This is a genomic window from Leyella stercorea (genome assembly GCF_021531655.1).
Genome location: NZ_JADYUF010000024.1, coordinates 1 through 53,540, shown reverse-complemented (window position 1 = coordinate 53,540; position 53,540 = coordinate 1). Strand labels below are relative to the sequence as shown.

At 48.9% G+C, this 53,540-nt stretch carries 43 protein-coding genes and 3 tRNA genes; 33 read left to right on the top strand and 13 right to left on the bottom strand.

Translation table 11 applies throughout. The features are described 5' to 3' along the window. The first annotated feature begins 87 nt into the window (after positions 1–87). The 12 genes from I6E49_RS08460 to rpoC all read left to right on the top strand — a co-directional run bounded on the left by I6E49_RS08460 (position 88) and on the right by rpoC (position 12,969). A tRNA-Gly gene (locus I6E49_RS08460) sits at positions 88–160 on the top strand. A gap of 8 nt (positions 161–168) precedes the next feature. Beyond that, positions 169–240, top strand: a tRNA-Thr gene (locus I6E49_RS08455). Positions 241–311: 71 nt separating this feature from the next. Further along, positions 312–1,502: an elongation factor Tu gene (gene tuf / locus I6E49_RS08450; RefSeq protein ID WP_235401782.1), complete on the top strand. Its 1,191-nt coding sequence runs from the start codon at positions 312–314 to the stop codon at positions 1,500–1,502. An 89-nt stretch (positions 1,503–1,591) separates the two neighbouring features. Beyond that, positions 1,592–1,664, top strand: a tRNA-Trp gene (locus I6E49_RS08445). Between the two features lie 15 nt (positions 1,665–1,679). Then, entirely contained in the window at positions 1,680–1,871 is a 192-nt protein-coding gene (secE, locus tag I6E49_RS08440) for a preprotein translocase subunit SecE (protein WP_235401781.1), read from the top strand. A 14-nt stretch (positions 1,872–1,885) separates the two neighbouring features. Then, positions 1,886–2,431 carry a transcription termination/antitermination protein NusG gene (gene nusG, locus I6E49_RS08435; protein WP_235401780.1) on the top strand — a complete coding sequence of 182 codons (546 nt, stop codon included), beginning with the start codon at positions 1,886–1,888 and terminating at the stop codon, positions 2,429–2,431. A 62-nt stretch (positions 2,432–2,493) separates the two neighbouring features. Next, the gene (gene rplK, locus I6E49_RS08430) at positions 2,494–2,937 is read left to right on the top strand and encodes a 50S ribosomal protein L11 (RefSeq protein ID WP_106811023.1); all 444 of its coding nucleotides are present in this window, start codon (positions 2,494–2,496) and stop codon (positions 2,935–2,937) included. A 19-nt stretch (positions 2,938–2,956) separates the two neighbouring features. Then, positions 2,957–3,646 (top strand): 50S ribosomal protein L1, encoded by a 690-nt coding sequence (gene rplA / locus I6E49_RS08425; protein WP_106811022.1) that lies wholly within the window; start codon positions 2,957–2,959, stop codon positions 3,644–3,646. 18 nt (positions 3,647–3,664) lie between these two features. Beyond that, a complete protein-coding gene (rplJ, locus tag I6E49_RS08420; RefSeq protein WP_235401779.1) occupies positions 3,665–4,180 on the top strand; it encodes a 50S ribosomal protein L10 in 516 nt (171 codons plus the stop codon). Positions 4,181–4,236: 56 nt separating this feature from the next. Further along, a complete protein-coding gene (gene rplL, locus I6E49_RS08415; RefSeq protein ID WP_235401778.1) occupies positions 4,237–4,611 on the top strand; it encodes a 50S ribosomal protein L7/L12 in 375 nt (124 codons plus the stop codon). A 182-nt stretch (positions 4,612–4,793) separates the two neighbouring features. Next, the gene (rpoB, locus tag I6E49_RS08410; RefSeq protein ID WP_235401777.1) at positions 4,794–8,606 is read left to right on the top strand and encodes a DNA-directed RNA polymerase subunit beta; all 3,813 of its coding nucleotides are present in this window, start codon (positions 4,794–4,796) and stop codon (positions 8,604–8,606) included. 28 nt (positions 8,607–8,634) lie between these two features. Next, a complete protein-coding gene (rpoC, locus tag I6E49_RS08405) occupies positions 8,635–12,969 on the top strand; it encodes a DNA-directed RNA polymerase subunit beta' (RefSeq protein ID WP_235401776.1) in 4,335 nt (1,444 codons plus the stop codon). 452 nt (positions 12,970–13,421) lie between these two features. Here the strand turns inward: rpoC and I6E49_RS08400 are convergent, their stop codons facing one another. Continuing rightward, the gene (locus tag I6E49_RS08400; protein ID WP_235401774.1) at positions 13,422–14,378 is read right to left on the bottom strand and encodes a phosphatase PAP2 family protein; all 957 of its coding nucleotides are present in this window, start codon (positions 14,376–14,378) and stop codon (positions 13,422–13,424) included. A gap of 20 nt (positions 14,379–14,398) precedes the next feature. Further along, the gene (locus I6E49_RS08395) at positions 14,399–15,400 is read right to left on the bottom strand and encodes an NAD-dependent epimerase/dehydratase family protein (RefSeq protein ID WP_235401772.1); all 1,002 of its coding nucleotides are present in this window, start codon (positions 15,398–15,400) and stop codon (positions 14,399–14,401) included. Between the two features lie 144 nt (positions 15,401–15,544). Between I6E49_RS08395 and I6E49_RS08390 the strand changes: the two genes are divergently transcribed. The 10 genes from I6E49_RS08390 (at position 15,545) to rsmD (ending at position 26,583) form a co-directional block, all read left to right on the top strand. Then, entirely contained in the window at positions 15,545–16,819 is a 1,275-nt protein-coding gene (locus I6E49_RS08390; RefSeq protein WP_235401770.1) for a glycosyltransferase family 4 protein, read from the top strand. Positions 16,820–16,844: 25 nt separating this feature from the next. Further along, a complete protein-coding gene (locus tag I6E49_RS08385; RefSeq protein WP_235401768.1) occupies positions 16,845–17,627 on the top strand; it encodes a glycosyltransferase family 2 protein in 783 nt (260 codons plus the stop codon). Between the two features lie 629 nt (positions 17,628–18,256). Beyond that, positions 18,257–19,624: a bifunctional cytidylyltransferase/SDR family oxidoreductase gene (locus tag I6E49_RS08380; RefSeq protein ID WP_235401766.1), complete on the top strand. Its 1,368-nt coding sequence runs from the start codon at positions 18,257–18,259 to the stop codon at positions 19,622–19,624. 27 nt (positions 19,625–19,651) lie between these two features. After that, on the top strand, positions 19,652–20,455 hold the full coding sequence (locus tag I6E49_RS08375) for a LicD family protein (protein WP_235401764.1): 804 nt from the start codon (positions 19,652–19,654) through the stop codon (positions 20,453–20,455). Positions 20,456–20,581: 126 nt separating this feature from the next. After that, complete coding sequence (locus I6E49_RS08370) at positions 20,582–21,133, top strand: DJ-1 family glyoxalase III (protein WP_235401786.1); 552 nt, start codon at positions 20,582–20,584, stop codon at positions 21,131–21,133. A gap of 85 nt (positions 21,134–21,218) precedes the next feature. Next, positions 21,219–21,887, top strand: coding sequence for a 2-C-methyl-D-erythritol 4-phosphate cytidylyltransferase (locus I6E49_RS08365; RefSeq protein WP_235401762.1), 669 nt, complete (start codon positions 21,219–21,221; stop codon positions 21,885–21,887). 165 nt (positions 21,888–22,052) lie between these two features. Continuing rightward, positions 22,053–24,149 carry an ATP-dependent DNA helicase RecG gene (recG, locus tag I6E49_RS08360; RefSeq protein ID WP_235401761.1) on the top strand — a complete coding sequence of 699 codons (2,097 nt, stop codon included), beginning with the start codon at positions 22,053–22,055 and terminating at the stop codon, positions 24,147–24,149. Positions 24,150–24,190: 41 nt separating this feature from the next. Next, the gene (locus tag I6E49_RS08355) at positions 24,191–25,213 is read left to right on the top strand and encodes a hemolysin activation protein (RefSeq protein WP_235401760.1); all 1,023 of its coding nucleotides are present in this window, start codon (positions 24,191–24,193) and stop codon (positions 25,211–25,213) included. 29 nt (positions 25,214–25,242) lie between these two features. Next, on the top strand, positions 25,243–26,019 hold the full coding sequence (locus I6E49_RS08350; protein ID WP_235401759.1) for a DUF3822 family protein: 777 nt from the start codon (positions 25,243–25,245) through the stop codon (positions 26,017–26,019). Positions 26,020–26,034: 15 nt separating this feature from the next. Beyond that, complete coding sequence (gene rsmD, locus I6E49_RS08345; protein WP_235401758.1) at positions 26,035–26,583, top strand: 16S rRNA (guanine(966)-N(2))-methyltransferase RsmD; 549 nt, start codon at positions 26,035–26,037, stop codon at positions 26,581–26,583. 218 nt (positions 26,584–26,801) lie between these two features. On the opposite strand, the gene I6E49_RS08340 is transcribed toward rsmD, so the two are convergent. From I6E49_RS08340 to I6E49_RS08330, 3 genes are all read right to left on the bottom strand, one after another. Next, the gene (locus tag I6E49_RS08340) at positions 26,802–27,374 is read right to left on the bottom strand and encodes a chromate transporter (protein ID WP_235401757.1); all 573 of its coding nucleotides are present in this window, start codon (positions 27,372–27,374) and stop codon (positions 26,802–26,804) included. 254 nt (positions 27,375–27,628) lie between these two features. Continuing rightward, positions 27,629–28,162 (bottom strand): chromate transporter, encoded by a 534-nt coding sequence (locus I6E49_RS08335; RefSeq protein WP_235401756.1) that lies wholly within the window; start codon positions 28,160–28,162, stop codon positions 27,629–27,631. Between the two features lie 127 nt (positions 28,163–28,289). Next, a complete protein-coding gene (locus I6E49_RS08330; protein ID WP_235401755.1) occupies positions 28,290–29,237 on the bottom strand; it encodes a M23 family metallopeptidase in 948 nt (315 codons plus the stop codon). 976 nt (positions 29,238–30,213) lie between these two features. On the opposite strand from I6E49_RS08330, the gene I6E49_RS08325 reads away from it, so the two are divergent. The 3 genes from I6E49_RS08325 to I6E49_RS08315 are packed head-to-tail and all read left to right on the top strand — an operon-like array spanning position 30,214 to position 33,488. Continuing rightward, on the top strand, positions 30,214–31,248 hold the full coding sequence (locus tag I6E49_RS08325; protein WP_369681620.1) for a glycosyltransferase: 1,035 nt from the start codon (positions 30,214–30,216) through the stop codon (positions 31,246–31,248). A gap of 60 nt (positions 31,249–31,308) precedes the next feature. Further along, complete coding sequence (locus I6E49_RS08320) at positions 31,309–32,256, top strand: glycosyltransferase family 2 protein (protein WP_235401753.1); 948 nt, start codon at positions 31,309–31,311, stop codon at positions 32,254–32,256. Positions 32,257–32,297: 41 nt separating this feature from the next. Next, positions 32,298–33,488 (top strand): glycosyltransferase, encoded by a 1,191-nt coding sequence (locus I6E49_RS08315; RefSeq protein ID WP_235401752.1) that lies wholly within the window; start codon positions 32,298–32,300, stop codon positions 33,486–33,488. A gap of 31 nt (positions 33,489–33,519) precedes the next feature. Here I6E49_RS08315 and asnB read toward each other — a convergent pair whose 3' ends face one another. From asnB to I6E49_RS08300, 3 genes are all read right to left on the bottom strand, one after another. Beyond that, positions 33,520–35,184, bottom strand: coding sequence for an asparagine synthase B (gene asnB, locus I6E49_RS08310; RefSeq protein WP_235401751.1), 1,665 nt, complete (start codon positions 35,182–35,184; stop codon positions 33,520–33,522). A gap of 302 nt (positions 35,185–35,486) precedes the next feature. After that, a complete protein-coding gene (locus tag I6E49_RS08305) occupies positions 35,487–36,743 on the bottom strand; it encodes an ammonium transporter (protein WP_235401750.1) in 1,257 nt (418 codons plus the stop codon). Positions 36,744–36,979: 236 nt separating this feature from the next. Next, positions 36,980–37,336, bottom strand: a complete 357-nt coding sequence (locus I6E49_RS08300) for a P-II family nitrogen regulator (RefSeq protein WP_235401749.1) — start codon at positions 37,334–37,336, stop codon at positions 36,980–36,982. A 325-nt stretch (positions 37,337–37,661) separates the two neighbouring features. Between I6E49_RS08300 and dapF the strand changes: the two genes are divergently transcribed. The 4 genes from dapF to I6E49_RS08280 all read left to right on the top strand — a co-directional run bounded on the left by dapF (position 37,662) and on the right by I6E49_RS08280 (position 43,943). Continuing rightward, positions 37,662–38,519: a diaminopimelate epimerase gene (gene dapF / locus I6E49_RS08295; protein WP_235401748.1), complete on the top strand. Its 858-nt coding sequence runs from the start codon at positions 37,662–37,664 to the stop codon at positions 38,517–38,519. Between the two features lie 198 nt (positions 38,520–38,717). Continuing rightward, complete coding sequence (locus I6E49_RS08290) at positions 38,718–39,956, top strand: LL-diaminopimelate aminotransferase (protein WP_235401746.1); 1,239 nt, start codon at positions 38,718–38,720, stop codon at positions 39,954–39,956. Positions 39,957–40,109: 153 nt separating this feature from the next. Next, on the top strand, positions 40,110–42,299 hold the full coding sequence (locus tag I6E49_RS08285) for a glutamine synthetase III family protein (RefSeq protein WP_235401743.1): 2,190 nt from the start codon (positions 40,110–40,112) through the stop codon (positions 42,297–42,299). A 615-nt stretch (positions 42,300–42,914) separates the two neighbouring features. Continuing rightward, positions 42,915–43,943, top strand: a complete 1,029-nt coding sequence (locus I6E49_RS08280; protein ID WP_235401741.1) for a glycosyltransferase — start codon at positions 42,915–42,917, stop codon at positions 43,941–43,943. Positions 43,944–44,086: 143 nt separating this feature from the next. On the opposite strand, the gene I6E49_RS08275 is transcribed toward I6E49_RS08280, so the two are convergent. From I6E49_RS08275 to I6E49_RS08255, 5 genes are read right to left on the bottom strand one after another with little or no spacing between them, the layout of a single operon-like run. After that, complete coding sequence (locus I6E49_RS08275) at positions 44,087–45,016, bottom strand: Stealth CR1 domain-containing protein (protein WP_235401740.1); 930 nt, start codon at positions 45,014–45,016, stop codon at positions 44,087–44,089. A 12-nt stretch (positions 45,017–45,028) separates the two neighbouring features. After that, positions 45,029–45,817 carry a glycosyltransferase gene (locus tag I6E49_RS08270; protein ID WP_235401737.1) on the bottom strand — a complete coding sequence of 263 codons (789 nt, stop codon included), beginning with the start codon at positions 45,815–45,817 and terminating at the stop codon, positions 45,029–45,031. A gap of 12 nt (positions 45,818–45,829) precedes the next feature. After that, positions 45,830–46,732: a glycosyltransferase family 92 protein gene (locus tag I6E49_RS08265; RefSeq protein ID WP_235401735.1), complete on the bottom strand. Its 903-nt coding sequence runs from the start codon at positions 46,730–46,732 to the stop codon at positions 45,830–45,832. A 21-nt stretch (positions 46,733–46,753) separates the two neighbouring features. Then, entirely contained in the window at positions 46,754–47,746 is a 993-nt protein-coding gene (locus I6E49_RS08260; protein WP_235401733.1) for a Stealth CR1 domain-containing protein, read from the bottom strand. 12 nt (positions 47,747–47,758) lie between these two features. Further along, positions 47,759–48,658: a lysophospholipid acyltransferase family protein gene (locus I6E49_RS08255; RefSeq protein ID WP_235401731.1), complete on the bottom strand. Its 900-nt coding sequence runs from the start codon at positions 48,656–48,658 to the stop codon at positions 47,759–47,761. A 180-nt stretch (positions 48,659–48,838) separates the two neighbouring features. Here I6E49_RS08255 and I6E49_RS08250 point away from each other — a divergent pair, with 180 nt between their 5' ends. From I6E49_RS08250 to I6E49_RS08235, 4 genes are all read left to right on the top strand, one after another. Further along, on the top strand, positions 48,839–49,723 hold the full coding sequence (locus I6E49_RS08250) for an NAD kinase (RefSeq protein WP_235401784.1): 885 nt from the start codon (positions 48,839–48,841) through the stop codon (positions 49,721–49,723). Positions 49,724–50,046: 323 nt separating this feature from the next. Next, positions 50,047–51,693, top strand: coding sequence for an ABC transporter ATP-binding protein (locus I6E49_RS08245; protein ID WP_235401729.1), 1,647 nt, complete (start codon positions 50,047–50,049; stop codon positions 51,691–51,693). A 502-nt stretch (positions 51,694–52,195) separates the two neighbouring features. Further along, entirely contained in the window at positions 52,196–52,681 is a 486-nt protein-coding gene (locus tag I6E49_RS08240; protein WP_235401727.1) for an arginine repressor, read from the top strand. Between the two features lie 230 nt (positions 52,682–52,911). Beyond that, a complete protein-coding gene (locus I6E49_RS08235) occupies positions 52,912–53,508 on the top strand; it encodes a GNAT family N-acetyltransferase (RefSeq protein WP_235401725.1) in 597 nt (198 codons plus the stop codon). The last annotated feature ends 32 nt before the right edge of the window (positions 53,509–53,540 follow it).

Here is a 53,540-nt window from a genome sequence, read left to right as displayed (position 1 = left end):
AGAGTGGCCAAATGGGGCAGACTGTAAATCTGCTGGCTATGCCTTCGGTGGTTCGAATCCATCACCACCCACTTTCAAAACACTTTTGCGGAAATAGCTCAGTTGATAGAGCACTAGCCTTCCAAGCTGGGGGTCGCGGGTTTGAGCCCCGTTTTCCGCTCTAATGTTGCTGTAATAGCTCAGTGGTAGAGCACTTCCTTGGTAAGGAAGAGGTCCTGAGTTCAACTCTCAGTTACAGCTCTACTTCTTGTTTCTTAAACCGGAATCAGAAGAAAAACAGAATAAACAATTTATATATAAAATAGAAAGCTATGGCTAAAGAAACATTTGTGCGCACCAAACCGCACGTTAACATTGGTACAATTGGTCACGTAGACCATGGTAAGACCACTCTTACAGCTGCCATTTCTAAGACTCTTCACGATAAGGGTTTCGGCGGCGAGGAAGTTAAGTCTTTCGACCAGATCGATAACGCTCCTGAGGAGAAAGAGCGTGGTATCACCATCAACTCTGCTCACATCGAGTACGAAACAGCTAACCGTCACTACGCTCACGTAGACTGCCCGGGTCACGCCGACTACGTTAAGAACATGGTAACTGGTGCTGCTCAGATGGACGGTGCTATCCTTGTAGTTGCTGCTACTGACGGTCCTATGCCTCAGACACGTGAGCACGTACTTCTCGCTCGCCAGGTGAACGTACCTCGCATGGTCGTTTTCTTGAACAAGTGCGATATGGTAGAGGACGAGGAGATGCTCGAGCTCGTAGAGATGGAGGTTCGCGAGATCCTCGACCAGTACGGCTATGAGGAGGAAACTCCGATCATCCGCGGTTCTGCTCTTGGTGCACTCAATGGCAAGGAGCCTTGGGTAAGCAAGGTAATGGAGCTCATGGACGCTGTTGATACATGGATTCAGGAGCCTCCACGTGACCTCGACAAACCTTTCTTGATGCCTATCGAGGACGTATTCTCAATCACAGGTCGTGGTACCGTTGCTACCGGTCGTATCGAGACTGGCCGCGTTAAGGTTGGCGACGAGACAGAGCTCCTTGGTCTCGGTGAGGACAAGAAGTGTGTCGTAACTGGTGTTGAGATGTTCCGTAAGATCCTTGACGAGGGTGTAGCTGGCGATAACGTAGGTCTTCTCCTCCGTGGTATCGACAAGAATGAGATCAAGCGCGGTATGGTACTCTGCCACCCGGGTCAGATCAAGCCTCACAAGCACTTCAAGGCTTCTATCTACGTTTTGAAGAAGGAAGAGGGTGGTCGTCACACTCCGTTCGGCAACAAGTATCGTCCTCAGTTCTACCTCCGTACTATGGACTGTACAGGTGAGATCAAGCTCCCCGCTGGAGTTGAGATGGTAATGCCTGGTGACAACGTAGAGATTGAGGTTGAGCTTATCTACGCAGTTGCTCTGAACCAGGGTCTTCGTTTCGCTATCCGCGAGGGTGGCCGTACAGTAGGTTCAGGTCAGATCACAGAGATCCTCGACGATTAATTCGCCATCAGCTGACTTCCCATACGGGAGGTTGACTAAATAACAATAGTTCCCGCTCTACATTATATATATGTATCGGGAACTATCCTACGGGAATAGCTCAGTTGGTAGAGCACTGGTCTCCAAAACCAGGTGTCGGGAGTTCGAGCCTCTCTTCCCGTGCTTAAAGAAGATAATATGTTTAAAAAGTTAGTAAATTATTGCAAGTGTTGCTACGACGAACTTGCGCATAAAACTACTTGGCCAAAGTATGCTGAACTCAACCACAGCGCAGTGATTGTATTATCTGCTTCCCTTGTCATTGCTGTTGTGGTGTTCGCTATGGACTCGTTGTTCAAATGGGTCATGGGAATGGTATACCCAGGTTAATCGTTTCAAGAAAAATGGCTAAAACAGAAAAGAAATGGTATGTGCTTCGTGCTGCCAGCGGCAAGGAATTCAAAGTAAAAGAATACATTGACGCTGAGATAAAGCACAATCCGTTGCTCGAGGCGCATGTTTCACAGGTGGTACTGCCACTTGAGAAACACGCTACTTTGCGTAATGGTAAGCGAGTTGTAAAAGAGAAGATTTCTCTTCCAGGCTATGTGTTTGTTGAAGCAGCCCTCGTAGGCGACGTGGCTCACACGCTGCGCTTCATGCCAAATGTATTAGGCTTTCTTGGCGGTTTGGATAATCCCTCACCCGTGCCTCAGTCGGAAATCAACCGTATGCTCGGAACATGCGAGGAGACGGAGATTGTCGACAACGTAGACGTGCCTTACATGGTTGACGAGACCGTGAAGGTAACAGACGGTCCATTCTCTGGTTTCAGTGGCGTCATCGAAGAGGTGAATGCCGAGAAGCGCAAACTTAAGGTGATGGTCAAGATCTTCGGACGTAAAACTCCGCTGGAGCTTGGTTTTATGCAGGTCGAAAAAGAAGGCTGACGCATTGTTACGAACGCGTGAGAATTCTTTTATATTAATCAAATTAAATATTAACAGACAAAATGGCTAAAGAAGTTGCTGGATTAATCAAATTACAGATTAAAGGTGGCGCTGCGAATCCTTCTCCTCCCGTAGGACCTGCACTTGGTTCAAAGGGTATCAACATCATGGGATTCTGCAAAGAGTTCAACGCCAGAACCCAGGATAAGGCAGGCAAAATCATTCCTGTTGTTATCACTTACTACACCGATAAATCATTCAGCTTCGAACTCAAGACTCCTCCTGCAGCTGTACAGCTTAAAGAGGCAGCCAAGGTGAAGAGTGGCTCAGCTCAGCCTAACCGCCAGAAAGTTGGTAAAGTAACTTGGGAGCAGGTAAAAGCAATCGCTGAGGACAAACTGAAGGATCTTAACTGCTTTACTGTAGCATCGGCTATGCGCCTCGTTGCAGGAACAGCAAGAAGTATGGGTATCACTGTAGAGGGAGACTTCCCTGAAAATGTTTAATAACTTCAATTTTTAAGAAATGAAACTGACAAAAAATCAAAAATCAGTAGCTGACAAGGTTGAAGCAGGGAAGGCATACACACTGAAAGAGGCTTCAGAGCTGGTAAAGGAAATCACCACTACCAAGTTTGACGCTTCTCTCGATATTGATGTACGCTTGGGCGTTGACCCGCGTAAGGCTAACCAAATGGTTCGTGGCGTGGTTTCACTGCCCGCCGGTACTGGTAAGGTTACACGCGTGCTCGCACTCTGTACTCCTGATCAGGAAGCTGCCGCAAAAGAGGCAGGTGCCGACTACGTTGGTCTCGACGAGTATATCGAGAAGATCAAGGGCGGCTGGACAGATGTTGACGTAATCATCACAATGCCTTCTTGCATGGGTAAGATTGGTCCTATCGGCCGTATCCTCGGTCCGCGTGGATTGATGCCTAACCCTAAGAGCGGCACTGTAACTATGGACGTTGCTAAGGCAGTTAAGGAAGTAAAGCAGGGTAAGATTGACTTTAAGGTTGATAAGGCTGGTATCGTCCACACATCAATCGGTAAGGTTAGCTTCACTCCGGAGCAGATCTATCAGAATGCTAAGGAGTTCATCGCTACCATCATCAAGCTCAAGCCTGCTGCTGCTAAAGGTACATACATCAAGAGTATCTTTATTTCGAGCACTATGAGTAAGGGTATCAAGGTTGATCCTAAATCAGTTGAGTAACTCTAAAAGTTTTGTAAAATGAAGAAAGAAGTAAAAGATACTATTATTGCTGAGCTCGGTGCGAAGTTGAAGGAATATTCTCACTTCTACCTTGTTGACCTCGCAGGTCTCAACGCCGAGGCTACAAGCAATCTGCGTCGCAAGTGCTTCAAGAGCGAGATCAAGATGATCGTCGTTAAGAACAGTCTCCTCCGTGAGGCTTTCCAGGCAAGCGACATAGATTTCGAGCCGATGTATGACTCACTTAAGGGTACTACAGCTGTTATGTTCTGCAACACAGCTAACGTTCCCGCTAAGCTGCTGAAGGAATACAAGAAAGAGGGCGTACCTGCACTCAAGGCTGCTTATGCTGAGGAGACTATCTTCGGCGCTGACCAGCTCGAGGCACTTGTAGCTCTCAAGAGCAAGAGCGAGGTTATCGCAGATATCGTGGCATTGCTGCAGTCTCCTGCAAAGAACGTTGTTTCTGCTCTCCAGTCAGGCGCAAACACTATTCACGGTGTGCTTAAGACTTTGGGCGAGCGTCCTGAATAATACATCTCCAAGTCACAAAACATTAATATTAAAAACAATTAAAATTTTAGAATAAAATGGCAGATATCAAAGCTATTGCTGAAGAGTTGGTAAATCTCACAGTAAAGGAAGTAAATGAGTTGGCAACAGTCCTCAAGGAAGAGTACGGCATCGAGCCTGCTGCAGCTGCTGTAGCTGTAGCTGCTGGTCCTGCTGCTGCAGGTGAGGCTGCTGAGGAGAAGACATCTTTCGATGTTATCCTCGCTGAGGTAGGTGCTGCAAAGCTCCAGGTAGTAAAGGCAGTTAAGGAAGCTTGCGGTCTTGGCTTGAAGGAAGCTAAGGATCTCGTAGACGCCGTTCCTGCTAAGATCAAGGAAGGTCTCTCTAAGGACGAGGCTGAGAACTTGAAGAAGGCTATCGAGGAGGCTGGTGCTAAGGTAGAGCTCAAGTAATTTTGACATTACGTTGACAACCAGAACGGATGGTTGCTGAGTACGTAATGTGTACGGACAATAATAACGGCAACCATACGTTTCAAAATTTTCATACGGTTAGGATCTTCCAAGTAGGCGGGTCCTAACCTTTTTGTGTCTTTTCACATACATTGATTTTTATCACCCTATAATATCTTCTGATGGCTTCAAAAATTGTTGATAACAGAGTAAACTTTGCCAGCGTCCATAATCCGTTACCTTATCCGGATTTTCTCGATGTGCAGCTCAAGTCTTTCAAAGACTTCCTACAGTTGGACACTCCGCCTGAAGAACGCAAGAATGACGGACTGTATAAGGTGTTCTCTGAGAACTTCCCTATCACCGACACGCGTAACAATTTCGTTCTTGAGTTCTTGGATTACTATATCGACCCGCCACGTTACTCAATTGACGAGTGCCTTGAGCGCGGTCTGACTTATAGCGTACCCTTGAAGGCTAAGATGAAACTCTACTGTACGGACCCTGATCATGAAGACTTCGACACATTCATTCAGGACGTATTCCTTGGCACAATCCCTTACATGACTTCTAATGGCACCTTCGTAATCAATGGTGCCGAGCGTGTTGTCGTTTCGCAGTTGCACCGTTCTCCGGGCGTTTTCTTCGGTCAGGGCGTTCATGCCAACGGCACCGTGCTCTATTCTGCACGTATCATCCCGTTCAAGGGTTCATGGATTGAGTTTGCTACTGACATCAATAATGTTATGTATGCTTACATCGACCGTAAGAAGAAGTTGCCCGTAACAACTCTTCTCCGCGCCATGGGCTACGAGCAAGATAAGGATATCCTTCATATATTCGACCTTGCTGAGGAGATGAAGGTCAACAAGAAGAACATGAAGGCTGCCATCGGTCGTAAGCTTGCTGCACGTGTGCTCAAGTCTTGGAACGAGGACTTTGTTGACGAGGATACCGGCGAGGTTGTATCTATCGAGCGCAACGAGGTTATCATGGAGCGTGAGACTGAACTTACTGAGGACAACATTGATGATATCCTCGATTCGGGTGCTCAGTCTATACTTCTCCATAAGGATGCCGAGGCTGCCAACAAGTATGCTATTATCTTCAATACTCTTGCCAAGGACCCGTCTAACTCTGAGAAGGAGGCTGTGCTCTATATTTATCGCCAGCTCCGTAATGCCGATCCTGCTGATGACGCATCAGCTCGTGAGGTATTCCAGAACCTCTTCTTCTCTGACAAGCGTTATGACTTGGGCGAGGTAGGTCGCTACCGTATTAACAAGAAGCTCGGTCTTGACACCGACTCTGAGGTACGCGTACTGACTAAGGATGATATCATCGAGATTATCAAGTATCTTATCCAGCTGGTTAACTCTAACGCTACCGTCGACGATATCGACCACCTTTCAAACCGTCGTGTTCGTACTGTAGGCGAACAGTTGAGCAACCAGTTCTCTATAGGTTTGGCTCGTATGAGCCGCACAATTCGTGAGCGTATGAACGTACGTGACAACGAGGTGTTCCAGCCTACCGACCTTATCAACGCCAAGACTATCTCAAGCGTTGTAAGCTCGTTCTTCGGTACCAACCCTCTGTCACAGTTCATGGACCAGACCAACCCTCTTGCCGAGGTGACACACAAGCGTCGTCTTTCAGCTCTTGGTCCTGGCGGTCTTTCTCGTGAGCGCGCAGGCTTCGAGGTTCGTGACGTTCACTATACACACTACGGTCGTCTGTGTCCTATCGAGAGCCCTGAGGGTCCGAACATCGGTCTTATCTCTTCTCTCTGTGTGTATGCCACAATCAACGAACTCGGTTTCATCGCCACTCCTTACCGTAAGGTGAACGATTCTATCGTCGACCTCGACAACAAGGATGTTGTTTACCTCACAGCTGAGGAGGAGGAAGGTCACATCATCGGTCAGGGTAACGCGCCGCTCCGCGAGGACGGATCGTTCATCCGCGACAACGTTAAGTGTCGTCAGAACGCTGAGTTCCCGGTTGTACCTCCATCTGAAGTAGACCTTATGGACGTTTCTCCGCAGCAGATTGCTTCTGTTTCGGCAGGTCTTATTCCGTTCTTGGAGCATGACGACGGTCACCGTGCGCTCATGGGATGTAACATGATGCGCCAGGCAGTACCTTTGCTTCACAATGATGCACCTATCGTAGGTACAGGTCTTGAGAAGCAGGTTTGTGAGGATTCACGCACTATGATTACTGCCGAAGGCGAAGGTGTAATAGAATATGTAGACGCTACTACTATACGTATCCTCTACGATCGTACCGACGACGAGGAATTCGTAAGCTTCGAGCCGGCTCTTAAGGAGTATCGCATTCCTAAGTTCCGCCGTACCAACCAGAACATGACCATCGACTTGCGTCCTATCTGCAACAAGGGACAGCGTGTTAAGGCTGGTGATATTCTTACCGAAGGCTACGCTACAGAGAACGGCGAGCTCGCACTCGGCCGCAACCTTCTCGTGGCTTACATGCCGTGGAAGGGTTACAACTACGAGGATGCTATCGTGCTTTCAGAGCGTATGGTTCGCGACGACGTTCTCACTTCAGTACACGTTGACGAGTATTCACTCGACGTTCGTGAGACAAAGCGTGGTATGGAGGAGTTCACAAGCGATATTCCTAACGTATCAGAGGAAGCTACAAAGGACCTCGACGACAATGGTATCGTACGTGTTGGCGCTCGTATCGAGCCGGGCGACATCCTTATCGGTAAGATTTCGCCTAAGGGCGAGAGCGATCCTTCACCTGAGGAGAAGCTTCTCCGAGCCATCTTCGGCGACAAGGCAGGTGACGTTAAGGATTCTTCATTGAAGGCCAATCCGTCGTTGAGCGGTGTCGTTATCGACAAGAAGCTCTTCGCACGTGCCGTTAAGACTCGTGAGTCGAAGAAGCAGGACAAGATAATCCTTGCCAAGATTGACGAAGAGTATGAGGCAAAGAATGACGACTTGAAGGATATTCTCGTTGACAAGCTTCTCACTCTTACTGAGGGTAAGGCTTCAATGGGCATTAAGGACTACTCAGGTGCCGAAATCGTAACAAAGGGTACCAAGTTCACAACTACAATGCTTAAGAACCTCGAGTATGACGGAATCCAGTCGAACGATTGGACCGACGACGAGCACGCCAACAAGCTCATCTCGAAGCTCATTATGAACTACATCCGCAAGTATAAGTTGCTCGATGCAGAACTCAAGCGCAAGAAGTTTGCCATCACTATCGGTGACGAGCTGCCTTCAGGCATTCTGCAGATGGCAAAGGTATACGTTGCCAAGAAGCGTAAGATTGGTGTAGGCGACAAGCTCGCCGGTCGTCACGGTAACAAGGGTATCGTTTCGAAGATCGTACGTATGGAGGATATGCCGTTCCTTGAGGACGGTCGTCCCGTCGACTTGGTATTGAACCCGCTGGGTGTGCCTTCACGTATGAACCTGGGACAGATATTCGAGGCTATTCTCGGAGCTGCCGGCCGCAAGCTCGGCGTTAAGTTCGCTACTCCTATCTTTGATGGTGCCCACCTTGAGGACCTCTCTGAGTGGACTGACAAGGCAGGTTTGCCACACCTTTGCTCTACACATCTTTATGATGGTGAGACTGGTGAACGCTTCGACCAGCCAGCTACAGTAGGTGTAACATACTTCTTGAAACTCGGTCACATGGTTGAGGACAAGATGCACGCCCGTTCAATCGGTCCGTACTCACTCATCACTCAGCAGCCGCTTGGTGGTAAGGCTCAGTTCGGTGGTCAGCGTTTCGGAGAGATGGAGGTTTGGGCTATCGAGGCATTCGGTGCCAGCCACGTACTTCAGGAGATTCTGACAATCAAGTCGGACGACACCGTGGGCCGTTCGAAGGCTTACGAGGCAATCGTCAAGGGCGACCCGATGCCAACACCGGGCATACCGGAATCGCTCAACGTGCTTCTGCATGAGCTCCGTGGCCTTGGTCTCAGCATCAAACTCGATTAATCCCGACATCCCAAAACTATAGAAATATATGGCTTTCAAGAAAGATATAAAAGTTAAGAATAATTTCACGAAGATTACCATCGGACTTGCCTCTCCCGAGGAAATCCTGGAAAATTCGTATGGCGAGGTGACAAAGCCTGAGACCATCAACTACCGTACTTACAAGCCAGAGCGCGACGGCTTGTTCTGCGAGCGCATCTTCGGCCCGACACGCGATTACGAGTGCGCCTGCGGCAAGTACAAGCGTATCCGTTACAAGGGTATCGTCTGCGACCGATGCGGTGTTGAGGTTACTGAGAAGAAGGTACGTCGTGAGCGCAGCGGACACATCGAATTGGTTGTGCCCGTTGCCCACATCTGGTACTTCCGTTCTTTGCCTAACAAGATTGGCTACCTCCTCGGTATGCCGACAAAGAAGCTCGACCAGGTTATCTACTATGAGAAGTATGTAGTAATCCAGCCGGGTATACTTGAGGGACGTACTGATTCGGAGGGTGAGGAAATCAATGGTTCGCACAAGATGGACCTCCTCTCTGAGGACGAGTATATGGACATCCTCGACAACAAGGTATCGCCCAACAACGACGACCTTGACGACAGCGATCCCAACAAGTTCATCGCCAAGATGGGTGCAGAGGCTGTTTACGACCTTCTTGCTGGTCTCGACCTCGACTCGCTCTCTTACGAGCTTCGCGACCGTGCCAACAACGACTCTTCGCAGCAGCGTAAGACAGAGGCTTTGAAGCGCCTTCAGGTAGTTGAGGCTTTCCGTGGCTCTAAGGACGTGAACCGTCCGGAGTGGATGATCATGAAGATTATCCCCGTCACACCGCCTGAACTCCGTCCGCTCGTACCGCTGGATGGTGGCCGTTTCGCTACTTCCGACCTCAACGACCTCTATCGTCGTGTCATCATACGTAACAACCGCTTGAAGCGTCTTGTTGAGATCAAGGCTCCTGAGGTGATTCTCCGCAACGAGAAGCGTATGCTCCAGGAGGCTGTCGACAGCCTCTTCGACAACTCACGCAAGTCGAGTGCAGTCAAGAGTGATGCCAATCGCCCGTTGAAGTCGCTCTCCGACTCGTTGAAGGGTAAGCAGGGCCGCTTCCGTCAGAACCTCCTCGGTAAGCGTGTTGACTATTCAGCACGTTCGGTTATCGTCGTTGGTCCTGAGTTGAAGATGGGCGAATGCGGTCTGCCTAAGCTTATGGCAGCCGAGCTTTACAAGCCGTTCATCATCCGCAAGCTTATCGAGCGCGGCATCGTGAAGACCGTTAAGAGTGCCAAGAAGATAGTAGACCGTCGCGAGCCGGTTATCTGGGACATCCTTGAGAACGTAATGAAGGGACATCCGGTTATGCTCAACCGTGCTCCGACACTTCACCGTCTCGGTATCCAGGCATTCCAGCCTAAGCTCATCGAGGGTAAGGCAATCCAGCTTCACCCGTTGGCTTGTACAGCGTTCAACGCCGACTTCGACGGTGACCAGATGGCTGTTCACCTCCCGTTGAGCAACGAGGCAGTTCTTGAGGCGCAGATTTTGATGCTCCAGAGTCACAATATCCTCAACCCAGCTAACGGTGCTCCAATCACAGTACCATCGCAGGATATGGTGCTCGGACTCTATTACATCACCAAGATACGTCCGGGTGCAAAGGGCGAGGGCCTTACTTTCTACGGCGACGAGGAAGCTCTCATCGCAAACAACGAGGGTAAGTGCGACCTTCACGCTCTGGTTAAGGTAGTAGTTGACGATGTGGTAGACGGCAAGATGCAGAAGCGCATGGTGGAGACATCTGTAGGACGTGTCATCGTCAACCAGATTATCCCGAAGGAAGTCGGCTTCTTCAACGACGTAATCTCGAAGAAGACCTTGCGCGGACTCATCTCCGACGTTATCAAGGCTGTAGGTATGGCACGTGCGTGCGAATTCCTCGACGGTATCAAGAACCTCGGTTATCGCATGGCTTACGTGGCAGGTCTTTCGTTCAACCTTGACGACATCATCATTCCGCCAGAAAAGAAGGAAATCGTGGAGCGCGGTCATGAAGAGATTCGCAACATCCAGGACAACTATAATATGGGTTTCATCACAGAAAACGAGCGCTACAACCAGGTTATCGATACTTGGACCCATGTCAACAACGACCTTGCAAGCATCCTTATGAAGGAGATGACAGAGGCCGACCAGGGATTCAACGCCGTATTCATGATGCTCGACTCAGGAGCCCGTGGTTCTAAGGACCAGATCAAGCAGCTTTCAGGTATGCGTGGTCTTATGGCAAAGCCTATGAAGGCAGGTGCTGAAGGCCATCAGATTATCGAGAACCCGATTATCTCTAACTTCAAGGAGGGTATGTCGGTGCTCGAGTACTTCATCGCTTCGCACGGTGCCCGTAAGGGTCTTGCCGATACCGCTATGAAGACAGCCGACGCCGGTTATCTTACACGTCGTCTTGTAGACGTATCGCACGACGTAATCATCTCCGAGGAGGACTGTGGTACGCTTCGCGGACTCGTTTGCACAGCTCTCAAGAACGGTGATGAGATTGTCTCTTCACTCTCTGAGCGCATCCTCGGCCGTGTATCTGTACACGATGTCATCCATCCTTCTACAGGTGAGGTGCTTGTACATGCCGGCGAGGAAATCACCGAGCCAGTTGCCAAGGCCATCGAAAACTCTCCTATCGAGAGCGTCGAGATACGTTCGGTACTCACCTGCGAGAGCAAGAAGGGAGTCTGCATGAAGTGTTACGGCCGCAACCTTGCCACACAGCGCATGGTACAGCTCGGCGAGGCAGTGGGCGTTATTGCAGCCCAGGCTATTGGTGAGCCGGGTACACAGCTTACACTTCGTACTTTCCACGCGGGTGGTGTGGCTGGTAACGCAGCCGCCAATGCATCTATCGTTGCGAAGAACGATTGCAAGATTCACTTCGAAGACCTGCGTGTCGTTCCGTTCGTAGAGAACAACGGTGAGAAGGACATCAACTGCCAGATGGTAGTAAGCCGTCTGTCAGAGCTTCGGTTCATCGACCCGCATACAGATATTACACTCTCAGCAGTGAATGTGCCTTACGGTTCTTCACTCTACTTCAAGGAGGGCGACCTCGTGAAGAAGGGCGATCTCATCGCCAAGTGGGACCCGTTCAACGCTGTCATCGTTACGGAGTATGCAGGTACACTGCGCTTCAACGACGTCATCGAGGGCATCACATTCCGTGCTGAGACCGACGAGGCAACAGGTCTTACCGAGAAGATCATCACCGACTCGAAGGACAAGTCGAAGGTTCCTACCTGCGACGTGCTCGACAAGAACGGCGAAATCATCGGTACCTACAACTTCCCGGTGGGTGGTCACGTAGTATGCGAGGACGGTCAGACCGTCAAGACTGGTACTACACTCGTCAAGATTCCACGTGCTGCAGGTTCAGCAGGCGATATCACCGGTGGTCTTCCACGTGTTACCGAGCTGTTCGAGGCCCGCAATCCGTCTAACCCTGCAGTCGTTTCAGAAATCGACGGTGAGGTTACAATGGGCAAGGTTAAGCGTGGCAACCGTGAGATCATCGTCACATCAAAGACTGGCGACCAGCGCAAGTACCTCGTATCTCTGTCTAAGCAGATCCTCGTTCAGGAGCACGACGCTGTGCGTGCAGGCACTCCGCTCTCTGACGGTATCATCACTCCGGGCGACATCCTCGCCATCAAGGGCCCCACAGCCGTACAGGAGTATATCGTTAATGAGGTTCAGAACGTTTACCGTCTGCAGGGTGTGAAGATCAACGACAAGCACTTCGAGATTATCGTTCGCCAGATGATGCGCAAGGTTCAGATTGACGAGCCGGGCGATACAACATTCCTCGAGCAGGAGATGGTGGACAAGCTCGACTTCGCTGAGGAGAACGACCGCATCTGGGGTAAGAAATATGTTGTCGACGCAGGCGACTCTGACGTGCTCAAGGTTGGACAGATTGTTTCAGCCCGCAAGTTGCGCGACGAGAACTCAAGCCTCAAGCGCCGCGACCTTCGTCTCGTTCAGGTGCGCGACACCGTTCCTGCTACATCTACCCAGATACTTCAGGGTATCACACGTGCAGCACTCCAGACCAAGAGCTTCATCTCGGCTGCTTCGTTCCAGGAGACAACCAAGGTGCTCAACGAGGCTGCTATCCGTGGTAAGGTAGACTATCTGGAGGGCATGAAGGAGAACGTTATCTCTGGTCACCTCATCCCGGCAGGTACTGGTCTTCGTCAGTGGGACAAGATAGTTGTAGGTTCTAAGGAGGATTACGATCGCATGCAGGCCAACCGCCGCAATGTGACCGACTACTCTAAGGATGCCAACAAGACGGAAGAATAAAAAATAATGATATGCAGAAACGCTGCAAGCAGACTCGCAAGGGTCATGCTTGCAGCGTTTTTTTTGTGCCGTATGGGCTGGGGTTTGTGAATCTTGAGGCTGTTGCTTTTGTGCCGTATGAGTTGGTTTTGTGTTGTTTACGTTTGTTGTGTTATTTAATCATGGAATATGGATTGAAGCTAACCGATAAACGTGTATAAATCAGTAGGATGAGGGTGTGTCCAACACTCAAAAAAAAGGAGTCCTTTTGCCTTCCAAAAGGAGTCCTTTTACCTTCCAAAACGAGTCCTTTTACCTTCCAAAACGAGTCCTTTTACAACGCAAAAGGACCCCTTTCTAATTGCGAAAGGAGTCCTTTTGAAATTATGCTGTTATTGTAATGCAAATAAAAATTTCAATCTTCAGCTTCTGATATTAACGCTTTTGATTCCCATTTCATTGCATTTGTGCCTTTACATGCGTCGTGTCGACATCATGAGTGCTGCGTAGAGCAGAGCGCCCGATGCCAATCCTGCCAGCGCATCCACCACGTAGTGTGCCTGGATGTACACCGTCGACATGCAAAGCAGCACGTAGAAGGGCAGCAGACAGAACACCAGACGGCGCTGGCGGGTGTGGCATGCCAGCAGCATACACACAGTAGAGATGCCGACGTGCGACGACGGGAATGCCGCCGTTGGCCGTTCGCCAGCCGCCTTGGCATTCTCCACCAGTCCGTAGAAGAATCCGTCGGTGTAGCCCGGAGTGGCGAGACACTCCTGATGGGTGTTGAAGTAGGTGCCGAGCTGCGGGAATATGCCCGAAGCGATGTTGTCCACGCCCACCGCTTTATAATAGAATGTGGGTCCGACGACGGGCACGAATATGAAGATGATGTAGTAGATGAAGAACGAAGCCATCACTACGAAGGCGGCACGCTGGAACTCGTTGTATCGTCGGGCGAAATAGAACAGCACCACCAGCGCAATCATCGGGTAGTAGCTGGCGTAGCCCATGCTCATCAGTTCGCTTATGACGGGCCACGAGAATTTCCCGGCGAAGTAGAGTGAGGGTTGGCATCCGAACATCGACTGCTCCCATGCGCAGAACACGTGGTCGAGATTGTTGAACATGCGGTTCAATTCGTAGGTGTCGGGATACCACCATGCCAGCAGCGACATTTGCGCCATGACACGCACCAGTTGCGTCAGTCGGCACGGTATGAGCCGGTAGACCAGCCACAGTGCTATGGTCATAGCCACCACGCGCACACGTCCCCATATCATGGAGTCGGGGTTTTGCAGATTGGTATAAGTGAACAGAGCCACCAGCAGCGTGAACACAGTGTAGCCCAATACGAGCCATTCGAGAGCAAGCAGTCCGCGTCTGGGCTTCTGCTCAATAGCGAAGAGTTGTTTTATGAAGTTCATTTATGTTGTTGTTTCGTTTTTTACAGCCATCCGTTCTGCTTATACCATTCCACCGCCAGACGCACGCCGTCCGCCAGTTTGTAGTGCGGATGATAGCCCAGCTCGTCCATCGTAGGCTCGATGTCGCAACGCCAGTTGCGCTGTCGCAGAATGTTGTACTTGTCGTTGTTGAGCGCCGTAGGCTTGTGGGTTATGCGGCCGATGCGCTCGCCGATGTATGTCACGGCACGCAACACCCATATCGGAGCCACGATGCGCAGCATCCACTTCACGCCCATCTCCTTCTTGAGCAGTCGCGAGAAGTCGGCCGACTGATAGACCTCGCCGTCTGTAAGGAAATACTTGCGTCCGCTCATGCCACGGTCCAATGCCAGGAACACCGCCTGAACCACGTCGAGCACATACACGAACGTGATGTCCTGACGGCGGAATCCCGCACCGAAGTCAATGTGGCGCTTCACGCTCTCAGCCATGAGGAAATAGTCCTTCTCTCGCGGTCCGTACACGCCCGTCGGGCGCAGTATGATGTAAGGGAAATCGTTGCCTATAGAGTCGAGATAGCGTTCTGCCTCAAGCTTGCTGCGTCCGTAGGCAGTGTTAGGACGCGGACAGTCGTTCTCCGTAATGTCCTGATAGGGCTGTCGCTCGTGTATGGCGCCATACACGCTGAGCGAACTGAGGAATACAAAACGCTTGAGCGGCATCTGCAGTTCGATGAGAGCGTCCACCAGATTGCGTGTTCCGTCGGTGTTCATACGTCGGAAGTCGGCGTTGTCAATACATTTGGTCACGCCGGCAGCGTGCACAACATAGTCGAACGTGTGGCCGTCGAGCTGTTGCTTGAGCGCGTCTTTCGACGCAAAGTCAAGCTCAATGAAGTTGATGCGGCTGTCGGTGAGGTATCGGCGCGATGTGGTCTTGCGTACTGCCGCCCATACCTTCATGCCGCGGCGCAGGGCTTCTTCTACAATAAAACTGCCAATGAAACCGCTGGCACCGGTTATAAGAATCTTGTTAGTCATTATGAATGATGATGCATAATTCGAGCTGCAAAGGTAGTGCAAAATATTGGCAATATGACAAATTTGAATGAATTTATTGTTAATGTGGCGATTACAGCCATTTTTTTGTATTTTTGCAATTGCTAAATTAATAACCAATAATATATGCGCGTATTAATTGTCAACACTAACGAAAAGACGGGCGGCGCAGCAGTAGCAGCCAACCGCCTTATGGAGGCACTCAACAACAATGGTGTCAAGGCAAAGATGCTCGTAGCCAAGAAGGAGACCGACCAGATAACAGTCGTGCCGCTGCCACACGGTAGACTCACACGACTGCACTTTCTGTGGGAACGTCTCACCATATTCTTCCACCTGCACCTGCAGCGCCGGCACCTCTTCGAGATAGATACAGCCAATTCCGGAACGGACATAACCCGCCTGCCCGAGTTCAAGGAGGCCGATGTGATACACCTTAATTGGATAAACCAGGGTATGCTCTCGCTGCGCTCTATCCGCAAGATACTGCGCAGCGGCAAACCGGTGGTGTGGACCATGCACGACCTTTGGCCCGCCACGGGTATATGCCACTACGCCCGCACCTGCAGCGCATTCCGTACGGGATGCCACAACTGCCAGCTGCTGCCCGCATGCGGTTCTGCCAACGACCTTTCGCGCCGTGTGTGGACGCGCAAGAAGCGCCTGTACCACAACTCCAACATCCATTTCGTCACGTGCAGCCGATGGCTTGAGGAGCAGGCAAAGCAGAGCGCCCTCTTCGTAGGGCAGCGTGTGACGTCCGTGCCCAACACCATCGACACCCGCATGTTCTGCCCCGGCGACAGCAAGGCGGCTCGACTGAACGTCGGACTGCCAGCCGAGGGCCGCATCATACTCTTCGTCTCGCAGAAGGTTACTGACGAACGCAAGGGCATGGAATACTTCATCGACGCCATCGACCGCCTCGTGAAGCAGCATCCCGAACTCAAGGACAATACATCAGTAGCCGTGCTTGGCGGCAACGCCCAGATCGTTTGCGACCGTTTGGCACTGAAAGCCTATCCGCTCGGCTATGTCAGCGACGAGCGCCGTATAGTCGACATCTACCGTTCGGCAGACATGTACGTGCTGCCGTCGCTCGAAGACAATCTGCCCAACACCATCATGGAGGCTATGGCGTGCGGAGTGGCGTGCGTAGGATTCCGTGTGGGCGGCATACCCGAGATGATAGACCATCGCCGCACGGGCTATGTAGCCAACTTCAAGGATAGCAACGATTTGGCTGTTGGTATGAACTGGGTGCTGCAAGAGGCCGACGCCGAACAGCTCAGTTCGGCTTGCGTCAGCAAGGTGACACGCTGCTACTCCGGACAGAGCGTCGCCATGCGCTACATCGAGGTGTACAACGAGCTGATAGCTCTGAAGCGCTACATCGTTTAATAAATAGTCAACCAATAAGAAAATAATGATAAAATTTTCAGTCATAACATGCACCTACAACGCGTCGGCAGTACTTGCCCGCACGCTCGACAGCGTTCTCAGCCAGTCGTGGAAGCAGATAGAGCACATCATCATCGACGGTGCATCCAAGGATAACACCCTGGCTATGGCGCAAGCCTATAGCCTCAAGAACCAGGAGGAAGAGAACGAGCACGAGGTGGTCATCATCTCCGAACCCGACCGTGGTCTGTACGATGCTATGAACAAAGGTCTTGCACGTGCCACAGGCGACTATATAGTCTATCTCAATGCCGGCGACGTGTTCCCTTCAGACCAGACACTCGAGCAGATATCCATCGAGGTGAACAACCGTTCGGACGGCAAGCTGCCCGCCGTGCTCTATGGCGACACCAATATAGTTGACGATGAGGGACAGCTGTTGCATCCCCGTCGCCTGGCTCCGCCCGACAATCTCACGTGGCGTTCGTTCCGTCATGGCATGCTCGTGTGCCATCAGGCTTTCTATGCACGTACCGACCTCGCCCAAGCCGAACCCTACGACCTGCGCTACCGCTTCTCTGCCGATGTCGACTGGTGCATACGCATCATGAAGCGTGCCGAACGCGAGCATCTGGCACTGCTGCGTCTGCCGCAGGTAGTGGTCAACTATCTCGACGGAGGCATGACCAACAAGAACCATCGTGCTTCGCTCATCGAGCGCTTCAACGTGATGCGCCGCCACTACGGGCTGCTCATGACCGTAGGCATGCATCTTTGGTTTGTAGTGAGAGCCGTTTTCAAGAAGTGATAATCCCCCGAAACGATACCTTGGCTTGTCGTATATTTGCATGAATGCGCCCGTTAAGAGATTTTATATCGTAACTTAACGGGCGCATTTGCTTACAATTTTTCAGACTGAATATGTTGATATATGTTAATATGAAGTTGTGTTCGTGCACGCTGTATTGATGTAAATCAATAAAACTATGATGATATTCATATTCATAGTACAAACGCTTGCCACGTCACAAAATGTTAGTACCTTTGCATTGTCAAAAGGTTAATAGATTGTTTAGGTTAGTAGTAATAGATTTAGGTTTTTAGTTATTAGGTTTAAGGTAAATTTTATCGATTGTTTAACAGGAAAACAATGAGGACTTGTGAGAATCTTCATTCATCTTTAGAAAAAAGGATTTTTAGTTAAACATAGGCTTTACGGTGTTGCTCGTTGATGAGTGATGCCGTATTTTTTTTGTGTATTTCTCATTATTGCTTGTTTTATGCGCAATAAAGCAGCGATTATTAATCGTTTCTCAGAAAATTTATGTAAGTTTGCAGATGCAATAATTGTCTGTGTATGACACGCAGATAACTACAATAGCGCCGATTTGTTCTGAAAGCAAAAGCTATTAATTTGAAACCCTAAATTCACAAAGCATGAAAAGAAATATAGCCGTCATACTGGCAGGAGGCGTAGGATCGCGCCTCGGCATTTCCACACCAAAGCAATTCTTCAAGGTGGCGGGCAAGATGGTGGTTGAACACACCGTCGACGTGTTTGAACACAACTCTCGCATCGACGAGATTGCCATCGTGTCGAACCCTATGCTCATAGCCGACTTCGAGAATATCGTGCTGCGCAACAAGTGGCATAAGGTGAAGAAGATACTAAAGGGTGGTAAGGAGCGCTACGACTCGTCGCTCTCGGCTATACAGGCTTACGACAACGAGGATGTGAACCTCATATTCCACGATGCCGTGCGTCCGCTCGTGAGCCAGCGCATCATCAACGATGTGATTGATGCTCTTGCCGACCATCGTGCCATTGATGTGGCAATACCCTCTGCCGACACCATTATTGAAGTTGACGACAACGACAACATAACATCTATCCCTGACCGCTCACGTCTGCGTCGCGGACAGACTCCGCAGGCTTTCGACCGTCAGCTCATAGCCGAAGCCTATGAACGTGCGCTGAAAGACCCTGCATTCAAGACTACCGACGACTGTGGCGTAGTGCGCCACTATACCGACGAACCGGTTTTCGTAGTACGTGGCGAGGAGAGCAATATGAAGCTTACATATCGTGAGGATACATATATGCTCGACAAGCTGTTCCAACTGAAGAATACCGAGCCCGACTCGATTGCACATGTCAACGACGTGTTCCGCGACAAGGTGGCTGTTGTGTTCGGCGGAAGCTACGGTATTGGCAAGTGTGTGGTTGACATGCTGCGTCAGAACGGTGCCAAGGTGTTCTCTTATTCACGTTCGGAAAACCATATCGACATAGGCGTTCGCGAGGATGTGGTACGTGCCATGACCGATGCCCACGAGCAGGCTGGCCGTATCGACTATGTGATATGTACAGCCGGTGTGCTCAACAAGGAGCCGCTTGCCACTATGGACTATCAGACCATACAGAACGCCGTGCAGACCAACTATATGGGTACGGTGAATGTGGCGCTTGAGGCTTATCCTTATCTGAAGCAGACCGAGGGCAAGCTGATATTCTTTACTTCAAGTTCGTACACTCGTGGTCGTGCCTTCTATAGCATATACTCGTCTACCAAGGCTGCCATTGTCAACTTTGTGCAGGCTGTGGCGCAGGAGTGGGACAGCGACGGCATCAAGATCAACTGCATAAACCCCGAACGTACCAAGACTCCTATGCGTCAGCACAACTTCGGCATTGAACCTGACGATACGCTGCTCATGCCCGAACGTGTTGCTGAGGCTACTTTGCAGACTCTCGCTTCTGACTGTACCGGACAGGTGATTGACGTGAGAAGAGTAAAAGAGTAGAAAAGCAAAAAGGTAAAACAACGATAGATGAACTATCTCGAACAATTCAAGCAGCAGCAGTTGCGCACGTGTCAGTTCAAACAGCTCGGCATTCTCGAAGAAATCGACCGCATCTGCCGCAAGCACAATATAAGCTACTGGCTCGACGGAGGTTCGTTGCTGGGTGCTGTACGCCACGGCGGATTCATTCCGTGGGACGACGACATCGACATAGCTATGCCGCAAGACGATGCACGACGCTTTGCTGAGGTGGCACCCAAGGAGTTGCCGCCAACATTGCGTCTGCAGACACCCGACACCGAGAACACGCGTGAGCCTATAATGAAGGTGCGCGATCTCAACTCGTTCTATGTTGAGGGCAACGAAGACTTCTCGCTCGACTACTGCAAGGGCCTGTTTGTCGACATATTCCCCATGATCGACTATCCCAATGTGTCGCGTGCGTTCTGTCGCAAGTATGGCAAGGACATGTCGCGCTGCTATTCTATACTGCATCATTCGCATCAGTATTCGTGGCGCGCTGTAGCCGAGCTGTTCTACTTCGGCGCACGTTACCAGTTCTGCAAACTGATGTGGAAGGCAGCCTTCGCTTTCAAGCGCACAGGTACATACATGTCGAACATACTCATCAACAACGGTTACGGCATAATGCACCGTCGCGACTCCATATTCCCGTTGGGAACGATAGAGTTTGAGGGCAAACGATTCTCGGCACCGGCCAATACCGATGCCTATCTGCACGACCTCTACCGCGACTACATGCAGATACCGCCCAAGGAGAAACAGAAGATTCACTCGGTGTTTATATTACCCGAGCTAATTAAACAGTAAACATATATGGCACGTTTTTATTCTTTGAAGAAGCGCGACGAGGAAGACGAGAAGACAGCCGACCCGTTCGGAGTGTTGCGCCCCAAAACAAAGACGGCTGAAAAACCTTTAGTAAATATACATAATATGGCAAAAGCATACGAATTTCTTGCCAACGGATTTGAGGATATCGAAGCGTTGGCTCCCGTAGACATACTGCGTCGAAGTGGCGTGGAAGTGAAGATTGTAAGCATTGGCGACTCTATTGAGGTGGAGTCGGCTCATGGTGTGACGGTGAAGGCTGATATGCTGTTTGCCGATGCTGACTTTGCCGATGCTGACTTGCTGCTCATTCCGGGTGGAATGCCTGGTGCAAAGAACATCGATGAGCATGAAGGTGTACGCCGTGCCGTAATGCGTCAGGCTGAGGCTGGACGTTTGGTAGGTGCTATCTGTGCCGGACCTATGGTGTTGGGACATCTCGGACTGTTGCGTGGCAGACGTGCTACATGCTATCCGGGCTTTGAAGACCAGCTCGGAGGAGCCGAATACACAGCAGCTCTTTGCACTGTCGACGGCAACATCATAACGGGCAAAGGTCCTGGTGCATCGTTCGAATATGGCTATACTCTTGTGACGCTGCTCAAGGGTGAGCGTGTGGCAGAGGAGCTGAAGAAGGGAATGATGTACGAAGGTTAGTTGACGAGTGACGAGTTGACAAGTGACGAGTTGATATTACAATCTGTCAATTAAACATTAATCATTAATAATTAAACATTAAATATTGGATTACATCATCATAGTGGCTGGTGGCAAGGGATTGCGTATGGGTGGCGATTTGCCCAAGCAGTTTCTGTCCGTTGATGGCCGACCGGTGCTAATGCGCACCATAGAACGTTTCAATCAGTACAACCCGCAGTTGGGCATCATTGTAGTTCTGCCGCACTCGCAGCAGGACTATTGGCGACAGCTGTGCAGTAAGTACGCATTTGCTGTAGAGCACATCGTAGTAGATGGAGGCGAAACACGCTTCCATTCATCTAAGAACGGACTCGCTGCTGTGCCTGACGATGCACAAGGTGTTGTTGGTATTCACGACGGCGTGCGTCCCTTTGTATCGGTAGAGACAATAGCCCGATGCTTTGAGGCTGCGCGTATGCATGGAGCAGCGCTACCCGTTCTGCCCGTTACAGACACTCTGCGTTTTGTTGATGACGAAGGCGGACATAACGTTCAGCGCAACAACTATCGCACGGTGCAGACTCCGCAGACATTCGACATACAGCAGATAAAGCGCGCATTCAATACCGAATACAGCGACAACTTCACCGACGACGCATCAGTGGCTGAGGCTGCTGGCATGAAGATAACAATGGTTGACGGCAACCGTGAGAACATAAAGCTCACAACGCCTTATGACTTATTGTTTGCAGAGGAACTCTGCAAACAATAAGTCGAGTTTTGAATTTTGAGTTTTGAATTGGTCGGCTACGCCGATTAGGAATTATTCAATTTTGAATTGCTCAACTTAAAACTCACAATTCATCAATTCAAAATCGCAGGCGAAGCCGAGAATAATTCCTAATTCAAAATTCCTAATTCAAAATTCGTATCAGCGATGGACATACTCTCACAAGACATAATGTATTTGCCCGGTGTAGGGCCGCAGCGCAAGGAGCTGTTGAAGAAGGAACTCGAGGTGAGCACCTGGGGTGGATTGTTGGAGTATTATCCTTACAAATATGTCGACCGCAGTCGTATATATGCCATCAGCGAATTGACGAGCGACATGCCCTTCGTGCAGATAAAGGGACGCATACTGTCGTTTGAGGAGTTTGAGATGGGACCGCGCAAGAAGCGTGTCGTGGCACACTTCACCGACGACCACGGCGTTATGGACCTTGTATGGTTCTCAGGCACGCAATACGTATACAAGAATTATAAGGTGGGAGTGGAGTATATAGTCTTCGGCCGACCCTCGGTATATGGCGGACGCTATCAGATAGCACATCCCGACATCGACCTTGCTAAAGAGTTGCAGCTCTCAGAGATGGGCATGCAACCCTACTACATCACCACCGAACGTATGAAGAAGGCGGGGATGTCGTCGCGCAACATAGAGCGTCTGGTCAAGACGATGTTGCAGAAGATAGCCACGCCATTGCCCGAGACGCTGCCCCCATTCATCGTGGAGCGTCTGCATCTTATGTCGCGCGATGAGGCTATGCGTTGCGTTCACTATCCGCGCAACGCTATGGACATGCAGAAGGCGCGCGAACGACTCAAGTTTGAAGAGCTGTTCTACGTTCAGCTCAACATTCTGCGTTACGCCAGCGACCATCGTCGCAAATACCGTGGCTACGTATTGAACAAAGTAGGGCAGGAGTTCAACGACTTCTATGCTAACAACCTCAAGTTCGAACTCACCGGTGCACAGAAACGTGTGATGCACGAGATACGCGACGATATGCGTTCGGGCCGCCAGATGAACCGTCTGCTGCAAGGCGATGTAGGTTCGGGCAAGACGCTCGTAGCGCTTATGACCATTCTCATAGCTCTGGGCAATGGCTATCAGGCGTGTATCATGGCGCCTACCGAGATATTGGCAGAGCAGCATCTTGCCACAATACGCGAGTTTCTTGATGGTATGGACATACGCACCGAACTGCTCACGGGAATGGTGAAGGGCAAGCAGCGCACCAAAGTACTTGATGGGCTCATATCGGGCGATGTGCGCATACTCGTCGGAACTCACGCCATACTAGAAGACCCCGTGCGCTTTCAGCGTCTCGGCGTTGCTGTCATAGACGAGCAGCACCGCTTCGGAGTAGCCCAGCGAGCACGCTTATGGGCTAAGAGCGAGAATCCGCCACACATCCTTGTCATGACCGCCACGCCGATTCCGCGCACTCTCGCCATGACAATATACGGCGACCTCGATGTGAGCGTTATCGACGAGTTGCCGCCTGGACGCAAACCCGTGCAGACCATACACAAGTTTGACAACCAGATGACATCGCTCTACAACGGCATACGCCAGCAGATACGTCTCGGACGACAGGTATACATAGTCTATCCGCTCATCACCGAGAGCGAGAAGAGCGACCTCAAGAATCTGGAAGAGGGATATGCTGCGCTGTGCGACATCTTCCCCGAGTTCAGCATCAGCAAGGTGCATGGCAGGATGAAGTCGAAGGAGAAGGATGCCGAGATGCAGAAGTTTGTAAGCGGCGAGACTCAGATACTCGTTGCAACCACCGTTATCGAGGTGGGCGTGAATGTGCCTAACGCTTCGGTGATGGTGATACTCGACTCGCAACGCTTCGGACTCTCGCAGCTGCACCAGTTGCGCGGACGTGTAGGACGCGGTGCCGACCAGAGCTATTGCATACTTGTCACCACATACAAGCTGTCGGAAGTGACGCGCAAGCGTATCGACATAATGTGTCAGACCAACGACGGATTCCGCATAGCTGAGGCTGATCTCAAACTGCGCGGACCTGGCGACCTTGAAGGTACGCAGCAGAGTGGCATTGCGTTCGATCTGAAGATAGCCGACATAGCACGCGACGGTCAGCTCGTTGCATTGGCACGACAGGAGGCACAGCGCATCATCGATGCCGACCCCACTTGCACGTCCACACAATATGCAATGCTGTGGAACCGACTGCGCCAGTTGCGTGACACCAACGTCAATTGGGCAGCCATATCATAGACAATACATGTTTAATCATTAACATAATCAACATTACGCTTATGACGCTACAACCATACAAAACCGACGTCGCCGTACTCATACTGTTCTTCAATCGTCCCGATCATCTAAAGAAGGTGTTCGACGAAGTGCGCAAGGCGCGACCCTCACGACTGTTCCTCTATCAGGACGGACCACGTGGCGAGCGCGATATGCCCGGCATTGAAGGATGCCGACGTGTGGTTGAGAATATCGACTGGCAGTGTGAGGTGTATCGCAAATATCAGGAGCGCAACTACGGATGTGATCCTTCTGAATATATATCGCAGAAGTGGGCGTTCTCTATAGTCGACAAGTGCATCGTGCTTGAAGACGATGACGTGCCGTCGCAGTCGTTCTTCCCGTTCTGTAAGCAGATGCTCGACCGTTACGAACACGATAATCGTGTGTGGATGGTGGCAGGATTCAATCCAGAAGAGAAGGTAGACAGTCCTTATGATTATATGTTCACCTCGGTGTTCTCTATATGGGGATGGGCATCATGGCGACGCGTCATCGATACATGGGACGATACCTACGCCTTTCTCGACGACCCCGATGCAATGCGTCAGCTTAATGACGTTATGCACCAGCGTCGCTATTGTCTCGACACGTTGCACGCCTGCTACGACCATCGTGCGTCGGGCAAGGCATACTACGAGACCATATTCTGGTCGTCGATGCTTCTCAATTCAGGTCTCGCCATTATGCCGACGTGCAATATGATAAACAATCTCGGTGCTACTGACGGGTCGACCCACTACACCGGTTCGCTGCAGACCATGCCACGACGCTTGCGCCGACTGTTCACCATGCAGCGTTTCGACATCGACACTGCCAACATACGCCATCCGCGTTATGTGGTGGAGGATGTGGCGTTCAAGAACAAGGTGTATCGCACCTACGCCTACGGACATCCGTGGATTAAGGCAGGTCGCTCATTGGAGGAGTTGTGGCTCAATCTGCGCTACGGCAATTTCGGACACATACGCCGCTCGGTGGTCAACCGATTGCATAAGATATTCGGAAAGGCAAAGCATTGGTGATAAAATACTGATAACAGAGAATTACTCTTATGAAACTGACAATACGCATAACACGTACTACGATAACGTTTACTGCCCCTAACACAGTCATCGAGGGACAGACCGACTACGAGCAGTACAACATGAAGACGGGCATTGCCGTGGCTGCCAATCTGCGCCAGGCATTGACCGAGTGTCGACTGCCGCAAGCCAAGCGCCCCACTCATCTCACTCCGTTATCGGGCGGAGCCAACGCCGATGTGGTGTCGACAGCTGTGCCTCAGTCAGAGTCGCTCTACGATGAAGTTTTAGTGGTGATAGACACTCCGTTGCTGCTCATTCCCCAAGAGGAATTCGACGTGCAGAACGTGGCTTTGCTTTATGCCCACACCAATTCAAACATGCGTCAGGATGAGGTGCTGACATATCCCATTGCGCAACTCGGTGTAGTGGCAGCCTATGCTGTCAACCGTGACTTGCGGTTTGTATTGAGCGAGACATTCCGTGGAGTGCAGTACATGCCGTTGCTTGCCCCCGTACTTGTGCAGTTCAGTCAGCAGTCATGGGGAGGCTTTCAGGAGAAACTGTTCTGCTATTTCCACGACAAGCGCATTGACATCTGTGCATTCCGAAAGGGTAGGGTGCGCTTCTGCAATTCGTTCGATGCAACGCTTGCTCCCGATGCAGCCTACTATATATTGAATGTATGGCAGACGCTTGCAATGAAACGCACCGACATTTTATGTCTATCGGGCAACATATCCGGACTTGAACAGCTGGTGAAGGAATTGGGACGCTTTATCAAGAACATAAAGCATGTCCATTAAAATATAAACAAGACTATGAGAATAATAACAGGTATATACAAGGGACGTCATTTCGACATTCCACGTTCGTTTAAGGCGCGTCCCACAACCGATTTCGCAAAGGAGAATATCTTTAACGTAATAAATGGTTATGTCGACATGGACGGAGCCAATGCTCTCGACCTATTTGCAGGTACGGGCAGCATTTCGCTCGAACTGTTGTCGCGTGGTTGTGCTCCCGTAGTGAGCGTTGAGATGGACCGCGACCATGCTACATTCATCCGTGAATGTATGAAGAAGCTCGATACCAACGACAACATACTGATACGTGGCGACGTGTTCAGATTCATAAAGACGTGCAAGCAGCAGTTCGACCTGATATTTGCCGACCCACCTTATGCCTTGCCCGAACTGCCCACCATTCCACGCTTGATTCTTGAAAAGGGAATGTTGAAACCCGGCGGACTGCTTGTATTCGAGCATGGCAAGAAGAACGACTTCTCCGACATTCCGGGCTTTATTGAGCACAGAGCTTATGGCAGCGTCAACTTCTCGCTGTTCAGATCTGAGGCTATAGAGGAATAAATAGGTTCATCCTGCATTCCAAGTGATACAAACTCAAATCAGGGTTTTTCTGTCACATGGAATGCAGGATGTTTTTTATTATGAAATAATCCCACAAAAACGCAATATATATTCAATGGCAAAGTAATATATATTCATTGGCAAACGAATATATATTAAATGGCAAACGAATATATATTACTTTGGCAAGTAGTATTATATTACTTTTTCCTGATGAATCAGAATATCACGAGTCCCAAGAGTCCGCATACGAGCATTACGAGTATGGGGTTGCTCTTGCGGAACTTGGTGAAATAGAATGTAGCGGCAAAGAGTGCTATGCTTATGGCAAAGCTTACGGCATTGTCGGTTGGCGATCCGAAGTTCTCTTTGTTCATAAGCAGCACGGCAGCCGCAGCTATCAGTCCTACGATTGTAGGGCGCAAGCCTGCGAAGATGTCCTTTACAATCTTCGAGTCCTTGTGGTTGATGAGATAGCGTGATATAAGTATCATTATTACGAACGGCAACCATATTATGCTCAGCGACGCTATCACTGAGCCTACAGCTGCCAACCATTGAGGATAACCTTGATTCAGAACTGCCACATATCCTGCATATGTAGCCGCATTGATACCGATAGGACCCGGTGTCGACTGGCTTATAGCCACGATGTCGGTAAACTCGGCATTGCTAAGCCATGCGTTCTTCACCACCACCTCGTTGTGTATAAGCGACAGCATGGCATAACCGCCGCCGAAATTGAATGTTCCTATCTTGGTGAAGACTATAAAGAGTTTCAGAAAAATCATATAAGAGTTTTGAGTTGTGAGTTTTGATTTTTGAATTGTCGGCTTTGCCGATTTTGAATTATTGAATTTTGAATTGTAGCCTGCAGCAGTTTTGAATTTTGAGTTTTGAGTTTTGAATTATCGGCTTTGTCGATTAGTGATTATTCAGTTTTGAATTCAGAATTGCCAAATACAGTAACTTAAAATTCAAAAATCTAAAATTCAAAATCGCAGGCGTAAGCCGAGAATAACTCCAAATTCAAAATTCAAAACTCCTAATTGCACTTCGTGCAACGTCCAAAAAGCCACCCTGCCACACCAGCTATAATAATAAGGTATATAGGCGAGACATTGGCTAAGGCGATGAGCAGACAGCACACTATCGGAATCCATACGGTGCGCCATGTTATGCCAGCCGTCTTAGCCATTTTGAAGCACGGTGCTGCAATCAGAGCCACCACTGCCGGGCGCACACCGCGGAAGAACTTCTCCACCCAAGGGTTGTCCTTGATGTTATGGAAGAACATGGCTATAATCATAATGGCGATGATAGAGGGTAGGGCGATGCCAACGGCACCAACAATACCGCCCCAGACGCCGCGCAGCTTGTAGCCTATATGGCTTGCCATATCAACGGCAAATATGCCAGGTGTGGTCTGTGCCACCACCATAATATCCATAAACTCCTGACGGTCCATCCATTGATTCTTGTCTACAAACTCGCGTTCCATAATCGGAATCATGGCATAACCGCCACCGAGGGTGAACGCTCCAATCTTGTTGCATGTGAGGAAAAATTTCAACAGCATAGTGAATGAGTGCTATCCGTTTGTTTATTGAAGATGTTGATATAAAAAACTGCGCCAGAACGAAACATCACTGTTTCTTCTGGCGCGCTCGATCTAATATAATAAATTTGGTAATATTCCGGTTTGATTATGAGTAGCGCAGGATTTGTCCTGGGCGCAACTTCATCTTCTTTGTTATGTGGTTGAGCTTGCAAATCTGTGCGATAGTAACACCACGCTTGCGTGAGATGCTTTCCAGTGTCTCGCCCTTAACCACCTTGTGATACTGTATCTGGTCGTCCAGACCTGAAGTAGTGCGGTTGTTGGTAGCGTAGTCGTCGTTAGAATCGTTCTTTGCAATAGTCGAACCATCCTGCTTACCACGCAGACGAGTGGCGTTAGCCGACTCGTTGTCGTATGTAGAACGGTTGAAAGCATAATAGTCGCCCGTTACGTCCTGCTCGCGGAAGTCGAACATCAATGCGGGGTTAAGTGCAACGCCACACAGACGAGTCTCGAAGTGCAGGTGCGAACCGGTGCTTCGTCCGGTGTTGCCACCGAGTCCGATTACCTCGCCAGCTCTGACAGTCTGGTTCTCCTCTACGAGTTGCTTTGAGAGGTGACCGTATATGGTCTCCAGTCCGTTGTTGTGACGTATCACGATATACTTGCCATATCCGCCACCTTCGTAGCGTACAATGCGAACCTTGCCTGAGAATGCAGCGCGAATAGTGTCGCCTATATACACTTTGATGTCGAGACCTTTATGCTGGCGTCCCCATCGCGAACCGAAATTACTTGTTATGACGCGGCTTGTGGTGGGCATGCAGAAGTGGCGCAGGTCGATGTTGAAGTGTTCGGGCAATTCAGTTGCGCGGTGAGCGTATTTATTGTCCCAGTTGGCGTATAGTTCAGATGCAGGCGATTCGGTCTCCTCCTTGATAGTGATGTTGCGCAGCATGATAGTGTCTACAGCAGCCATCTTGCGGTCAACGGGAGCCTGTCGTGCGATAAGGTCTTGTGCGCTGGCATGGTTAGGAGCCACTGCCAGGAACAATGATATTGCTAATGTCTTAATCGTTTTCTTTAAATTCATTGTTTTAAGGATGCATTTAAGATTAGAATGAGTATATCATTCTTTCAAAAGGTGATCGTCGAACTAACAATAGTGTTCAACCTTCGGTTTGTAATTTGCAATGCAGAGGTTACATTTTTGTAATTCCGATGCAAAGGTACTAAAAATATTGCATAATATTACATCGCCCTTGCAATGTTAACAGTTTTTGTAACAAGTTTAACAATTTCATTCCGTTTGTTCAGTCTATAAATAATAGCCAATAAGGTCATACGCAATAGATTGTAAAATTTTTGTTGTCACGAATAGCCATGAATTGTCCATGAATTATCCCCACGAATTCCACTCGCTCTACATTCGTGTGATTCGTGTAATTCGTGTTGAAGTCTCCCAAGTATAGACCACGAATGACACGAATCTCACTCTTGTCTTTATCGCATGCTTCATTCTTGTAATTCGTGTAATTACTCCTATCCCTGCTGGGGAAGAGGACGGGGTAGGGCTTTTTCGTTCGCTCTTCACTACATCTTCGTTCTGCCTACGCTCATCCTTCGTTTATCCTACGCTCATCCTTCGTTCTGCCTATGTTCATCCTCCGTTATGCCTACGCTTCGTTAACGAAGGTAGATCGAGTTCACAACGGAGGATGATCGAGTTCACAACGAAGGATGAACGAAGAATGAACGGAGGAATATGGAGATGTAACTATATGGGAATGGGGAAATATGCCAAAATCTGCTTTATTTGTCTTTTTGTCACATTATCTGTTTGATATGCTTGTTTATTCCGTTGATTTGGGCTACATTTGCATTTGTTTAATCCTATTATACATATACATTGCATAATTAGATATATGAAAGAAGTGAAGAAAGTTGCGTTTGTACATGAGATTTTTCCATCAGGTGGGGCAGAACGTGTTACTTGTGATATTGCTACTGCGTTGTTGGAACGTGGTGGGTATGAGGTTTATGTCTTAACACTCAAGTTCAATTCCGAAATGTTACCTGCAAATCTTGCGTCTGACAATCGTTTCCATGTTATAGCTTCTGAAAATACCGATGTTCGCTATTTGTCGGATATTCCGAATTTTTTAGTTGACAACGTGCGTGCCAATGGCATCAGTTCGGTAGTGTTTGTTGTACAACGTCTGCATGATGTTGCCGATGAATTGAAGCGTATGGGATGTCATACTATTTATGCTAATCATGGTCCGGCATTTTGGGAGGTGCCTGACCGTCGTCAACGTGTTCGTCTGAAGGCTCGCAGAAGCCGTGCAAAGACTATAAAATATTACTTGTTTAAGTATCTCCGCTATGAGGTTCTGCATGTGCTCGAACGTCGTTGGAACAAATTCTATAAGCAGGATCTTGAACATTTTGATGATTATATGGTGTTGTGTGATGGCTATCGCAATCAGATTGTGCATAACTTGAAACTTTCACCGTCTGATGCTTCCCGCATTCATGTCATTCCGAATATGCAGCAACCTGCTACCGAATTATGCTACGACAAGCGTAAGGAGTTTCTGTTTGTCGGTCGCTTGTCGTATGCTGACAAACGTATTGACCGACTGATTGATGCTTGGCGTTTGATTTATGACAAGTTGCCTGATTGGAGTCTTGTCATTGTAGGTGACGGACCCGACCGCAAACGACTTGAGACTTTGGCTGAAGGATTGCCTCGTTTGAGTTTCGAGGGTTATCAAAAGCCAGATGAATATTATCGCCACGCTTCTGCTTTGTGTCTTGTGTCAGAATATGAGGGATTCCCGTTGTGTCTGATTGAGGCGCAGTCGCATGGTGTAGTGCCTATTACAATGAACTCGTCAGAGGGCGTTTGCAGTATTGTTGGCAATGATGGTTCGGCTGGTATGCTTGTGCCAAAGGGCAATGTCCGTGCCTTTGCCGACAAGATGCTTGAGTTTGCTGCTCTTGATGAAGACACCAAACTCAGACTCCGTCATCAAGTAGTAGCCAAATCGTTGGAGTACAGCCCTGAAAGAGTAGGGCAGATGTGGATGGATTTGTTGTAAAATCAAAAGCTACAACCCTCTGCTTAATAATTGAAATTGCATAAACAAACATAATAAAATATGCCTAAAGTAAGTGTTGTTATTCCGGTTTATGGAGTGGAGAAATATATAGAGCGTTGTGCTCGCAGTCTGTTTGAACAGACCTTAGACGATATTGAATATATATTCGTTAATGACTGCACCAAAGACAGGTCGATAGACATCCTGAATGAAGTCATAAACGACTATCCTGTAAGAAAACAACAGGTAAGAATTGTACATCACGAGGAGAATAAAGGATCGGCATTAGCAAGACTAAGTGGATGGCAAACTGCTAATGGTGACTATATTATAAGCTGTGATAGTGATGATTGGGTGGATCTCAATCTATATGAGTCGATGTATAATGTAGCAGTCGAAAAGGATGCAGATATCGTAGTGAGCGACTATATGTTTGTAGAGGGAGGTGACGCTAATAAAATATGTGGATTACGTGATGAAAAAGCAAGCAAGGAGCAAGTAATAAATGACTTGATGTATATGCGTACATCATGGAGTTTATGGAACAAGCTGATTCGTAATGATTTGTTTGGGCATATAAATGAGTTTCCGCAAAAATATATGGGCGATGATATGGGTGTTGTTCTGCCGTTGTTCGATATTGCTAATGTAATAGCCTATTGTCCCAATGCTTGTTACAATTACGATGTGAGAATGAGTACACCGTCGCATCAGACAACATTGAATGCTACAATAAGGAATTATAATGAGGTTGTAGGCAATCTTGCTATAGTAAGCAGATATTATAACAAATATACTAAATGTACATACAGACGACCGTTATATTTCCTTCTGTTTAATTTTAAAATGTGGCTTCTACCATATAGAAATAATAAGGAAGCTGTTCAATTGTTTCATAAAAATCTGATAACGGTATTGTTCTATGTGATAACGAATAGAGAAATTAAAAAATACATGCGCAAGGATGCTTTTAAATTGTTGATGAAAAGGCTGCTTGGGTTGATATAATATAGTATTCTAAGTGTAAACATTTATTCAAAAACTGATATATGGCTGAAGTTAAGAAAGTGGCGTTTGTGCATGGTGAGTTCCCTATTGGAGGTGCCGAACGTGTTACGTGTGATATTGCTACAGCGCTGTTGGAGCGTGGTGGCTATGAGGTTTATGTGTTTGTCCGTGAGTACAATCCTGAATTGTTGCCGTCAAATCTTGCTTCTGACAGTCGTTTTCATGTAATTGTTTCGCCTACTCTTGGCAACGTAAAGTTGAAAAAGAATTGGACATTCTTGCTTGATGGCGTTCGTACCAATGGTATTGGTACGGTGGTATTCGTTATGATGTGTCAGCATGATATTGTTGAAGAGCTGCATCGTATGGGATGTAAGACGATATATGCCAATCATAATGTTCCGTATTGGGAGATATTCAGAAAGCGTCAGCGTGCTCGTCAGAATAGCCATAAGGGATTGGTCAAGGCTGCGAAGTATTATCTTGCAAAGTATCTGCGTTATGAAAAGACCAATATGCTTGAACGCCGTTATCGCAAGCGCTATATTAAGACTGTCAATGTTTTTGATGATTATATGGTTTTGTGCGAAGGCTATCGCGACCAGATTGTACGCGATTTGAAATTGTCGTCAAATCATATCATGCATATGCATGTAATTCCTAACATGCAGCAGCCTGCTACTGATGTTTGTTACGACAAGCGTAAGGAGTTTCTGTATGTAGGTCGTCTGTCGTATCCCGACAAACGTATCGACCGATTGATTGATGCCTGGCGTATGATTTGTGACAAGTTGCCCGACTGGAGTCTTGTTATTGTAGGCGACGGACCTGATGGTAAGCGGTTGAAGTCGTTGGCTAAGGGATTGCCTCGTGTCAGTTTCGAGGGCTATCAAAGTCCTGCTGAATACTATCGTCGTGCTTCTGCCTTGTGTCTTGTGTCAGAGTACGAGGGATTTCCATTGTGTCTGATTGAGGCACAATCGCATGGTGTAGTGCCAATATCTATGGATATGTGTGAAGGTGTGCGCAGTATAGTCGGCACAGATGGTTCTGCCGGCATACTTACTCCTAAAGGCGATGTGCAAGCTTTTGCCGACAAGATGCTGGAGTTTGCTGCCATGGATGAGGACAAAAAGCAGCGACTCCGCCATCAGGTGGTGGCGAAGTCGCTTGAGTACAGTCCTAATATAATTATTCAGAAATGGATTGATTTGTTCAATCAGTCGAAGTAGTGCCTGTCTTTAGCACTACCGGTTTTTTGCTTTAGTACGCCTTTTCGTGTACACCTGCTACTGCACGTCCGCTGGGGTCGTTCTTGCCTTGGAACGCTTTGTCCCAAGCCAGTGCCTCGGCGGTAGAACATGCTACGCTCGGAACGCTTGGCACGCTGCGTGCTGCTGATTCCGAGGGGAAGTGTTCTTCGAAGATTGTGCGGTAGTAGTATTCCTCCTTGCAGCGTGGCGGATTGATGGGGAAGCGCTCGGCGGCATGAGCCATTTGCTCATCCGACACCTGTTGCTCGGTAATCTGCTTCAACGTGTCAATCCACGAGTAGCCCACGCCGTCGCTGAACTGCTCCTTCTGTCGCCATGCCACCTCCTCGGGCAGCATGTCGGCGAACGCCTCGCGTACAATCTTCTTCTCAATGGTCTTGACCGGGCACATCTTGGCTTCGGGATTGGTGCGCATAGCCACGTCAAGGAATTCCTTGTCGAGGAAGGGCACACGTCCCTCAACGCCCCATGCCGACAGACTCTTGTTGGCACGCAGGCAGTCGTACAGATGCAGCTTGGACAGCTTGCGTACGGTCTCCTCGTGGAAAGCGCGTGCGTCGGGAGCCTTGTGGAAGTACAGATAGCCACCGAATATCTCGTCGGCACCCTCGCCCGAGAGCACCATCTTTATGCCCATCGACTTTATTACACGTGCCAGCAGATACATAGGTGTTGAGGCTCGCACGGTGGTGACGTCGTAGGTCTCGATGAAGTATATCACGTCGCGTATGGCGTCGAGTCCCTCCTGTATGGTGTAGTTTATCTCGTGGTGGACCGTTCCTATGTAGTCAGCCACAAGCCGTGCCTTAGCCAAGTCGGGTGCGCCCTTCAGTCCTACGGCAAACGAGTGTAGGCGTGGCCACCAGGCACGTTCCTTACCGTCCGATTCGATGCGGCGCTCGGAGTATTTCTCGGCAATTGCCGAGATTACCGACGAATCCAGTCCGCCCGACAGCAGCACTCCGTAGGGCACATCGCTCATAAGTTGGCGGCGCACAGCGTCTTCCAGTGCGTCGTGGATGGCGCTGACGCTCGCCTTGTTGTCTTTCACGGCTTCGTAGTTGAACCAGTCGCGCTTGTAGTAGCGGGTCATCTTGCCCTCGCGACTTGAGTAGTAGTGGCCCGGCAGGAAGGGTTCGTAGCGTTCGCATTCGCCCTCAAGAGCCTTCAGTTCGGATGCAACGTATACGGTGCCGTCGCTGTCGTAGCCTATGTATAGAGGAATCACGCCGATGGGATCGCGCGCTATCAGAAACTCGTCGCGCTCCTGGTCGTACAGGGCGAAGGCGAAGATGCCGCTGAGGTCTTCAAGGAAGTCGATGCCCTTGTCGCGATACAGGGCGAGGATAACCTCGCAGTCGCTGCCCGTCTGAAACTCGTACTTGCCCTTGTAGCGCTCGCGTATGTCCTTATGGTTGTATATCTCGCCGTTGACGGCAAGCACTTGCTGGCGGTCGGGCGAGAACAACGGTTGTCCGCCCGATTCGGGGTCGACTATCGACAGGCGTTCGTGAGCCAGGATGGCAGAACCTCCGCAGTATATACCGCTCCAGTCAGGACCGCGATGACGAATCTTACGGCTCATGCGCAGAGCCTTTTGGCGCAACTCGGGAGTCTGCTCCCGAAGGTTGAAAATAGATACAATTCCACACATATTTTTGTCTTCTTTTATTGGTTTTTGCTGTTTGTTTGAGCAAGCATTTAGGGGGCGCTTTCCAAAAGGACTCCTTTTGCACTCCGAAAGGACTCCTTTTGCATCTCAAAAGGACTCCTTTTGCTCCTCAAAAGTACCCCTTTTGCAGTGCAAAAGGACTACATTTGTAAATGCTGACTTTTCCCTTCGTTCTGAAAACAAAGATGCCCCTCTGCCACGCGAGGCAGAGGGCACCCAGAATCAAAAGAATAGTCATTATTTTAGGTCAGCACATTTACTTAGTTTTCTAACTCCCTATATATTTAGTTGTAGGCACTCTCGCCGTGCTCGTATATGTCGAGTCCTTCCTCTTCAACGCGGCGGCATACGCGCATTCCGATTGTCTTGTCTACCAATACATATAATATATAGGTGACAACAGCGCTGAATGCTATGCTCACGAGCGTTGCCACGGTCTGCACCCATAGCTGGTGCCAGTCGCCGTAGAGGGCACCTTCGGCACCGCCTTCGCCCGTTATGCAGCGTGTGGCGAACACTCCGGTGAGTATCGAGCCGATGATTCCGCCCATGCCATGAACGCCGAATGCGTCGAGAGCGTCGTCATACTTGAACTTGGGCTTTATCACAGCCACCATAATGAAGCATATAATGGTGGTGATGATGCCGATGGCGAAGGCCCCGAGAATGTCGGTTGAACCGGCAGCCGGGGTTATGGCAACGAGTCCGCCGACTGCCCCCGTACATACACCGACAGTAGTAGGCTTCTTGTTGCACGTCCAGTCGATAATCATCCAGGTCACGGCAGCCGTCGCTGCAGCCACGTGTGTCACGAGGAAAGCGTTGGCAGCCAGTCCGTCGGCAGCCAGTCCGCTACCTGCATTGAATCCGAACCATCCGAGCCAGAGGAACGACATGCCCATGAACACGAACGTTATGTTGTGTGGCATGATAGGGTGTCCCTTGCGCCAGTCGTCGCGCTTGCCTATCATGAGGCACATGATGAATGCCGACACGCCGGCGTTGATGTGCACCACGGTGCCTCCGGCAAAGTCGATGGCACCCATCTGCTGCAAGAATCCGCCGCCCCACACCCAGTGGGCCATAGGCAGATAGGCAATGATGACCCACAGAATGGTGAACACCATGTAGCCCTTGAACTTGATTCGTTCGGCAAATGCACCGAGTATGAGCGCCGGAGTGATGAGTGCGAACATACACTGGAACATGGCAAACGTCATTTCGGGTATTCCCGAAGGCATTATGTTGCGGGTCGTTATGCCGTGCATGAACGCCTTGTCCAGTCCGCCCATGAAGAACCACAGACATGAGCCGCTCTCCTTGAATCCCGTTCCGAACGCCCACGAGTAGCCTATAGCCACCCATATCAGCGACACTACGCCCACAATGAGCATGGTCTGCATTATCACACTCAGCACATTCTTCTGGCGGACGAGTCCGCCGTAGAACAATGCTATGCCCGGAATGCTCATCATGAGCACCAATATTGTTGCGACAATCATCCAGGCTGTGTTGCCGGTATCGAGAGTTGTGTATTCCATAGTTTTGAATTTTGAGTTTTGAGTTTTGAGTTGTTGCCTGCGGCAATTTTGAATTTTGAGTTTTGAATTTTGAATTGTTCTCGGCTTACGCCTGCGATTTTGAATTGATGAATTATGAATTTAGAATTGAAGAATAAGATTCTGGAAATTCAAAATTGAATAATTCCTAATCGCCAAAGGCGATAATTCAAAATTCAAAACTCAAAATTCCTAATTCCAATTGCGCCTTTGCGCAACTACTTTTCCTGCTCCGCATTATACAGAGCTATGTCGCCTCGCTCGCCGGTGCGTATGCGTATGGCGTCTTCTATAGGTATGATGAATATGCGTCCGTCGCCAATCTCGCCCGTCTGTGCAGCTTCGAGTATAGCCTTAACGGCACGCTCCACATTCTTCTCGCGAACCACGAGCGACACCAATATACGTTCAATCGAACTTGTGTCGTAAACGACGCCACGATAGATGCGGTCCTGACGGGCTTTGCCTATGCCGCGCACGTCGTAATAAGAGAACCATTCGATGTCGGCAGCAAGCAACGCTTGCTTTACATCTTCAAATCTCGACTTTCGGATAATTGCCTCAATCTTTTTCATATAACTTTCTTTTTATTGGTTATCCTATGTTTATTGTTGCATTATGTAACTGTCACGATGCAAAAGTACGACAAAAAGAAATGTAAAACAAGATATAGGTAGCATTTTAATAGTTTGTTCTTGCTACGTGTGTGTAATTGTAAACTAAAACATTCGTTACGCTTTCAAATTGAAACGAAAACATCAAAGATTGCTTACAAATAGAAACTTAAAGATAATTAACCCGAAAATGTGGTAATTAAATTGTTGTCTATTGCGCAAATTGTTGTAATTTTGCAAACGCAAAGGACAAAGAGTAATTCTTTAAGGTAAAAAGATAGACAAAATGGTAAAGTCGGTTAAGTTCACAAAGATGCACGGGGCTGGCAATGACTATATATATGTAGACACACAGAAATATGCCATTCCCGACCCGTCGAAAGCTGCAATAGCATGGAGCAAATACCATACTGGCATAGGCAGCGACGGACTTGTATTGATAGGCAAGCCCGATGAAGGAGTAGAAGCCGATTTCTCGATGCGCATTTTTAATGCCGACGGATCGGAAGCCATGATGTGCGGCAACGCGTCGCGATGCATTGGCAAGTATCTGTACGAGAAAGGGCTCACCAGTAAAACCTCCATACGACTGCAGACGCTGTCGGGTGTGAAGACGCTCAATCTGCATCTTGCCGATGAAGGCCATAATATAAATAAGGTGGAAAGCGTCACGGTAGACATGCTGCAGCCCGTGTTTCACAACGAGAAGCAGTATGACGAGAAGGCAGGCGACACTCTCACTGCCGACTTCCGGACCTTCCGCGGCACGTTCGTGTCAATGGGCAATCCGCACTTCGTGTGCTTTGTCGACGACATACAGACGCTCGACATAGCCCGATACGGCTCCATCATGGAGCGCGACGCAGCCTTTCCGGAGCGTTGCAACATCGAGTTTGCACAGCTCATGGACGACGGCACCATACGCACACGGGTATGGGAGCGTGGCAGTGGGATAACGATGGCATGCGGCACTGGCGCTTGCGCAACAGCCGTAGCAGCCGCACTGACCGACCGCAGAGGTCATACAAGCGACATTGCAATGGATGGCGGCACCCTGCATATAGAATGGAACGAGCAGGACGGACATGTATATATGACCGGACCGGCAGCGTTCGCATTTGAAGGAGAAGTTAACCTGCCGTAAGCCTTCGGCAATTTTGAATTTTGAATTTTGAGTTTTGAATTGTCGCCTTTGGCGATTAGGAATTGTTCATTTTTTGAATTAATAATTCAACAACTCAAAATTCCGAAAGAAATAATTCAAAATTCAAAAACTCCAAATCGCAGGCGTAAGCCGAGAATAATTCAAAATTCAAAACTCAAAACTCAAAATTCAACAGGTATGGCACTGGTAAACGAACATTTCCTGAAGCTGTCCAACAGCTACTTGTTTGCAGATATAGCCAAGAAGGTGAATGCCTTCAAGGTGTCGCATCCGCAAGTTAAGGTGATAAGTCTCGGCATAGGAGACGTGACACAACCGCTTTGTCCGGCAGTAATAGAGGCTATGCACAAGGCCGTAGACGAAATGGCTGTTAAGGCATCGTTCCACGGATACGGACCTGAGCGCGGATACGACTTCCTGCGCGAGGCAATAGTCAAGAACGATTATGCACCGCGAGGCATACATATCGACCCCAATGAGGTGTTCGTCAACGACGGTGCCAAGAGCGATACGGGCAACATCGGCGAGATAGTGCGCTGGGACAACTCCATCGGAGTGACCGACCCTATCTATCCGGTATATATCGATTCGAACGTAATGTGCGGTCGTGCCGGAGTGCTTGAGAACGGACGCTGGAGCAACGTCAACTATATGCCGTGTACAGCCGAAAACAATTTCGTGCCGCAGATACCCGACCATCGTGTAGACATGATATACCTGTGCTATCCCAACAATCCTACGGGCACCGTACTGCCTAAGGACGAACTGAAGAAATGGGTGAAATACGCTCTCGACAACGACACTATCATATTCTATGATGCCGCTTACGAGGCGTATATCCAGGACGACAACATACCGCACTCGATATACGAGATAAAGGGAGCACGCAAGTGCGCTATTGAGTTCCGCAGCTATTCGAAGACAGCCGGATTCACAGGTGTGCGTTGCGGATACACCGTCATCCCCAAGGACATCACAGCCGTGACGCTCGACGGCAAGCAGCGTGTCGAACTGAATCATCTGTGGGACCGCCGGCAGTCGACCAAGTTCAACGGCACAAGCTATATATCGCAGCGTGCCGCAGCCGCCATCTATACACCCGAGGGCAAGAAGCAGGTGAAGGCTACCATCGACTACTATATGGCCAACGCCCACTACATGCACGAACAGCTCACACAGATGGGCTTTAAGGTGTTCGGCGGACGCAACGCTCCGTATCTGTGGGTGAAGACTCCCGACGGTATCGACTCGTGGAAGTTCTTCGAGCAGATGCTCTATGCTGTAGGCGTGGTGTGCACACCGGGCGTAGGCTTCGGACCGAGCGGCGAGGGATATGTCCGACTAACAGCCTTCGGCGACCGCGACGACTGCCACGAAGCAATGCGACGCATCAAGGAATGGCTCAGCAAGGCATAAGAAGGCCCCACAAAGCTTCAAAGAATGGCTCACCAAGGCTTAAAAAGGCCTAAGAAGGCCCAGTAAGGCCCAGCAAGGCTCAGTAAGCCTTAAGAAGGCCCAGTAAGGCTCAGTAAAAACTAAAAACAAACAACATAAAAGAAAGAAACAACAATGGCAAATTTGAGATTCGAGGTTGTAGCCGACGCTTTCAACAAGAAACCCGTCGACGTGATTGCACCGATTGAACGTCCATCGGAGTTCTTCGGTAAGAACGTTTTCAACCGCGCCAAGATGTACAAGTATCTTCCGCGCGACGTTTATGAAAAGCTCATCGACGTTATCGACAACGGCGCTCGTCTGGATCGTTCCATAGCCGACGCTGTAGCTAAGGGCATCAAGCAGTGGGCTGACGAGAACGGTGTGACACACTACACACACTGGTTCCAGCCGCTTACCGAAGGCACAGCCGAGAAGCACGATGCTTTCATCGAACACGACGGCAAGGGCGGCATGATTGAGGAATTCTCAGGCAAGCTGCTTGTACAGCAGGAGCCTGATGCCAGCTCATTCCCTAACGGCGGTATTCGTAACACTTTCGAGGCACGTGGCTATTCGGCTTGGGATCCTACTTCGCCGGTGTTCATCATCGACGATACACTGTGTATTCCTACCATCTTCATCTCATACACAGGCGAGGCTCTCGACTACAAGGCTCCGCTGCTGCGCTCGCTGCATGCTGTGAATGTTGCAGCCACTGAGGTTTGCCACTACTTCTATCCGGAAGTGAAGAAGGTCATCTCTAACCTCGGTTGGGAGCAGGAGTACTTCCTCGTTGACGAAGGACTGTACTCGGCACGTCCCGACCTCATGCTTACCGGACGCACGCTTATGGGTCATGACTCTGCAAAGAACCAGCAGATGGACGACCACTACTTCGGTGCTATCCCTGAGCGTGTACAGGCTTTCATGAAGGATCTGGAAATCCAGGCTCTCGAACTGGGCATCCCCTGCAAGACACGCCACAACGAGGTTGCGCCCAACCAGTTTGAGCTGGCTCCTATCTTCGAGGAGACCAACCTTGCCATCGACCACAACATGCTGCTCATGTCGCTCATGAAGAAGATTGCACGTCATCATGGCTTCCGCGTACTGTTGCACGAGAAGCCTTTCGCAGGCATCAACGGCTCGGGCAAACACAATAACTGGAGTCTCGCTACCGATACTGGCGTACTGCTGCACGGCCCTGGCAAGACTCCGATGGACAACCTCCGCTTCATCGTATTCATCGTTGAGACATTGATGGCGGTATATAAGCACAACGGATTGCTAAAGGCGAGCATCATGAGTGCTACCAATGCTCATCGTCTTGGCGCTAACGAGGCACCTCCAGCAATCATTTCATCGTTCCTCGGTCGTCAGCTCACCGATATTCTTTCGCGTATCGAGGCTTCTGACAAGGACGAACTGTTCGACATCGCCGGCAAGCAGGGATTGCAGCTTGACATTCCTGAGATTCCTGAACTGCTCGTCGACAATACCGACCGCAACCGTACTTCACCATTTGCATTCACCGGCAACCGCTTTGAGTTCCGTGCTGTAGGTTCTGAAGCCAACTGTGCTTCAGCTATGATCGTACTGAACACTGCAGTGGCTGAGGCTCTGCAGGATTTCAAGAAGCGTGTTGACGCTCTCATCGAGAAGGGTCAGGACAAGGTGAGTGCATTGCTCGACGTTGTACGCGAGGATGTTAAGTTCTGCAAGCCTATCCATTTCGATGGCAACGGCTACTCTGACGAGTGGGTTGAGGAGGCTAAGCGTCGCGGTCTTGACTGCGAGACCTCTTGCCCGAAAATCTTCGAGCGCTATCTCGACGAAGCTACTATCAAGATGTTCGAGAGCCAGAACGTGATGAGCCGCAAGGAACTTGAGGCACGCAACGAGGTGAAGTGGGAGACTTATACAAAGAAGATTCAGATCGAGGCACGTGTGTTCGGCGACCTCTCTATGAACCATATCATCCCAGTATGCACTCACTATCAGAGCCGTCTGGCAAAGAACGTACAGAGCATGTACGACATCTTCCCTGCCGAGAAGGCCGACAAGCTGACCTCACGCAACAAGAAGATTATCGAAGAGATGGCTGAACGCACACAGATCATTGAGACTGGTGTGGAGGAACTGGTCAATGCCCGCAAGGTAGCCAACAAGATTGAGGACGAGCACCAGAAGGCTATTGCCTATCACGACACCGTAGCTCCGAAGATGGAGGAGATACGTTATCAGATAGACAAGCTCGAACTTATCGTTGCCGACGAGCTCTGGACTCTGCCTAAGTATCGCGAACTCCTGTTCATCCGATAAAGACATAAGAATAAAACTTAACAGCTATCTATTTCTTTTATTGGTTGTTTAAGTTTGGCCGCGACGGACTGTGAAGTCTATCGCGGCTTTTTTGCAAAAATATAGTTTATGTTACTCTTAGAAAAAATATACAAAAGCTTCTTTCTCCTTGTCGTATTCATTGTAGGAGGAATCTATTTTCTCATACAGCTCGCTATAATGCTATGGAGTAATCAGATTAAGGCGCAAGAGCTCATCTTATATACGGGTTGGGTATTGCTATCCATTGTCTACTTGATAGACAGGTTTAAATATGAGCTATTCAAAAAGCACAGAGGTATATATGTATTAGCCATATACTTTGCTCTAATCCTTATGGCTATATACAATCAGTATTTATGAAAGGTTTGGCACATACCAAGCGAAAGGCTTGTGTATGTGCCGATTTTCATTTTGTAAAAATGATTTTTTAGAAAATGATTTCTGAAAATATGTTTTTGCAAAAATACAGTTTTCTAAGTTAACAAATAAGCGAACTGAATACTTTTCTCATTGTATATATGTATGGAGTCAGAAATATTTATTATTTTTGCATAATAATACTCTATTATTTACGTATCTCCTAAAAGTCAAGTTATGAAAGCTAACAAAGTTGATATTATCATTCCCGTTTATAACGTAGAACCGTATTTACGACGTTGTCTGAACAGCATGCTTGATCAGATATATACGCATTGGCGTGCCATCTGTGTTGACGATGGTTCTACCGACGGAAGCCCTGCCATACTTGACGAATATGCCGCTAATGACTCGCGCTTTATGGTGATTCATCAAGCTAATGGCGGATTGTCGCATGCCCGCAATGAGGGTATGGCTGTTGCTGATGCCGAATACGTTATGTTTGTAGACTCTGATGACTTTATACATCCGCAGACTTTGGAGTTAGCAGTAGGTCTGATTGAGCGTGACGGTACCGATATGGTGAGCTGGTATCGAAACTCTTTCTATAGAAACATACAGCTGAAACTAATGCGTTTGTTTAAAGTGGATACCGCAAAAGCAGGTGCTTGGCGTTCGCCTTTTAAGTACAGGCTTGGCAGAATAAAGACCATAGTGACGGACGATGCGTTGAAATATGCTTCCGACTGGAATCATCCTGAACAGAAGTTTGCTATAAAGCATTGTTTTGTGTGGCGTCATCTGTTCAAGCGTTCACTTATAAAGGATGTGAAGTTTATAAAGGGAATGAAGTATGAGGACATTCCTTGGTGGTCGGAACTATTAATGAAACCAATTAAAACGACTATAACGCAGTTGCCACTGTATTATTATTATGTCAATCGCAAGTCCATTTCAAAGTCGATTAATGAATTGGAACGTCTTGAGACGTTGTTGAACGGACTCTCTCTAATTCAGAATATGTATCAGGAAAATGGTGATATGGAACGTTTGCAGATGTGGAGTCATAACATTAAGTGGGCTATTCTGGTTAGGGGAACCAAAGCTCTGGCAATAATAATGGTCAGTCCTGATGCCGACAAACTTGTGCATTACATCTCAGATATGGTAAAGACAGGATTGTTCGACAATGCAACAACCCCTGTGGAATTTAAAGCAAAAGCTGCGTATTATGCAGTGGCAGCAGGACAGAAATTAAGCGAGTAAATATGAACCGCATATAATAAAACGGAACGGCGGACTCCCGTCCGACGCACAGCCAGCCTTTTAGTTGTGGGTTTGTTGCTGCGCGTCGGACGGGAGTCCGCCGTTCCGGTAGATTGCTGTGTTTATGTTTGCCCTTCCTCTCTTTATTTCTCGAACTCCGACTTCTTCGGAAACTTGCTTTCGAGGAAGTCGATTGCAGCCTTACGATCGGCATCGTTGGCAAACTCCGAATCGTTCATGCAGAAGAAAACGGGATTGTATCGCTCAAACTTTTCGTAGAGTTTGTGGTTGTCAATGTGCAGACGGAACGAATGTTTATGTGATACGTAGCGCAGATGACCCTTATTCTCGGCAAGAGCCACATAAGAGTATACGCTTCGCTGTACGTCGTCAGCAGCACGAACATGGTGCGGTACCATTGGGCTGAACTCCTTCTCAAACTTACGGTTTGTGAATGTTATGGTGCTCTTCAGATACGAGTCGATGTTGTGATGAGGCTTGCATCCGTAGTAAGTGCCGTAGTATTTCTCTACAAGTTCGGCTGCATTTCTTATAATCTTAAGATACATGCTCAATGGTTTGCCCTTAACATTGTCTCTAAACCATAGCGCCAGCTTTCGGAAAGGCTTGCGGTTCATATACATTATAGGCAGTCCGTCGGCTGCGAAGAATGTAGCCGGAGTGACGGGCTGGTTTATATACATGTCGTCGTTGGAGAAGAGGAAATGCTCCGACAAGCCCGGAATCTTGTCGAGATAGTGCTCTATCAATGTCGAGTTGAAGCACGGCAGACTCTCGGCAGGCATTATCTCCTTGTGGTCAACCACTTGAATCTTGGGATTTTCAGTGTTGAGCCATTCGGGCTTTTGGTCGTCGGTCACGATGAATATCTTGCGTATCCAAGGCGCATACATCTCTATAGAGCGCAGACTGTATTTCAGTTCGCCGCTGTCAGCATATCTGCCCTTGCAGTTTTCTTGTCGTTCTGTGGGCCGTCCGATGCACGCATCGCGTTTAGCTTGCCACTTCGGGTCATTGCCATTAACCCATAGATAAACCAAGTCTATATCCATATTGATGTTTCTTTACTGATTTTCTACAATGTGTTTTATTTCCGGGTAGTGCTCGCAGATTGCGTTAAACGCCTTCACGTTGCGGTCGACTCCTGCCTTGAAGTTGCTCGTTTTGAGTGAGAGTTCCTTCGGTTTGCCGAGTCCGCGCGGCTTGTTGCGTCCGAACGGAACTGGAATTACGGGATAACCGTTGGCTGCTCCTGCTGCCCAGAACCAAATGTCGTCGGTGCTTGGTGCCAGTTTGGTGAACAGTTCTACGTCCATCATGTCGGCTTTGAGTGAGTGTGGCGGATAAAGTACGCCACCTACGCCCGTCTGAATGTTGAGGAAGCTGCGGTGAATGCGCTTCAACAGGAAGTGATACCAGCGATATTTGCTCCACTTCTTGTACGGTTTGCCGTACTTGATGCGCTTGGCACGATGTGCAAGGATTGCATCGGGAATCTGTGCGTGCAGTTCGAGCAGTTCCTTAAGCATATATTTGTGATAGTGAACATCGTCGTCGACGGTGACGATGATGGCATCGGGGAAGTCAATCAGAGCCGGAATGAGTTTGCGGTACGACCGTATGTCGCGGTCGTAGTTGCGTATCTCGAATATGGGGTTCTCCTTGGCAAGTGCAAGGAGACTCTGTGGCATTTCGTTTTCGGCAAACTGTGCCAGCGTAACGTACAATATGAGTTTGTCGGGCAGAACGCTTCCGTCCAACAGTGAGCGTATAGCTTGCTCTGCAATATTGATGGCTGCAGGAAACGAAGTCATTGAAACGATGACCTGCGGTTGGGTTTTATTGTCTGTCATAATATACGTATATTATATGTTTTTACTGATATTGGGAGCCGGTTCCTCAATATCGTTAAGGTCGTATTGGTTGAAATACTCCATGGGCACAGAAGTCTGGGTGCCGCTTGCACGTCCTCTCATCTGCTTTTCGCGGAACTCTTCGAGCGACCTTACGGCATAATGGTTGATGCGTATAATGTCTTGCTGCGGTGTTCGTTGTCTGAAGTTACGGGTGATGGGGTTGCCATGCGAGTCGGCAGCCTTCCCTTTGATTCGCGCCACTTCATGACAGCCAATCATTGTGTACACCATTCGGGGGTTGACAATGCTCTTGACGTGTCGGTTGAGGTAATGGTCGGGTTGTGAGTGGAAGCGGAACCGCTTCATGACAGGCTCCGACGATTTCGTTTTGTTGCCTCCGCTGCCATATACAAGCCAGTTGATTTCGACGGCTGGAAATTGCTCGAATCGTTTTAGAAAGTCGCGTATGGAGGCATCCTTGATTGGGACTATAAACTCGTCGAGGTCGATGAATGCTATCCATCGGGTGTCGAAGCGGTGGCGTTTGAGGCAGTCGTCGTAGGCGGCAAGCTGTCGTCGGTAGCCAGGCCAGTCGATATACTCGACAATACCCTGCTTGATGTAAGGTTCGAGAATCTGTTTTGTGCCGTCGGTGCTCTCGTTGTCGTAGACGTAGAACTTGTCTACGCCTTGCGACAGATGCCATTCCACCCATTCCTTGAAGTACGGGCCCTCGTTCTTGGCAATGGCGCAGACAGCCAGATGATGCTCCGGTGTGGTATGGTTTCGGCGTATGTCGATGTTTAGCTTTATGGCGTTGAACACGCCGAAACGCAGAATACCACGCCACTGATTGCGTGTCATCTTGTGCGGGATTACTCCTGCTATGATTTCAGCTAATACTTTATGCATAGATTAAGGTTGAAAGACTCGTTAAAGTTCGAAACTTGATTTCTCCGGCAGTATGCTTTGAAATGCCTCATTAAGGTTGTGCATCACCTCGTCATAGTTGCGTATGTGAACGTTATCGTTAAGGCAGATGAGCGAGTACGACTGCTCGTATATAGCCTTGATGGCCTTCTTCGACTTTATCATCAACGGGAACATCTTGGTGTCCTTGTATGTGTTGTATGGCTCGAAGTCGCCATTGCATATCTGCCAGATGCGGAACAGTTCGGGAGTGTAGTCGGTCAGTGCTCGGAAGCGGTTTGACGAGGTTTCGGTGAGTTCCTTTCCGGCTGCAGCCCAAACCTCTTCGAATGTCTTTTTGAGATAAGGCTGAGCGTTGTGCGGAACACGCAGTGTGATGAACTTGTTGTAGAAGCGCAGCAGATAGTTCCAGCGTGCCTTCGAACCGTAGCTCTTGTCAAACCACTTGTCGTGCCATCGCTCCATCACTTCCTTCTTGTTGAAGTGGCGGTTGATAATCTTTATGTTGTTCTTGATACGTACATACCATTGCGACCAAGCCGGGTTGTAGTCGAACACGGCAATGTCGCAGGGCAGACCGTTCTTGAAGAAGCGTTCTGGGGTGATATGGTTTATGATGTAGAAGTCGTCGTTGAAGTAGACGAAATGGTCGGACAGCCCAGGAATTCTGTACATATAGCGTTCGATAACTACAGAGTTGTATGTAGGCAGGAATTCGGCTGGGATGAAATCCTTATGATTGACGAGGTGGATTTTGGGATTGTTCTCGTCGAGCCATTCGGGTTTCTGACCGCTTGTGACGAAATGAATCTTGCGCACCCAAGGCGCAAACTTCTCTATACCGCGAAACCAATACTTCAAGAATCCGTAGTCGCGGAAGCGTGCTTTGGACACTCCGTTCTTGGTATTGTTGCTGTTGCCTGAGTATTTTGCGAATTCATTCTGCCATTCAGGGTCGTCCATGTTGACCCAAGTAACCACAAAATCAATATCCATATAATTCTTTTTTTATTTGTTTTGGTGTTCGTAGTATTCTGCGTATTTGAATCGGTTGTGTGTCCACAGATAGCATTCCGGCTGTCGGCGTATCTCGTCTTCAAGGTGTTTGAAGTATATGTCGGACAATTCGTAGTCGGGAAGCGACGACGGATTGTCGTGCAGCGGCGTGAAGACGCACTCGTAATAGCCTCGCTTCACTCTTCGTGCGTTGACAAAGACGGGTATATGGCCGAAGTGCTTGGCTATCTTTTCCGGACCGACCAATACCGGGACGGTATGGTTCAGGAACTTGACGTAGTGCTTGATTTGTCTCCTCTTGGGCGACTGGTCGGCAATGAGAGCCACCATACAAGGCTTGTTTTGCGATGCCATATTAGCCACAAAGCGAGCCGTCTCGCGCATCTCCACACATATATTGCCCATACGTTCGCGCATCTGCTTTATGATTTCGTCGAACGTAGGATTGATGAGTTTGTGGTAAACCTGGGCACACACCACATCGTCTTTAATCCATAGTCCGATAGAGGTCATCCACTCCCAGTTGCAGTAATGCCCCATGAAGTAGTCGACCGACTTGCCTTGGTCCAGCAAGTCGTTTGTCATCTTGATGTTGGAGAACTTCATTCGCTTCATTATTTCGTCGGGTGAGATAGTGGCAAGTTTTCCGCTTTCGAGAACCATGTCCATAAAGAAGTGGTAGAACTTTTTCTCTATAGATACTATTTCGTGAAGGTTTTTCTCGGGAAAAGATTCGGTCAGATTCTTGCGTACTATCTTTCTACGATATCTGATGATATAGTATAGTGGATAGTACATTATGTCGGATATTACATAAAGAGCCCAGAACGGGATGTATGACAATACCTTGATAATGAAAAATAAGAAGTAATGCTTTTTACTGTATTGCATATGTGTTTTGTTGTGTGAGTCAGACAAAGTTAAGTAAAATGCGTGAAAGAATGAAATTAAATAGCTCTAAAAGTTCGATTTGTTACGTTTTTATTACAAAACAAGCCTTTCGATACGCGATTTTTTCATTACTTTTGTAACTTTCAAATAGCAAAACGAATAAAAATATATATTTATATGATGACAGACAAGCCTCTGACATTCGCAATATTCGGCAACTCGTTCCAGCCGCGCAAGTCGACTTCGCTCTTGCGTGTGCTGTCTTTTCTGAAGTCGCGCGGTGAGCGTGTGATGTTCGACCGTGAGTTTTACGACTTCCTTACGTCCGAGCACATGCTTGACCTGACTGGTGTCGACGTGTTCGACGGCGACGACTTCGATGCCGACTTTGTCATTTCGATGGGTGGCGACGGCACGTTCCTCAAGGCAGCGGTGCGTGTAGGCACCAAGCAGATACCCATCATTGGCGTGAATATGGGTAGGTTAGGATTCCTTGCTGACGTGTTGCCGGCTGAGGTTGAGGCTGCGCTTGCCACCATCATAGCCGGAAACTACGCCATTGAGGAGCACACCGCCATACAGGTAGTCACCGAAGGCGGCGGCTTTGAGGGCTGTCATTATGCTCTCAACGACATTGCCGTGCTCAAGCGCGACGTGGCTTCGATGATCAGTATTCGTACAAGCATCGACGAGAGTTATCTGGTTACGTATCAGGCGGATGGTCTGATAGTGAGCACTCCTACCGGTTCGACAGCCTATTCGCTGTCAAACGGCGGTCCGATAATAGTGCCGCAGACCCGCACGCTGTGCCTCACGCCCGTAGCTCCGCACAGTCTCAACATACGTCCTATTGTAATCAGCGACAAGAGTGTGGTGCGTCTGGAGGTGGAATCGCGTTCGCACAACTATCTTATAGCTATCGACGGCCGCAGCTATACGATGCACGAGGGTTCGGCAGTAACCATAAGTCGCGCCCCGTTCGTAACACGCATAGTAAAGCCCAACGGTCTGCGCTACTTCTCGTCGCTACGCGAAAAGATGATGTGGGGAGCGGATAAGAGATGAGAATTTTGAATTTTGAGTTTTGAATTTTGAATTGGTGCCTATGGCATTTTTGAATTTTGAGTTTTGAGTTAGGAGTTTGTCGCCTTTGGCGATTAGGAATTATTCAATTTTGAATTGCATAGTTCACAATTCTCAAATTTAAAACAAACAATTCAAAATTCATAATTCATCAATTCAAAATCGCAGGCGTCAGCCGAGAATAATTCAAAATTCAAAACTCAAAATTCAAAATTCCGAAAGGAATAATTCCAAATTCAAAACTCAAAATTCAAAATTCCGTTAGGAACAATTCAAAACTCAAAACCCAAAATTCAAAATTCCGAATGTTCAAAATTCCCAAAACGAAGTATCCGGCACTCCTTATAGTGCGTTGGCTGTGGCACGAATTGCGTGGCAATCGTCTGCAGTCGGTGCTCAATGCGTTGTTGGGTGTGGCAGATGTGGTGTTGAGTTTGGCTCAGGTATGGGCAGTGAAGCATGCCATCGACATAGCCTCGGGCAGCGAGCACGACTCGATATATTGGGCGGTGGCGCTGATGGGATTCATCATACTTGCCAATTTCGGCGTGAGCATAGCCGGAGTGTGGGTGCGCAACATCCTCGGCGTACGTGCGCAGAACCGTATGCAGCAGCGCATGCTTGCCCATATACTGCAAGCAGAGTGGCATAGTAGGGAGCGGCATCACTCGGGCGACGTGCTCAACCGACTCGAAATTGACGTGACCACGGTAGTTACGTTCCTCACGGAGACCCTTTCCAACACGCTCTCCGTCATACTTATGTTTGTAGGTGCATTCGCCTGCATGTTTGTTATGGACCATACGCTTGCCGTATTGCTTGTGGCAATCATGCCCGTGTTCCTCGCCGCGAGTAGAATATACGTAGGACGCATGCGCAGTCTGACCCGACTGGTGCGCGATTCTGACAGCCATGTGCAGTCGGCAATGCAAGAGACGGTGCAGCACCGAATGGTGGTGAAGACGCTTGAGGCTGGCGACGACATGGTGACGCGCCTTGAGAGCACCCAGTCGGAGCTGCGCAGCAATGTAGTGAAGCGTACCATATTCTCCATATTCTCCAATTTCGTCCTTAATCTTGGTTTCGCCATAGGCTATCTCGTAGCCTTCCTATGGGCTGCCGTGCGAATGTCGGCAGGCACGCTGACGTTTGGCGGCATGACTGCCTTCCTGCAGTTGGTCAACAAGATACAGACTCCGGCACGCAATCTGACCAAGCTCGCGCCGGCATTTGTAGGCGTGCTCACCGCAGCCGAGCGACTCATCGAACTGCTCGAAGAACCTCTTGAACCGCAGGGCGAGCCCCAACGTATGCAGGCACCGTGCGGATTGCGGCTTCAGAACGTTACGTACAGATACGAGGACGGCACGCGCAATGTCGTCGACAACCTCTCGTTCGACTTTGCTCCAGGCACGTGTACAGCCATATTGGGCGAGACCGGTGCCGGCAAGACCACTATTGTGCGCATGCTTCTGGCTCTGTCGCGCCCCACCAGCGGCAACATATATATATATAATAAGGTGGAAACCCGTGAACTGACATCCCTGATGCGATGTAACTTTGTGTATGTGCCGCAGGGCAACACGCTCATGAGTGGCACCATACGCGATAATCTGCTGCTCGGAAACCCCAATGCTTCGGAGGCGGAAATGTGGGAAGTGCTAAGCCGTAGTTGCGCCGACTTTGTCAGGACGTTTCCCTTAGGACTCGACACCAAGTGTGGCGAGCAGGGTGGGGGATTGTCCGAAGGTCAGGCACAGCGCATAGCCATAGCGCGCGCATTGCTTCGCGAGGGCTCGATAATGATATTCGACGAGGCTACATCAGCTCTCGATGCCGACACCGAATGCCGATTGCTCGAGAGTCTGATGCACGACAATCGCCATACTGTAATATTCATCACCCACCGACCGGCTGTGTTGAAATACTGTACGCAGACGCTTCAACTGTAGTTTAGCGACTTACAGACTTATTCTACATCAAGTTTTTGAGTTGAAAATGAATGTTTTTGATAGAATTGTTTGCGTACACAGCAAAATCTTCATACCTTTGCATCGTCAAAAGGTTAATAGATTGTTTAGGTTAGTAGTAATAGATTTAGGTTTTTAGTTATTAGGTTTAAGGTAAATTGAACGATTGTTTAACAGGTAACCATGAGGGTTCGTGAGAGTCTTCATTCATTACGAAAATTATTTTTTAGTTAAACATAGGAATATGGCACAGCTCGCTGAGAGTTGTGCCATATTTCTTTTGTGCCATATCCATATTTCTTTCTTCACCACACCAATCTGTTCCTTAATGTATACTTATACTGCATAAATATACAATAAATCTTCCGTTATCTTACAAAGCGTAATTTTTTATTTAATTTTTATGTCGTATTGTTTGGATATTTATTCAATTATACATACTTTTGTATCCGTAAACGAATAAATATACATCCATACAAGAAATATGAAGTTAAAAAGCGACAGAATTGAAACATTGAAGATGCTCATTTCGAGCAAGGAACTTGGAAGCCAGGACGAAGTGCTTGCAGCTCTTGCCCAGGAAGGATTTGCCGTGACGCAAGCTACATTGAGCCGCGACTTCAAGCAGCTTAAGGTGGCAAAGGCTGCCAGCATGAATGGCAGGTATGTATATGTGCTGCCCAACGAAACCATGTACAAGCGTGTGCCCACGCCGCGAATGGCATCGGAAATGCTCCGTATTCCGGGCTATCGCTCCATCAACTTCTCGGGCAATATGGGTGTGATACGTACTCGACCGGGCTACGCCAGTTCGATAGCATACAACATTGACAACGGACACATTGACGAAATACTCGGCACGATAGCCGGCGACGACACCATTTTCATCGTGATTAAGGAGGGTGTGACGCAGGAGCAGGTGATAAAAGGGCTGAGCACAATAGTGCCGGGAATGGAAGCGGAATTCTGATTTAGGAATTTTGAATGTTGAATTTTGAATTGGTGCGCTTCGCGCATTGTGAATTATTCAATTCTGAATTTCAAGAATCTTATTCTTCAATTCTCAATTCATAATTCATCAATTCAAAATCGCAGGCGTAAGCCGCGAATAATTCAAAATTCAAAACTCAAAATTCAAAATTGCCAACGGCAACAATTCAAAATTCAAAACTCAAAATTCAAAACTCGATAAAATCGATTATGAACAAGGAAGATATAACAGTGATGGTAGCCGACGCATCACATGAGAAATATGTCGACACAATACTTGATACCATAGAGAAAGCCGCCAAGGTTCGCGGCACTGGTATCGCTAAGCGTACACACGAATATGTGGCTACGAAGATGAAGGAAGCCAAGGCGGTGATAGCCCTTTACGGCGACGAGTTTGTAGGATTCAGCTACATCGAGACATGGGGCAACAAGCAGTATGTCACCACTTCGGGTCTTATCGTTGACCCTAAGTTCCGCGGACTGGGTGTGGCCAAGCGCATCAAGGACCTCACCTTCACGCTCGCCCGCACCCGTTGGCCGCATGCCAAGATATTCTCGCTCACCAGCGGAGCTGCCGTTATGGCGATGAACACCCAGTTGGGCTATCATCCCGTGACGTTTGCCGACCTCACCGACGACGAAGCTTTCTGGCGCGGATGCGAGGGTTGCATCAATGTAGACGTGCTCAAGCGCACCGGTCGCAAGTATTGCATCTGCACCGGAATGCTCTACGATCCGGAGGAACATCTGCCGGCTAAGCTTCCGGAGGAAGTCTTGGAGAGATTGAAGAAGTTGAAAAACTAAAAAGAAGCCCAAAACGTCACCCCCAGAAAGCC

What these genes read in the sequence shown, in the direction of transcription:
- tuf (WP_235401782.1), top strand. Translation starts at nt 312, where the DNA reads ATGGCTAAAGAAACATTTGTGCGCACCAAACCGCACGTTAACATTGGT.
- secE (WP_235401781.1), top strand. Translation starts at nt 1,680, where the DNA reads ATGTTTAAAAAGTTAGTAAATTATTGCAAGTGTTGCTACGACGAACTT.
- nusG (WP_235401780.1), top strand. Translation starts at nt 1,886, where the DNA reads ATGGCTAAAACAGAAAAGAAATGGTATGTGCTTCGTGCTGCCAGCGGC.
- rplK (WP_106811023.1), top strand. Translation starts at nt 2,494, where the DNA reads ATGGCTAAAGAAGTTGCTGGATTAATCAAATTACAGATTAAAGGTGGC.
- rplA (WP_106811022.1), top strand. Translation starts at nt 2,957, where the DNA reads ATGAAACTGACAAAAAATCAAAAATCAGTAGCTGACAAGGTTGAAGCA.
- rplJ (WP_235401779.1), top strand. Translation starts at nt 3,665, where the DNA reads ATGAAGAAAGAAGTAAAAGATACTATTATTGCTGAGCTCGGTGCGAAG.
- rplL (WP_235401778.1), top strand. Translation starts at nt 4,237, where the DNA reads ATGGCAGATATCAAAGCTATTGCTGAAGAGTTGGTAAATCTCACAGTA.
- rpoB (WP_235401777.1), top strand. Translation starts at nt 4,794, where the DNA reads ATGGCTTCAAAAATTGTTGATAACAGAGTAAACTTTGCCAGCGTCCAT.
- rpoC (WP_235401776.1), top strand. Translation starts at nt 8,635, where the DNA reads ATGGCTTTCAAGAAAGATATAAAAGTTAAGAATAATTTCACGAAGATT.
- I6E49_RS08400 (WP_235401774.1), bottom strand. Translation starts at nt 14,378, where the DNA reads ATGAACTTCATAAAACAACTCTTCGCTATTGAGCAGAAGCCCAGACGC.
- I6E49_RS08395 (WP_235401772.1), bottom strand. Translation starts at nt 15,400, where the DNA reads ATGACTAACAAGATTCTTATAACCGGTGCCAGCGGTTTCATTGGCAGT.
- I6E49_RS08390 (WP_235401770.1), top strand. Translation starts at nt 15,545, where the DNA reads ATGCGCGTATTAATTGTCAACACTAACGAAAAGACGGGCGGCGCAGCA.
- I6E49_RS08385 (WP_235401768.1), top strand. Translation starts at nt 16,845, where the DNA reads ATGATAAAATTTTCAGTCATAACATGCACCTACAACGCGTCGGCAGTA.
- I6E49_RS08380 (WP_235401766.1), top strand. Translation starts at nt 18,257, where the DNA reads ATGAAAAGAAATATAGCCGTCATACTGGCAGGAGGCGTAGGATCGCGC.
- I6E49_RS08375 (WP_235401764.1), top strand. Translation starts at nt 19,652, where the DNA reads ATGAACTATCTCGAACAATTCAAGCAGCAGCAGTTGCGCACGTGTCAG.
- I6E49_RS08370 (WP_235401786.1), top strand. Translation starts at nt 20,582, where the DNA reads ATGGCAAAAGCATACGAATTTCTTGCCAACGGATTTGAGGATATCGAA.
- recG (WP_235401761.1), top strand. Translation starts at nt 22,053, where the DNA reads ATGGACATACTCTCACAAGACATAATGTATTTGCCCGGTGTAGGGCCG.
- I6E49_RS08355 (WP_235401760.1), top strand. Translation starts at nt 24,191, where the DNA reads ATGACGCTACAACCATACAAAACCGACGTCGCCGTACTCATACTGTTC.
- I6E49_RS08350 (WP_235401759.1), top strand. Translation starts at nt 25,243, where the DNA reads ATGAAACTGACAATACGCATAACACGTACTACGATAACGTTTACTGCC.
- rsmD (WP_235401758.1), top strand. Translation starts at nt 26,035, where the DNA reads ATGAGAATAATAACAGGTATATACAAGGGACGTCATTTCGACATTCCA.
- I6E49_RS08340 (WP_235401757.1), bottom strand. Translation starts at nt 27,374, where the DNA reads ATGATTTTTCTGAAACTCTTTATAGTCTTCACCAAGATAGGAACATTC.
- I6E49_RS08335 (WP_235401756.1), bottom strand. Translation starts at nt 28,162, where the DNA reads ATGCTGTTGAAATTTTTCCTCACATGCAACAAGATTGGAGCGTTCACC.
- I6E49_RS08330 (WP_235401755.1), bottom strand. Translation starts at nt 29,237, where the DNA reads ATGAATTTAAAGAAAACGATTAAGACATTAGCAATATCATTGTTCCTG.
- I6E49_RS08325 (WP_369681620.1), top strand. Translation starts at nt 30,214, where the DNA reads ATGTTACCTGCAAATCTTGCGTCTGACAATCGTTTCCATGTTATAGCT.
- I6E49_RS08320 (WP_235401753.1), top strand. Translation starts at nt 31,309, where the DNA reads ATGCCTAAAGTAAGTGTTGTTATTCCGGTTTATGGAGTGGAGAAATAT.
- I6E49_RS08315 (WP_235401752.1), top strand. Translation starts at nt 32,298, where the DNA reads ATGGCTGAAGTTAAGAAAGTGGCGTTTGTGCATGGTGAGTTCCCTATT.
- asnB (WP_235401751.1), bottom strand. Translation starts at nt 35,184, where the DNA reads ATGTGTGGAATTGTATCTATTTTCAACCTTCGGGAGCAGACTCCCGAG.
- I6E49_RS08305 (WP_235401750.1), bottom strand. Translation starts at nt 36,743, where the DNA reads ATGGAATACACAACTCTCGATACCGGCAACACAGCCTGGATGATTGTC.
- I6E49_RS08300 (WP_235401749.1), bottom strand. Translation starts at nt 37,336, where the DNA reads ATGAAAAAGATTGAGGCAATTATCCGAAAGTCGAGATTTGAAGATGTA.
- dapF (WP_235401748.1), top strand. Translation starts at nt 37,662, where the DNA reads ATGGTAAAGTCGGTTAAGTTCACAAAGATGCACGGGGCTGGCAATGAC.
- I6E49_RS08290 (WP_235401746.1), top strand. Translation starts at nt 38,718, where the DNA reads ATGGCACTGGTAAACGAACATTTCCTGAAGCTGTCCAACAGCTACTTG.
- I6E49_RS08285 (WP_235401743.1), top strand. Translation starts at nt 40,110, where the DNA reads ATGGCAAATTTGAGATTCGAGGTTGTAGCCGACGCTTTCAACAAGAAA.
- I6E49_RS08280 (WP_235401741.1), top strand. Translation starts at nt 42,915, where the DNA reads ATGAAAGCTAACAAAGTTGATATTATCATTCCCGTTTATAACGTAGAA.
- I6E49_RS08275 (WP_235401740.1), bottom strand. Translation starts at nt 45,016, where the DNA reads ATGGATATAGACTTGGTTTATCTATGGGTTAATGGCAATGACCCGAAG.
- I6E49_RS08270 (WP_235401737.1), bottom strand. Translation starts at nt 45,817, where the DNA reads ATGACAGACAATAAAACCCAACCGCAGGTCATCGTTTCAATGACTTCG.
- I6E49_RS08265 (WP_235401735.1), bottom strand. Translation starts at nt 46,732, where the DNA reads ATGCATAAAGTATTAGCTGAAATCATAGCAGGAGTAATCCCGCACAAG.
- I6E49_RS08260 (WP_235401733.1), bottom strand. Translation starts at nt 47,746, where the DNA reads ATGGATATTGATTTTGTGGTTACTTGGGTCAACATGGACGACCCTGAA.
- I6E49_RS08255 (WP_235401731.1), bottom strand. Translation starts at nt 48,658, where the DNA reads ATGCAATACAGTAAAAAGCATTACTTCTTATTTTTCATTATCAAGGTA.
- I6E49_RS08250 (WP_235401784.1), top strand. Translation starts at nt 48,839, where the DNA reads ATGACAGACAAGCCTCTGACATTCGCAATATTCGGCAACTCGTTCCAG.
- I6E49_RS08245 (WP_235401729.1), top strand. Translation starts at nt 50,047, where the DNA reads ATGTTCAAAATTCCCAAAACGAAGTATCCGGCACTCCTTATAGTGCGT.
- I6E49_RS08240 (WP_235401727.1), top strand. Translation starts at nt 52,196, where the DNA reads ATGAAGTTAAAAAGCGACAGAATTGAAACATTGAAGATGCTCATTTCG.
- I6E49_RS08235 (WP_235401725.1), top strand. Translation starts at nt 52,912, where the DNA reads ATGAACAAGGAAGATATAACAGTGATGGTAGCCGACGCATCACATGAG.